Raw genomic sequence first — 57671 nt, forward strand, 5'->3', positions numbered from 1 at the left:
ATTGCTGGCGATCTCGCCAAAAATAATCGTGCATTTCTCCCCAGGAAAACCGCATTTTATCCAGCTTAATTTGGATTTTTTTCGGAGCAATTCGGCTGATACCGGCAAAAAATAGCTGGGCAAACTGACGGGAACTCAGGAGGAATATGCCCACGATTAACCCTCCGGTGACTCCAGCGGTCATCAGCCAAAATAATCCATCTTTTTGGGGATAAACTATCAGCCCAAAAGCACACCACAGCAGCAGAGATAACATATCACAGGCTTTTTCAAATACCACCAAAGATAAGGCTAAAGAGCCGCTGAGATGGCCGCGATCGCGCATAAAATAAGCTTTAGCTAAATCCCCCATTTTTGAGGGTAATACCATATTTAGCACACTGGCGGCTAAAATTAGTTGATTAGCTTGCATAAATCCTAGCCCCGCACTCACCGGGGTTAATTGTTGCAGTCGCCAACTGGTGAGCATGGTTAAGGGGACGACCATTGCTAAGGCGATCGCCATCCAAAGACGGTGACAATTTTGGAACACCGCCAAAAGTCCGAGGCCATCAATTTTAGTGTAAATTATGGCTAAAATTAGCAGACTCACTATTAGAGAAATCAACCGTTTCATTAATACCAGTAATCTCACATATAACTTGAACCGAATCAATTAAACCGAAGTGGGCGATCGATCGACCTTTTATCGGTTACTCTGGTTGACACCTCAAATAAACTTACCCCCGGCTTTTAAGTTGAGTTTGGGTATCAAGACTTAGGGGTCATCGGTGGATGGTTGACGGTGAAATCAACCGAAAGCCGAAAGCTGACGGCTGATAGCTGAAAGGCGACATTTTTCCATATCCAATCGAGGAAACCCCCTTACAGCCTTACTCTGAGTTTTTTTAAAGGGGTACACCATCCCCCCACTTTATCCCCCCGCTTTCCTCCTACACCCCGCCATCAATAGCAAGTGTGATTACAAATATAAGATATAACCGATCTACCGCTCTCAAAAATTTTGAAAAATGGTATTATATGGAAAAAAATAAATCATTATTGCCAGTAACCGTCAAATCCAACCAACAGGGATAACTCGTCGGAAGTATCTGATTTTTGCAGAGAATAGCTTTGCGGAGGAGAAGAAAGATGTGCTAGTGAAAGATATGCTGATGAAAGATTCCCCAACTGGAATCCTTATTTTTGGCAACATGAGACGTACCTCAATCACAGAGAATTTCTCTTGGATTGAACAATTGCACAAATTTGCTCAAACAATGAATAAATAGTGATAAATTTAATCGATTAAAATTCTAAATATATCTCAAATAATTGCTGAATATTGCCATAATATTGAAGCAAAAATAGCAATAAAATCTGGATATATAAGATTGGAGCAATGATTTACAGGAGCGGATAATTATCATGTTAACTAAAGTAAAATTAGGTAAAACAAGGTCAAATCCATTCAAATGAGTTCAAAAAAATCTCAAAAAAATTTTCTAAAATATCAAGCAAATATTTTAGTCGTTGATGACAACCAAGATAACTTGCGGTTATTGTCTAAACTTTTATCGCAAAAAGGCTATCAAGTTAGAAATGCCATTAATGGAAATACCGCCTTAATTGCTGCCAAAGCAGCCAACCCTGATTTAATTTTATTAGATATTCAAATGCCTGATATGGATGGGTATCAGGTTTGTCAGATTCTCAAAAAAGATCCAGAAACTTATGATATTCCCATCATTTTCTTGACGGCGATGAATTCAGTGATTGACAAGGTAAAAGCGTTTAGCATTGGGGGTTCCGATTACATTACTAAACCATTTCATTTAGAGGAGGTTTTAATTAGAATTGAAAACCTACTGAAATTTCAAGCGGCCAAAGCAGAAATTCGTCAACTTAATTCTGAATTAGAAAATCGGGTCAGTGACCGAACTGCCGAACTGGAAAGAGCGAATGAAAAACTGAAACAAGAAATTGTGGAACGCCAAAGAGCAGAAAAACGACTGCTGCACATGGCATGGCATGACTCTCTAACTGGATTACCTAATCGTTCCTTGTTAATCGAGGAATTGCAAACCTGTTTAAACCGCGTTAAAAGTGACCCAGATTATTTATTTGCTGTATTATTTTTAGATTGCGATCGCTTTAAATTAGTCAATGATTCTTTGGGACATTTGATTGGGGATCGAGTGCTGATTGCCATTGCTGATAGCCTAAAATATTGCCTAAATGATGAAGATATTTTGGCTCGTTTAGGCAGTGATGAATTTACGATTATTATCAAAAATATCCAAGACATATCTGATGCGATTTATCTAGCAGAACGGATTCATAAACAATGGCAATTTCCCTTAAATATTGACCAATATGATGTGTTTATTAATGCCAGCATTGGGATTGCGATCGGCTCACCCGCATATCAAAAACCGGAACATATTTTAAGAGACGCTGACATTGCCATGTATCAAGCGAAAAAATTGGGACATACTCACTATCAAGTATTTGAAGCTAGTATGCATGACCATGTGTTAAAGCGTTTACAATTAGAAACTGATTTGCGTCTAGCCATTCAACGGCAAGAGTTTTTTTTACAATATCAACCCATTATCTCTCTATGTAGCGGCAAGCTGGCAGGATTTGAAGCTTTAATTCGCTGGCAGCACCCCCAACAGGGTTTTGTTTCTCCTGGGGAGTTTATCCCGATCGCCGAGGAAACTGGGCTAATTGTTCCTATGGGTCTTTGGGTATTGCGTGAAGCTTGTCAAACTATGCAGTCTTGGGTCAAAAAATTTGCTGAATTCCGTTTACATATTAGCGTCAATCTGTCCGTGAAACAATTTCGCCAACCGAATTTGATAGAAATGATCGATCAAATTCTGGCTGAAACTCAATTACATAGTCAATATTTAAAGCTAGAAATTACGGAAACGGCTATTATGGATAATGCCGAATCGGCGAATCGGCTACTGAAACAACTAAAAGCCCGCAAAATTAAATTATCCCTAGATGATTTTGGCACCGGATATTCTTCTTTAAGTTATCTGCATCGGTTTCATATGGATACATTAAAAATTGACCGTTCTTTTATTGGCAACATTAGTGAAGATCGCGATAGTCTGGAAATTGTCGAGGCGATCGTTACTCTAGCTCACCAATTGAAAATGGATGTGGTGGCGGAAGGAGTGGAAACCTTCATGCACTTTAATCAACTGAGAAATTTAGGAATTGAGTTTGGTCAGGGATATTTTTTCGCCAAACCCTTAGATGCCAACTCAGCAGAAGCATTGATTCGCAGCAAACCACAATGGTAACGTTTGTTCTGGATCATTCAACAGGGATCTCTTGTGCAGAGGTGCAGAGGGGCAGAGGGGCCCGCCGTCGGCGGAGGGGCAGAGGGGAGAGTGAATAGTGAATAGTGAAAGGGAGGATGCATAGGAAAGAGGATGCATAGGAAAGAGGAAAGAGGATGCATAGGAAAGAGGAAAGAGGATGCATAGGAAAGATATTCTCTCCTCTCTTTTCTCTCCTCTCTTTTCTCTCTTGGCCATTCGCCCCTACGACTTTTCACTTCTCCCCTGCACCCCTGCACCCGATGGCGGCCCCTGCCGCCCATTCCCTGTTGCCTATTCCTAGCTAAAAATAACTATAAAATTCGTTGCACGGTCAAAGATTCACCGGGAGATAGTCTTTTGATTTCCGCTGTTAAATCCAGCCAAGGTTGCAATTGCCCCGGTTGAAATGTGCGACTCATCACCACATAAATCGAAGTTTGATCGCAGCCAATTCCTGCGGACAAAACCTTGTCCCAAGATTCAGCACTTAGGCTATCCGTAATCTGTAATTGCCCATCAATCCACTGCAAACGACGCACAAATTTAAACGGCGCTTTTTGTTTCCCCGTAATCAGCATTTTTTGCAATATTTTTCTAACCAGATTCGGGAAAAATCGCCCCACCGTTAACATGACGCCGCGTAGAATAATTAAATTTAGCGGCGTCATCAGCTTTTGTTTTGCCCACCCCAGATGACCATGAATAATGATTTCATTTTCTCCCAGTTCATATTCATAAGTATCCACTAAATGCCCCACGGCATTTTTGGCTTTTTTGCCGTCAGAAACCAGCAAAGAAAACTGGGTATCTGAGGCAACGAGTTGGCCATCTATAAATAGTTTAAATACTCCACCCTTGTTAATTGCTAGATAAAGTTCAGCGATCGCGGTTTTATGTGGCTCATTTCCTGATATATTTTCCTGGTTATGTGACTGGATAGATTCAGATTTTAATTCATTGTTTTCCGTCGATAATGGGGATTTTGCTGCTGGTTTTTCCGGGGACGGCGAATTTGACAAATATAGATAATCTTGAATTTTTCCGTTATTAGCATCCTCTAAATTTGCTAATTTTTCTGGCAAATGCTCAGTTATTTTCTCAGTTATTGGCTCAGTTATTGGCTCAGTTATTGGCTCAGTTATTGGCTCAGTTATTGGCTCAGTTATTGGCTCAGTTATTTTACTATCTGGGGTGACATTTAAAACATTTTGAGGATTTCCTGGATTAGTTTCTGGACTGTTTTCGCTATCAAGCTGAGGTATATTGTTATCAGGATGTTCCGCATTGGCAATGACTGTTCGCCAAATCATAATTTGGGCACCGGGAAACCAAATCTTATTTGGCTTATTACTTGGCTTATTTAGCGATCGCGCATAACTTTGGGGGCGATCGCTAACAAAATCTCGCCATGCCAGTAAATAATTCCAAGTATGATGACCAATAATATGATCGTCCGCATAACAGGGATTTAAATTATTGGCTAAACCAATTAAAAATTGGTCATTAATGGTTAAAGCTTCTGGCAGCCATTCACCGACCAACTCAAACCCATGAGGAAAGAAATTATAAGTATTCCGACTGGTATATTCGCCCCCATAAGAACCATCAGGATGCACAAAATGGGTAGCAAATTCTACTGCTTTCTTTAAAGGTTCTTTTAAATGGGAATCTGGCCATAGTTGATAAAGCCTTGCTAAAGCAGAAATAGCCAGAGTATGATATCCCGGATCGCAGCCTTCATATTCTTGAAACCAGCCTTCACTATTTTGCCAAGACAATAATTGTTCTAATCGTCGCAGTTTAGCCGATTCCCATTTGGAAGTTTCTAAAAGTTTGCCAGTTAATTCCAAGCAGAGGACAATTAAAGCTTGGTGATTCGCGAGTTTACCACTTTCTTGATGATGGGCTAACCAGTCAGCCCGACGTTCAAAAAATTTCAATAATTCATAGTGATTAAGTTCTAATTGACGATAGCTTTCTAGACAAGCTAACAGAGAAAAAGCCGCCGCCCCAGCCGCCCGTTCAAAGGGGAAATAGTCATCACAAGACCCATCTTGATGGGCGCTGTGGGCTGCGTAGAAAATTCCCGCTTCTACCCAGTCTCTAATCACCGGCTTTTGATAATAAGGATTGTCTGGCAAATTAGTCTGATAGACTAAGGTCAGGGGCCACACAAATTCTTGAGCCATGCCACTGGGAAAGTCAATAATTTTATAGTGCCAAAAGTTGCGGTCAAAACAGCCATAAGTCGGACTATGGGGGTTACGGTCTAGCAGGGTGAGAATTTTGGGAATTTGCCCGATCGCCTCACGAGCAAATAAGTCTCGATTCACGATTTGATTCACGGTTTGATTCACGGTTTGATTCACGGTTTGATTCACGGTTATATGCACTTCCTGATTCATGTTTAACTTATTTGTATAATGTAGAAAAGTCAGCGATCGCCACTTTATATAGCACTTGTCAGAGTGATGAAGGACAAAAAACCTGTCATTCCCGCGAATGCGGGAATCCAGAAAACCTCTGTACTTCATCCAGATAATAACCGCTATAATTAATCACTATATAATGTAGAGCAGATTCGGCAAAATTAAGCACAAATTATTTTTTTTAGGCTTAATCATGGTCAATTATGCGAAATTATTCCCAATTATCACCAAACCCTAAACCCTAAACCCTAAACCCTAAACGCTAAACCCTTGTTCTTATGACCCAATGGCTGCCCAGACCCGATAAATTATCGATCGCCTCCGAAGAGGTGCATATTTGGCAAGCGGATTTAAATCTCCCTTGGCCAAAAATTGAACAGTTGCAGCAAACTCTTTCCCCAGACGAACAACAAAGGGCTGATCGCTATCGGTTCGATCGCGATCGCCAGCATTTTATCGCCAGTCGGGGGATTTTACGGCAAATTCTCAGTAATTATGTAAACTCTCACCCCAGTAAGCTAGAGTTTACTTATAGCCAAAAAGGAAAACCATCGTTAGTAACAGACAATTATCCGGGGGAACAAGAGAAACTAGAGTTTAACGTATCCCATTCTCACGGCAGGGCATTATATGCGATCGCCTGTCACCGAAAAATTGGCATCGACCTAGAATATATCCGCCCCGTAGAAGTACAAAACTTAGCTAAAAGATTCTTTTGTCCCGCTGAATATCATGCCCTAACTCAACTGCCAAAACCACAGCAAGAAAAAGCTTTTTTTCACACTTGGACTTGTAAAGAAGCCTACTTAAAAGCCACCGGCGAAGGCATTATTGGCTTAGAAAAAGTAGAAGTATCCATCAATCCCGACCTCCCAGCGAAAATTATCAAAATTGCCGGAAATTCTCAGGGGATATCATTATGGCAAATAGAAAAATTAGAGGTCAATTATGGCTATATGGCAGCAGTGGCTATGCAGCCCCCTAGTAATGTGATTAAATATTGGTATTGGGGAGAAAGCTAAACTTTCTAATCATTACCCGGTTTTTTGGCGCCATCATTCAGGGGTTTTAACTGACTGGTTTCAATCTCAGCCCGCCGCATTCTTAGTTGAATTTCTTCTAATAACTTGCGATTCACCGCCAGCAAATCTGCCACCAACCCCAAAATCCATAATTGAAACCCCATCAACATCAAAATTGCGGCCAAAATCAAACTAGGAATTCGAGTTCTTTCTGTCCCAATCAAAAAATAAATTAACCAACGGAATCCCAACCCAAAACCGATGGTAAAAGGAACCCCGCCGAGAAGCAAAAAGAATCGCAGGGGTTTATAAGTCATAAAAATTCTAAAAATAGTAAAAATAGACCGTTTAATATAAACCGGAATACTTTTTACCAATCGAGAAGGGCGTAAATAACCATTAGTTCTAATGGGGACAGAAGTAATCGCCATCCCCTTTTGTCCCGCTTGAATAATCGTCTCTAAAGTATAAGTATATTCATTAAAAACATTTAACTGCATTGCCGCTTCCCGACTAAATGCCCGAAACCCACTAGGGGCATCCGGGATATCCGTTTGACTGGCTAAACGTACCACCCAACTGCCTAATTTTTGCAATAATTTCTTGGTTGGCGAAAAATGTTCAATATCCAAAATCGGACGGGCACCAATCACAATTTCGGATTCTTTTAACAGAATCGGCTGAATTAGTTTAGGAATATCTTCAGCACAATATTGATTATCCGCATCCGTATTGACAATAATATCCGCCCCCGCTTTGAGTGCCCCTTCTAAACCAGCCATAAATGCTTTAGCCAAACCTTGATTTGTGGGCAAATTTACGATATAATCCACCCCGCAAGCTTTGGCTACTTCCACAGTGCGATCGCGGCTGCCATCATCAACCACCAGCCACTCAACACAATCCACCCCTGGCAATTGGCGAGGCAATTCTGATAAAGTAATGCCCAAGGTGGCTTCTTCGTTATAACAAGGAATTTGAATAATCAGTTTAGTCATCTATCAACAAATCAACCAGCAAACTCTCAGAAAATCTTATGATAAATTCACCGCTATACTCATATTTAACCAGTAAACTAGACTCTTAACCTCTGGGTCTAGTGTCTAGTGTGTTCGTTGTTCATTGTTCGTTATTGGTTATTGGTTATTTGGGTCAAACAACCAGCAACCAATCACAATCACAATCACAATCAACAATGAAAAAAATGACATCTAAAAGTTGTATGATGCTGTTAAATTAAGTTTTACTTATTGATTCATTCATTGGGACTTATCCAAGTCATTCTTTTTTTTACCAGCAGCCCGATCTTTACCACAGGTTAACACCTATGCATCTCAGCGAACTTAAGCATCCGAACCAATTACACGGTCTATCGATTCACCAACTCGAACAAGTTGCCCGACAAATTCGGGAAAAACATTTAGAAACGATCGCCGCAACCGGGGGACACCTCGGCCCCGGTCTGGGAGTGGTGGAACTCACCCTAGGACTATACCAGACCCTTGACCTGGATCACGATAAAGTAATTTGGGATGTGGGACACCAAGCCTATCCCCATAAACTCATCACAGGTCGTTACAACAACTTCAGTACCCTGCGGCAAAAAGATGGGGTAGCGGGATATCTCAAACGGTGCGAAAGCAAGTTTGACCATTTTGGGGCGGGTCATGCGTCCACCAGCATTTCGGCAGCCTTGGGCATGGCGTTGTCTCGCGATATGAAAGGGGAAAAATTTAAAGTAGTCGCCGTAATTGGGGATGGGGCTTTAACTGGGGGCATGGCCTTAGAAGCGATTAACCATGCGGGTCATTTGCCTCATACTAACCTCATGGTCGTGCTCAATGACAATGAAATGTCCATTTCGCCTAATGTGGGCGCAATTCCTCGTTATCTGAATAAAATGCGTCTGAGTCCGCCGGTACAGTTCCTCAAAGACAACTTGGAAGAACAGTTTAAGCAGATTCCTTTCCTGGGTGAAACTTTTACCCCGGAAATGCAGCGGGTGAAAGAAGGGATGAAGCGGTTGGCAGTGCCCAAAGTGGGCGCGGTATTTGAAGAGTTGGGCTTTACTTATATCGGGCCGGTGGATGGTCATAATTTAGAAGAACTGATTAACACCTTTAATGAAGCCCATAAAATTCAAGGGCCGGTGTTGGTTCATGTGGCCACAACTAAAGGCAAAGGATATGCGATCGCGGAAAAAGATCAGGTAGGCTACCATGCCCAAAGTCCCTTTGACCTAGCCACGGGTAAAGCCATTCCTGCCAAAAAACCCAAACCCCCCAGCTATTCCAAAGTCTTTGCCGAAACTCTGATTAAACTAGCGGAAGATAACCCCAACATTATCGGCATTACGGCGGCAATGGCCACAGGGACAGGATTAGATAAATTACACGAGAAACTGCCCAAACAATATATTGATGTGGGCATTGCGGAACAACACGCCGTCACCTTAGCCGCAGGGATGGCTTGTGAAGGAATCCGCCCAGTGGTGGCCATTTATTCTACGTTCTTACAACGGGCTTTTGACCAAATTATTCACGATGTTTGCATCCAAAAGCTGCCAGTATTTTTCTGCTTAGATCGGGCAGGAATTGTCGGGGAAGATGGCCCAACTCACCAAGGACTTTATGATATTGCCTATTTGCGCTGTATCCCCAATATGGTGGTGATGGCCCCGAAAGATGAGGCGGAACTTCAGCAAATGTTAGTCACCGGAATTGAATATACTGAGGGCGCGATCGCCATGCGTTATCCTCGTGGCAACGGTTACGGTGTCGCCTTAATGGAAGAAGGATGGGAACCTCTGCCCATTGGCAAAGCGGAAATTCTCCGCCAAGGGGATGATGTACTAATCCTCGGCTATGGATCGATGGTCTATCCAGCCATGCAAACCGCCGAAATTCTCAGCGAACATGGCATCGAAGCCACTGTGATCAATGCCCGCTTTGTCAAACCCTTGGACACTGAGTTAATTTTGCCCTTAGCAGAAAAAATTGGCAAAGTGGTGACTATGGAAGAAGGCTGCCTCATGGGTGGCTTTGGGTCAGCAGTTGCCGAAGCGTTGATGGATCATAATGTTCTCGTCCCCGTGATGCGTTTGGGTGTTCCCGACAAGCTGGTGGATCATGCTAAACCCGACCAGTCTAAAGCAGAGTTAGAACTAACTCCCGCCCAAATGAGCGATCGCATCCTCAAAACCTTCAGCCGTCAACTCACCCCAGTCAACTCATAACACCAAATACGGTTGTCAAAACCCCTTTATAAAGCCATCTGTCATTCCCGCGAAGGCGGGAATCCAGAGCGTGTTTTCGGGGATTATCGTAGGGGCGATTCGCGAATCGCCCCTACAGGAGAACCGAATTTGGTTTTAAGTTGCGGGGTCAAACAGCAAAAAACCCGCCAGCGTGCGGGTTTTTTTGCTCAAACATCGAGCGGACTTGGATGATCAGCCGCCGATCTAAAAATGGGTGACCTGGGATTCGAACCCAGAACCAGCGGATTAAGAGTCCGATGCGCTACCGTTGCGCCAGTCACCCCTCCGGCTCAATTACCGTTATCGGCATTATACAATAACTTCTGAAAAATTTCAATCCGATCCATCCGATCCAGTAGGCAAAAGCTTTTATCCGTAGGGTGTTGTTCCGAGCGGTAACGCACCAATACAATTTGGAGTAGGGTGTTGTTCCGAGCGGTAACGCACCAATACAATTTGGAGTAGCTGTCGATCGCCTTGATCTATAGCATTGAGGACTGCCGCAGCCACAGGATCGGGGCAAGCGATCGCGGTGACAGCCGAACATATAAAGTCTTTGCCTAAGTGCGATCGCCATTCATCTCCCAAACAACAAATAACAAATAACAAATAATTTATTTAGAGTTTTAACCCCTCACCGAAGATCAATAGATCAATTTTGAAGAAATGTAACTGACTTTAAGGATTTTTTCTCCAACCAATGCTCATTAGTCTTTTTTTATGATCGAGATTTTTCCCGAACCACTGAAAAATTTGTACTTCCATATTACTGATTTTTTTGGCTAATAAATCAGCCAAAATGTATTGTCATTGTCTTTGTTTTTATTATTAATTAATTTTTACATAAAAAAATAGCTTTATTTTAGGGGAAAAAATCATAATATATTAATTAAAAAATTTTTTTTATTTTTGTAAAAAAGTATTAAAAATTGACATAAAACTTCATAAAATATTAATCAATGTTAAATTTTCGTCCAACACAAAAAATAGAAATACAATAGAAAAAAACCCATATAAAATCAAAACAGGAGATTGTGTGATGGCAGAAATATTGGGCGACAGCACTGCCAATAACCTCGTCGGCACTGGCAATGGCAACGACAGTATTGTCGGATTTGAAGGAGACGATACCCTCTGGGCTGACTGGAATTGGAATATAGGCAACAACACCCTCGATGGGGGGACTGGATCGGATTACCTATATGCTTCCTCTGAGAGTAACCTTTTGCGGGGTGGGGACGACAACGACATCCTGGAAGTTTACGGTTGGAACAACACCTTAGAAGGAGGCTTAGGGGACGACACTTATAACCTCTACTATCCCTCTGCAAATACCATCCAAGATGCGGGAGGAACCGATATCCTCTCGACTGGTTTAAAGCTATCTTTAAATGGGTTGGCGGTCGGTGAAGCCGGACTGGAAAAACAAGGCACCAGCTTGGTGATTGACATCAACCAAGACGGCATAGCAGACACTAGCCAGGACTTAGTAATTCTTGACTTCTTTAATGCAGCGGGTACGGGCGCGGGCGCGGGCTTCATCGAAAAGATTGACTATCTCGACGGCAACGAAATTCTCACCCCACCTACCAGCCCCAATATCATTACCGGCACTGCCAACGCCGACAACCTGGAAGGCACCAACGCCAATGACAGCATTATCGCCGATGCCGGAGATGACTATATTTCCAGCGACGGAAGCGGCAACGACACCTTGCTTGGCGGTGATGGCAACGATAATCTGATCGATTTTGGTGCTGGCAATGATTTCTTAGATGGCGGTATCGGCAATGACACGCTCGATGGCGGCACTGGCAATAACACTCTCGATGGGGGTGCTGGTGATGACTACCTGTCGAGTAATAATGGCTATTATTACTATGGCTATTCCACTCAAGATAGTCTGTTCGGCGGTGATGGCAACGATACCTTACTTGTTGGATCTTACTGGTTAAGCAACACTCTGGATGGAGGGGCTGGAGCGGATAGCCTTTACAGCAGCTACTCTGACAGCAGCCTTTTCCGGGGTGGCGAGGACAACGACATCCTGGAGGTTTACGGATGGAACAACACTTTAGAAGGAGGCTCCGGGTCAGATAACCTTTACAACTACTCTGACAGCAGCCTTTTGCGGGGTGGCGACGACAACGACCTCTTGGAAGTTTATGCCTGGAACAACACCCTAGAAGGAGGTTTAGGGGATGACACTTATAACCTCTACAATCCCTCTGGAAATACCATCCAAGATGCGGGAGGAACCGATATCCTTTCGACTGGTTTAAAGCTGTCTTTAAATGGGTTGGCGGTCGGTGAAGCCGGACTGGAAAAACAAGGCACCAGCTTGGTGATTGACATTAACCAAGACGGTATAGCAGACACCAGCCAAGACTTAGTAATTCTTGACTTCTTTAATGCAGCGGGTACGGGCGCGGGCACCGGCTTCATCGAAAAGATTGACTATCTCGACGGCAACGAAATTCTCACCCCACCGACCAGCCCCAATATCATTACCGGCACTGCCAACGCCGACAACCTGGAAGGCACCAACGCTAATGACAGCATGATTGGCGATGCCGGAGATGACTCCATTTCCAGCGATGGCAGCGGCAACGACACCTTGCTTGGCGGTGATGGCAACGATAATCTGATCGATTTTGGTGCTGGCAATGATTTCTTAGATGGCGGTATCGGCAATGACACGCTCGATGGCGGCACTGGCAATAACACTCTCGATGGGGGTGCTGGTGATGACTACCTGTCGAGTAATAATGGCTATTATTACTATGGCTATTCCACTCAAGATAGTCTGTTCGGCGGTGATGGCAACGATACCCTCTTCATTGGAAATTACTGGGGGTACAGCAGCACTTTGGATGGAGGGGCTGGAGCGGATAGCCTTTACAGCAGCGGCTCTGACAGTAGCCTTCTGCTGGGTGGCGACGATAACGACATCCTGGAAGTTTATGGCTGGAACAACACCCTAGAAGGAGGTTTAGGGGATGACACTTATAACCTCTACTATCCCTCTGCAAATACCATCCAAGATGCGGGAGGAACCGATATCCTCTCGACTGGTTTAAAGCTATCTTTAAATGGGTTGGCGGTCGGTGAAGCCGGACTGGAAAAACAAGGCACCAGCTTGGTGATTGACATCAACCAAGACGGCATAGCAGACACTAGCCAGGACTTAGTAATTCTTGACTTCTTTAATGCAGCGGGTACGGGCGCGGGCGCGGGCTTCATCGAAAAGATTGACTATCTCGACGGCAACGAAATTCTCACCCCACCTACCAGCCCCAATATCATTACCGGCACTGCCAACGCCGACAACCTGGAAGGCACCAACGCCAATGACAGCATTATCGCCGATGCCGGAGATGACTATATTTCCAGCGACGGAAGCGGCAACGACACCTTGCTTGGCGGTGATGGCAACGATAATCTGATCGATTTTGGTGCTGGCAATGATTTCTTAGATGGCGGTATCGGCAATGACACGCTCGATGGCGGCACTGGCAATAACACTCTCGATGGGGGTGCTGGTGATGACTACCTGTCGAGTAATAATGGCTATTATTACTATGGCTATTCCACTCAAGATAGTCTGTTCGGCGGTGATGGCAACGATACCCTCTTCATTGGAAATTACTGGGGGTACAGCAGCACTTTGGATGGAGGGGCTGGAGCGGATAGCCTTTACAGCAGCGGCTCTGACAGTAGCCTTCTGCTGGGTGGCGACGATAACGACATCCTGGAAGTTTATGGCTGGAACAACACCCTAGAAGGAGGTTTAGGGGATGACACCCTTAGCTTGATCGGCGATGGCGGCTCTGGGAACATTTTGCGAGGCGGTAGCGGGTCGGATATCTACCGCGTGCGAGCCGGATACTGGGGTCAAGCAGGGGTTGAGATTTCTGATACAGAAGGAACCGATACGCTGATTATCCTCGAAAGTGATTTCCAGAACGGAGAATTCGTCGAGCCGATGCCGGTGGAGCCTACATCCCCCGTCGAGCCGATGCCGGTGGAGCCTACATTAGCCGTCGATCCTGTGCGGATGGAGCCTATGCCTATATCCCCCGTCGAGCCGATGCCGGTGGAGCCTACATCCGCCGTCGAGCCGATGCCGGTGGAGCCTACATTAGCCGTCGATCCTGTGCGGATGGAGCCTATGCCTATATCCCCCGTCGAGCCGATGCCGGTGGAGCCTACATCCGCCGTCGAGCCGATGCCGGTGGAGCCTACAGAAGTAACGGAAACGCCGATGACTCTATCGGCTACTGGCTTGGCTGCGGGTATCGCCGGTCTGGGTCGGATGGGTACAAGCCTGGTGATTGATACCAACAAAGATGGCTGGGCTAACCAATGGTCAGATGTTGTGATTACCAATTTCTTTGATGCAGCGGGAACTGGTGCCGGAAGCGGCTTTATTGAAACCGTGGGCAATCTCAGCGGTGAAGAAATTTTGGCGGCGGAACTGCCAGAGGTGACGTTTGAGCAACCCGTTTGGGAACCGCCGATACTGGTAGACCCCGTACCCCCTGAGGTGGTGGATAATCCCGATGTAAACGATGCACCTGTGGTGACTAATCCGATTTCTTGGCAAAGTCACGATTGGAATGAGAATTTTAGCTTAACCCTGGAACCTAATACTTTTACCGATCCAGAGGGAGGCGAACTGACTTACAGTGCTACTCAGGTGAGCTTTGTTGACTGGAGCGACGGTGAGTGGCAAGAACAAGGAGCAGGACCGCTACCCGATTGGTTGACGTTCGATTCCAGTACCTTGACCTTTAGTACCCAGGATACCGATCGCTCATTTTTCATAGAAATTGAGGTGACGGCAACCGATCCCGAAGGTGCCAGTACCAGCGACTTGTTCCGATTGTGGAGTAATGGCATTGACGGCATTGCGATTGATGGTTATATTGCCGATGCCACAGCCTTTTTGGATACTAATCGTAATGGGGTATTGGATCCGCAAGAACCTTCTGCCATTACTACAGAGGAAGGCCGATTTGCTTTTAATATCGATCCCCGTCCGTTCGATCTGAATAATAATGGTCGTTTAGATCCCGAAGAAGGCCGGATCGTGATTTCCGGGGGGACGGATACGGCGACGGGATTGCCATTGGCTACGCCGTTGGTCGCGACCCCAGATACTACCATCGTGACGTTGTTAAGTAATGTGGTGTCGGATTTGGTTGACCAGGGCGTGAGCAAAGCGGACGCGGAAACCCAAGTGAAAACAGCCCTGGGGATTCCCGCCGGTATAGATTTGAGTAATACAGACCCGATCGCGGCCACTGCCCAGAATCAAGCCGGTGGGGTGCAACTTAACTCAGCGATGGTGAAGTTGCAAAATGCTGTGACTCAGATGGCGAATACGATCTCTGGGGCATCCAGCTTATCCGTTGCCGAAAGTAGTCAAACCGTGGTGGGGGCGATCGCCTCTCAAATTCAAGCCGGGACAACCTTGGATTTAACCAATGCGTCCCAGTTGCAAACGGTTCTGGAAGCCGCCGGGACTAAAGCGCAAGTGGATTTAGGCGAGTTGTCCGAGTCCGTAGCCCAAGTGATTGCCGAAGCGAATGAACGTATCGACACCGTAGTCGCCAACAATACCGGGGCAGACGTGAATCAAGAATTAGCGCGGGTGCAAAAAGTTGCCCTGGGTACAACCAGCGATGACTTAAACGCTGCGGCTGCCGGACAAAAGGCGATCGCGGATGTGGTGGCGGCAAATACGGGTGATGCCTTGGATACTTTGATTTCAAACACGAAACTGGGTAGCGAGGTGACAGACTCATCGGATAGTAACTCGTTGGATCTCCCGGTTGCGGGTAGCGAGACTGAAGTTAATCTTCAGCCAACTAGCTCATCCGACTCTATGCCGGTTGCTCCCGCAGGTCCTGGCGCTGTGGCCATCTTCAGTTTGCCAACTATTCTGCCCAGCAGTCCGGAGACGATTAAGCTGGCACGACCCACAGCCAATGCTACGGAACCCGGTGCGCCCACTGGCGAAGCACCGAATCAGGCGATCGGTGAATTTTACAACTTATCCGATGGCGATGATAATGTTTTCCTGCCCCAAATTGCCCAGGCGATCGGACTTCATGTCCGAGGCTTATCCGGCAAAGATGTCATCCAAGGCAGCGAAGGGGCTGATATCGTCAACGGCAACCAAGGCAACGATATCGTCAAAGGCAATATCGGCAATGATGTGTTGCGCGGCGGTCAGGGTGCCGATGAAGTTGACGGTGAGTCCGGAGATGATGTCGTCAACGGCAACCAAGACAACGACAATTTATTTGGCGGTGATGGCAATGACCTCCTGCGTGGTGGCAAAGGGGATGATAATTTGATGGGCGGCAATGGCGATGACGTGCTCTGCGGGGATATGGGTCAAGACTTCCTGACCGGGGACGGCGGCAGCGATACCTTTGTCCTCCGCAGTGGTGAAGCCGCAGCATCTACTCTCAATACCGCCGATGTGATTTTAGATTTCAACTCCAGTGAAGATAAGATTGGTTTAACCGACGGAGTAACATATCAAAATCTCTCTTTTGAAGCCGTCAATTTTGGCCTCGGTGATGCCAGCGCGATCGCATCTGTAGCGATTAAAGTTGATAATAAATACTTGGGCATTGTCCAAGGGTTTACCGAAGAAGATTTGACCGCCTCAATGTTTGTTAAAGCCGATGATTTAATCCTCTTTGGCTAGATTGGTTCTTCCCAGAAACCGGGTTTCTTGTGTAGAGAAGCCCGGTTTTTGCTTGGCTAACTTAAGGGCGATCGCTATAACCATTAAAGCCGTAACGTCCAATCGATTCCTCATAGTCAGGGGCATCGACCCAAACAAATTCTACAGGTAATTTTTGCTCAAGACGCTGTAAAAAATTCGCCAGTCTTGGCTGGTTTAATTGAGCTATTTCACCATTGTAATGTTCTCTGCTTAATTTAATCGGGGCATAAATGTCAAGATTTAGAAATAAATTAAAACTTAAGGGTTGATCGCTAGATAAATCTAGATCACCCTCCTCATCTAGTTCCAGAGAAATTGCCACATAAGCCCCCAGATCAATTTCTATTTTTTTGGGCAGATTATTTCCTTCTGCCAAATTAAAACATTGAAGATTTAAATCAATCTCAATATTATTGATATCGGTTGTTGTTTCTATTTTTTTGAATAACTTTTCATAAGATTTTTCTGAATTTAAATAGAAGATAAAACTATCTTCTCCCCCACTGATTGTAGAAATTTATACTTTTTTAGGTTTAGCAAAATCCTCTAAAATATTGAATTTATGACAATTTCTTTTAAATACACGGCGCGAAAGGCAGGAGAGTTTAGGTAGTTATGAGCTAAAACTCGTAAACCCAATGAGTCACCACCACCGAAAATCTTATTATAGTTGTTATTATAGTTGGGCTGCTTCATTCGATAATTCCAAATAGCCAAACCCATCTTACTTTTCCAATTCATTTGATTTTTCGTGGGATAATTCATGGCCAAAACCTCCGTATAATCTCTAAATATAGGTATTTCAATTGTGGTTGAGACAAAAATCAGGGGCGCAAGCATTGCGCCCCTACAATATATGTTCATTTGCTGTAGGGGCGCAATGCTTGCGCCCCTAATTGCGCCCCTACATAATTGTATTAATCTGAATTGAAATCACTATAAATCAGGTTTTGTCTAATTGTCTAATTTATTAGAGTTAAAAATGCGCGACTTGAAACCGAGTTGATATATTTATGACTCCCCCAATTAAGCCAACAATAATTGAGATCCGGTTTCCGCCGTTTTGCTAATTTCTATTCTGGCTTGAAATGCTTCTTTAAATTGGGGCATATGAGTGACGATTAAAATGGTGGCAAAGTCGGGGGCGATCGCATTAATCGCGGCAATCAAGCGATCGCACCCTTGACGGTCTTGGGTGCCAAAACCCTCATCCACAATTAACATTTGTAACCGGGTGCCTTGACGAGTACAAAGCAGTTGAGCTAACGCCAAGCGAATGGCAAAATTAATTCTAAAAGCTTCGCCCCCGGAATAAGTTTCATAGGGGCGAGTGCCGCGAGCATCCGCAATTACAATATCCAATGTATCGATTAATTTGGGATCTTTTTTATTTGAACGTCCGGCTTTTTGCGTGACAAATTGGACGTGCAATTGATTGCCCGTCAATCGGGATAATATTTTATTCGTTTCCGCTTCTAGCTGGGGTAATATATTCTCAATCATCAAGGCTTGAATGCCCTTTTTGCTAAAGGCGATCGCCAATTCATTATAGACCCGATATTGATTTTTCGCTTCCTTAATTTGATGCTTAATCAGGTGCTTTTGCTGACTCAAATCTTCTAAATGTTTTTGTTGTTGTTGGAGTTGCCCTAATTTAGCCAAAGCGAGGTCTAACTGATGCCGACGCTGGGCAATTTGCTGTTCTAAATTTTTAATCGCTACCGTTTGGTCTGGACATTCCTTCAGTTTTTCCTGGATCAGATCGATTTGCTGCCTCAGTTTTTCTTGGTCTTGTAACCGTTCCAGCAATCGTTTAGTCACTTCTTTAACGCGGCTACTCACTTGAGGATAATCTTGTTGAGCTTGACGCAGTTGTTCTTTGCGGGTCAACCAAACCTGAGCCTTATTTCGGGCAGCACTAATCGCTTTATGTTCGGCAAAATCATAACCAATTTGCTCAATTTTTTGTTCTAATTTTACCAGCTTTTGATGTAAAAAAGACTCGGTTTTTTCTCGTTCAATTAAATTTGAAATATTTTCCAGCTTTTCTACTAATTCTGGTTCCCGATTTTTCAGACTTTGTAACCGTTTTTCCGCATCTCTAATTTGAGCCAGTTTAATTTCTGCCCACCGCCAACGTTCTACATCACTCCGAGCCAGAGCATGATTTTTTTCATCATAATGTAACTCTTGCAAAGCCCGCTCGATTTGTTGCAATTCTGTATATAAATCACCGGCAAATTCACCAGTTTTCAGCGATCGCTCTAAGGCGGCTTTTTCCCGATCAATTTTTTGCAGCCTTTCTCGTTCAGTCGCCGTCATATTCAGTTGAGCTTGCAACCCTCCCCACTGTTTTTGGAGATTATCGGAACCCGCCAATTCTCGATTTAATTTACCATATTCATCGCGCAACAGTTGAATTTCTCTCTCAGAAACCGCCAACTGTTCCCGCAAAACCCAAATATGATTCCTAAATTCTTGCTGTTGGGCTTGATGTTTTTCTGCCACCAAGTCCCAATGATGCTCATCTAAGGGGCGATCGCACAACGGACAAATCGCATCAGGAACCTGCAATAACCGTAACTTTTGTTCAATATCCGCCAACTGCACCTCGCGATCGCGCAACTGGGCTTGCAAACGTTCCATAAAATTGCGCCGTTCTAGTCCTTTTTCCCGCACCCGTTGCTGATAAATTCGCTTCTTCTCCAAATCTTCAATTTGTAGGGAAACTTGTTGCACCGCTTGTTGGACTTGCACCGCCGTTTGTTGCTGCACTTGCAAGCGATTAATTTGACTGACAATTTCTGCCAAACGCGCCTCGGTATGGGCGCGACGAGATACTACTTCTGTCTGGATAATTTGCCGCCGGTGAATCAGAGGAATGGCCTTAGTTTGCAATTGGTCTAAACTCGCAAGTCTGGTGCGGGCGGCTTCGAGTTCCGTCATTGCCGCTGCCACTTCCGCCCCTTGACCGAGAGTATTTTGCAACTCTTTTTTCTGTTGTTCTAAAGCTTCTAATTGGGCTTTGATTTGTTGTTGCTGACTTTTCAGATCGCTTAAATAATTAGTCAGTTGTTCTTGAAGCTGCGATCGCTCCTTTTGGGCTTCTTGGTAAGCGTGTAACTTATCGGACAAAACTTGTTCCTGGGCTTGGAGTTGTTCAAATTCACTATATTTTTGGTGAATTTCGGCTTCTTGCCCCAACAATTCCTCTAATTCTTGTTGCCGTTGTTGACTATGTTTTTGTTCTTGCTCGATCCGCTGGCATTCGCGAGTTAACTGATCTAAATTACTCTGCAACCAACTGAGTTGTTGTTGCCAAGTATGCCGCTGATGGTTGCTGACCTTATACTGTTGTAACTGGTCTTGGTCAGTGGCTTGTGCTTGTTGTTGTTGGAGAATTTCCCGTTCCACCGTGGCGATCGCCTCTAGAGTTTCTTCTCGCTGTTCTAACTGAGTTTCTAGAGACTGTTGATTTTGTTGCAGCAATTGAATTTGGGCTTTATAATCCCGCGATCGCTCTTTCGCCGCTTCTGCTAATCGATCGTATTCATCCAGTCGCAACAGAGAGGCTAAAACTTGTTTGCGTTCGCTGGGACGCTTGAGCATAAATTCATCGGCCCGCCCCTGACGTAAATAAGCGGAATTGACAAAAGTTTCATAATCAATCTTGATATGTTGGATAATTTTTTGTTGGGTTGCCCGTAAACTGCGTTCGGTCAGGGAACGAAACTGAACCTGTAGCTCATCTTCACTGGTAGCGATTTGAAATTCCAAGGTGCTGGTTTGTCCCCGTTGCCGCGATCGCCGGACTCTGAGGATTTGTTCGTCGCACTGAAAAGTAAAGTCCACACAAACTTCTGTCGTTCCCGTATGAATAATATCGTCATCAGTCCCCGCACGGCTATTGCCCCAAATTGACCAGGCGATCGCCTCTAACAACGATGATTTGCCAGCCCCATTTGGCCCGCAAATACAAGCAGTGTGTAACCCGCGAAAATCCAGACTCGCTTCACGGTAGCTCAGAAAATTTTTTAAATTCAGTTGGAGCGGAATCATTCAAATTTAGGCCAAATTTTAGCATTTATGATGATTGTGCAGATTTGCTCTGCTCGGTCTGTTGCCGTTTTCTGAAAAATCTTCGGAACTTAGCCGATGTTAATTTTCCAGACGATCGCCTCTGAAGTAATCCTATCATATTTAACTGGCTTTAACATTATTATGCCGCGATTTTTTTTATTTTACCCCAATACTGCTTCAATATATAAGCCATTCATCAATCAAGCTAAACCCTAAATCCCCAACCCCAAATCATCACCATTTTTGGCTATTTTGTCGATAGCCGAGCCATCCAGCGGGGATGGATTTGCCGTTGTCACCGTCAAGTCCATCTTGGCCTAAAAACCCATGAATATGAAGTTTTTTAACAAATCGTCAGCATCAATCGTCCGCGTCTACTGAACAATTTTATTCCCGCAGTAAAAATATCCTGATCGGCGATCGACGCTTCAGAAAAGCGACAACACATCTATTACAGGATACCAGGATATCAACTCATGGCTACTCAAAAATTTTCGCTCTTAACTTTAGTTTTCATCGCTCTTTCTCTAATCTCTCACAGTTACGGTGACTACACCACCGGGCTTTTCGGCTCAGAACCAAGGCTGTTCCAACAAAGGGAAAGCACGATCCTGGTGGGAAAACATCCTCTAACTCCCCCTGGAAAACCAGCCCCCGATAATTCCTCCAGTAGCGGTAGCACCACATAAGCTAGAATACTGACTCGAACCCCGTGAAAAAATTCGTCAAATTTTTATCTTTGTTTAATCTTTGAGTCAATAACTCAGCAGTGATAAATCCCCAGAACTAATCATACGGCGATCGCGATCGCGATCGTGATGGAGATCGCGATCGCCCCATACTTTGCCCATACTTAAGTGACAGTCCGACCCCCTGTTACATAGAATTTTTATCCATTAGAATAAATAGAAGAAACTCAGCTTTTGTCTGGTATCTTGTATTCATTATGGGTGTTGAGCTTTTATGTGGCAACGGATCGGAGGATTGTTTCAGCAATGGAAAAAAACACTAATCATTGGCCCAACGGTGGCATCTTTGATTATTCTGGGTGATTGCAAAGGCTCGTTTCAACTGCTAGAGTGGGCAACTTTAGATCAATTTTTTCGGCTACGTCCCCTGGAACAACCCGATTCCCGCTTGGCGATTGTTTCCATCGAGCAATCAGATATTAATCATTTGGGGACATGGCCAATACCTGATGCTATTTTAGCAGATTTAATTGAAAAAATAAATCAACAAAGTCCCCGGGCAATTGGATTATTAATGTATCGAGATATACCCATAGACCCCGGAGATGACCAATTAATTGATATTTATAAAAATACTCCTACTTTAATGGGAATTGAAAAAGTAGTAGGAGAAACGATTCCTGCCCCTTCTTGGCTGGCAGAAAAAGGGCAAGTGGGCATCAGTGATGTAATGTTAGATGCTGATGGGAAACTGCGCCGTGCCTTAATCTCTGTGCAACTAGATTCTGGGGTAGTCAAAGAGAATATAGCGGTTAAATTAGCCTTAAAATATTTAGCATCTGAGGGAATTTTTCTCACTCCCATTGCCGAAGAAAGCGATGCTTTCCAGTTGGGAAAAAGCGTGTTAACCCCTTTAAATGAAAACAATGGAGCCTATATCGGCACAGATTTTGGCGGCTATCAGATTTTATTAAACTATCGCGGCTTAATCGAGCGGTTTAAAGTAGTTTCCCTGACCGATGTGCTGCAAAATAAATCAGAATTAGAAAAAAAAGAAATTTTTCGCGATCGCATTGTCTTAATTGGGGCGACTTCTCCCCGGTTTGGCGAAATGTTTTCCACTCCTTACCAACCCTATTTATTAGGAACGGATTCAAGAGTTCCTGGCATTGTGATTCAGGCCAATTTAACCAGCCAAATTATCAGTGCAGCCTTGGACGGTCGTCCCATGATTAGAGTCTGGTCAAAGCAGCAAAAATGGTTATGGATTATTTTCTGGTCTTTTCTCGGCGCGATCGCCGCTGCTCACTTAGGAGAAATCAAGCCAATTTCCCTGAGAAGTTTTCGCTGGGAACTCTTCCCTATCCTCCTAGGAATTGGCAGTTTATTTGGTATTAGTTATAGTGCTTTTCTCTGGGGTTGGTGGCTGCCGGTGATTTCTCCGTTAACTGGATTCATTAGTGCCGCGATCGCCCTAATTGCCTATCAACATTATCAACTATCTCACCTCGCTTCAATAGATAGCCTGACTCAACTTGCTAATCGCGGTTACTTCGATCGCTATCTCAACTCTTTTTCTGATTCTTGCGGCAAAAAAGCGCATCTTGCTTTAATTCTTTGTGACGTAGATTGTTTTAAACTTTTTAATGACACCTACGGTCATCAAGCCGGGGATGATTGTTTGCGACAAGTCGCCAAAGCCATTACTCAAGCAGTCCGTCGCACAGATATCGTGGCTCGTTACGGAGGGGAAGAATTTGTAGTAATTCTACCAAATACCAACGCCGAAACAGCGGCGCAAGTTGCCGAAAGAATTCGCCTACAAGTTAGGAAATTAGAAATTCCTCACGCTCACAACAAAGCTTTTCAGTATGTCACCCTCAGTTGTGGCGTAGCCAGCACTTTAATTAATGCTGATTTTTCTCCCGCTGCTTTAATTAATACTGCCGACCAAGCCTTATATCAAGCCAAAGAACAAGGACGCGATCGGGTTTTATATGCCCTCAACTAAAATCCTCAGCGATCGCCACTTAGCCCGATTGACCTTGGGTTGGCAGCCATAGTCACCCATAGCAAAGCCATAGCAGAGGCGACGAAAATCATCGTCTGGTCAAAAATTAAGTTATATTTCTAAGTTATATTCTTAAGTTATACCGTTTCCAATTAAAAAGACGACAGTAGGGGCGCTACGGAAAAGTGCCCCAATTTACTTCGTAATTGTCGCTGTAATTTTTGAAATTGGTATTATATTCTATAGTCATCCTTAGTCAGCCGGGGAGTGAAATCATCGAGAGTTATGCAGAGATGGTAAAGAAGAGGGGAACTGATGGGCAAAAAAATTCAGGCAGAGAGGCGCGATCGCACTGTGATCTATAATTCGTCAAAGAATTCGTCAAAGAAACTCAGAAAAATTAATTATGGGGAAAAATATAAATTTACTCACTTGCTCTTATTGAATTTAAATAGGCTCAAAAATATAAACATTGACAAAAAATCTCAAAGAACTTAAAATATTTTAAGTAACAAGCTAATATTTTATCCCAAATTAGTTATTTGTTTCTATTTTGTATTTTTTATTACTAAGCCGGATGGTCGATTGGGTTATGTTCATAAAATCATTAAATAACTTTATTCTTAAAATAACCGATAAAATCCCGCTGCGGATCATGCTAATCGTGCCATTTGTGCTGCAAATTTTTGTTATAGTGGCACTGGTTGGCTACTTTTCCTGGCGCAACGGTCAAAAAACCGTCAGTAATTTTGCTCTCCAGTTAAGCACCCAAGTCACGAAACGGATCGATCTGCATTTAGAGAATTACTTGAATACCCCTCACTTATTCCACAAAATCAATGCAGCCACCGTGAGTAATGGCATTTTAGATGTAGAAGATTTGTTAATCTTACAAAAGCAGTTATGGTCAGAAATCCAGCTTTCCAATGCCATAGAATATATATATTTTGCCGATGATGAGGGCAACTTTATGGGAGTGCAAAAATATCTCGATGGCCGAACCGTGGTCAAATTTAGAGATTGGTATAGCGCTCCCAACCGCGAAATTTATTTACTCGATAATCAAGGAAATCGCCAAGAATTTATCAAATCCAGCGAATACGATCCGCGAACTAGACCGTGGTATCAAGAAACAATTAAAGCCCAAGCCCCTACCTGGAGTTCTATTTATATCTCGGCGGATTTGGGAATGTTACAAATTACCCCAGCGATTCCTGTTTATGATGCTAACAATCAACTGCGAGGAGTGTTTGGCATCAATTTAATGCTTTCTCAAATTAGTGAATTTCTCAACACCTTAGAAGTTAGTAAATCTGGGGAAGCTTTCATTATCGAAAGAAACGGAGATTTGGTGGCCAGTTCCACTCCAGAACCTCCGTTTATCACAACCACAGGAGAACCGGAACGACTGAATGCGCTGAATAGTCAGGAACCAGCCATTAAATTGACAATGCAGCAGCTTTTAAAAGAAGGGATCAGTCTGGAGGAAATTAACAGTTCGCAAAAGCTAATCCTTAAAGTCAATGGGCAAAAACAACTGGTTAGAGTCTCACCGATTCAAGACAATAAAGGCTTAAATTGGCTGATTGTGGTGGTGATTCCTGAAGCGGATTTTATGGAATATATCAACACGAATACTCGCACCACGATCGCCTTATGTGTTGTGGCGTTACTGGTAGCATTTTTATTCTGTTTACAGACCTCGCGGTGGATTGTCAAACCAATTTTGCGCCTGAAGAATGCGGCGAAACATCTAGCGGATGGAGAATGGGATCAAAAATTACCCATTACCCGCGCTGATGAACTCGGTGAACTGGCTAAATCTTTTAATAAGATGGCAGAAGAGTTAAAAGCTTCATTTATGACTTTAGAGTCTAAAAATGAGCAATTACAACGCTTAGATAAATTGAAGGATGAGTTTTTAGCCAATACTTCTCACGAACTCCGCACCCCACTGAACGGCATGATTGGCATTGCGGAATCGATGATTGATGGGGCAACGGGAGAATTGTCAGAACTGCAAAAGCAAAATCTTTTATTGATTGCCCAAAGTGGACACAGACTGGCTAATTTGGTGAATGATATTCTGGATTTTTCCAAGTTACAACATAATAATATTGAACTGCAACTAAAGCCCGTCGGACTGCGAGCGATCGCCGAAGTAGTGCTGACCTTAAGCCAATCTCTGATTAAGGGAAAAAATCTCCGGTTGATTAACCGGATTCCCCAGGAATTTCCCGCCGCTTTTGCCGATGAAAATCGCTTACAACAGATTCTTTATAATCTGGTGGGCAATGGCATTAAATTTTCTGAAAGTGGCACCGTTGAAGTTTCCGCCGCATTAAAAACCGGGAACGGGGAACCGGCAACAACCAATAACCAACAACCAATAACCAACAACCAACAACCAATAGCCAACAACCAACAAATTATGATTACGGTTGCGGATACGGGAATTGGCATTCCAGAGGATAAATTAGACAAAATTTTTGAATCCTTTGAACAAGGAGATGGGTCAACCGCTAGAGAATATGGAGGGACAGGTTTAGGGTTAGCGGTGACTAAACAATTAGTGGAGTTACACGGGGGAACTATTTCCGTAGAATCAACGGTTGGCAAAGGGTCAAGGTTTACTTTTACCTTGGCGATCGCGGCAGGATCAGGGGCAGGATCAGAGGCGATCGCATCAGCGCCAACGTCTCTCAAAGAAGACCGGATTTTATCTTGGGAAAAGTCCGCCAGTGCAGCGATAGAAAAAGTGTCTTTGGGCTTAGTCAATTCCCAGGAAAACACCCATCAACCGGAAACATATCCAGAAATTTTGCATAATAATTTGCATAATAAATTTTCCTCAAATGAAGAATTAGATCGATTTAAAGTGTTGATCGTCGATGATGAACCCGTCAACCTTCAGGTATTGATCAATTACCTATCTTTACAAAACTATTCCATTACCCAAGCTTCTAATGGACAAGAAGCTTTAAACCTAGTGGCAAACGGGTTTAAACCTGACCTGATTTTATTAGACGTGATGATGCCCAAAATGACCGGGTATGAAGTTTGTGAAAAACTCCGTGAGCATTTCCCAGCGTCAGAACTGCCGGTTTTGATGCTGACGGCGAAAAATCAAATCTCTGACATGGTAGAAGGCTTTCAAAATGGGGCAAACGATTACCTGAGTAAACCGATTTCTAAAAATGAATTAATTGCTAGAATTAAAACTCACATGAAATTGGCCAAGATTAACATTGCCTATGGTCGCTTTGTTCCCCATGAGTTTCTACGCTTGTTACAAAAAGAGAGTATTCTGGAGGTCAAACTGGGCGATCAATCTAAAAAAGAAATGTCAATCTTATTCTCGGACATTAGAGATTTTACCTCTCTGAGCGAACAAATGAGTCCAGAAGAAACCTTTCAATTTATTAATGATTACTTATCCTGTATGGAACCAGCCATTCTGGAAAATAATGGCTTTATTGACAAATATATTGGCGATGCGATTATGGCCTTGTTTAGTCAGAGTGCCGATGATGCGGTGAAAGCGGGTATTTCTATGTTAAATCGATTAGAGGAATATAATCAAAATCGCATCCAAGCTGGGAAAATGCCGATTAAAATTGGGATTGGCATTAATACAGGAGATTTGATGCTTGGCACCGTTGGGGGGAAAGATCGCATGGATGGGACGGTGATTAGTGACGCAGTGAATTTAGCCTCTCGTTTAGAAGGCTTGACCAAAAATTATCGCGTGTCCTTGTTAATTTCTAACCAAACTTTTTTAAAGTTAGCAAATCCCAATGATTATGCGATTCGGTTGCTGGATCGAGTGCAGGTGAAAGGGAAATCAGAAATGGTGACGGTTTTTGAAGTATTTGATGCGGATCCCCCAGAAGTGAAAACCGCCAAGTTACTGACCCAAACCGCTTTTGAACAAGCGATATTGTTGTATCATCAACAACTATATCGAGAAGCGGCTGAATTGTTAGAGGATTGTTTAAGCAAAAATCCCGGCGATCGCGTCATAGAAATTTATTTAGAACGAACTCAGCAACTCGCGAATATGAGGTAAATTGGTGATTTGTTGTTGGTTATTGGTTGGTGGTTGTTTGTTGTTGGTTATTTGTAGGGGGCTGTTCGCGGAAATTTAAGGTATAAACAATCAACCTTTATTCCAGCCTAGTTTACCCCCGCGTGGGGGCACCACAGCCTTAAAAATGTAGGAAACCCAACGGAAGAATAATGTTGGGTTTCGTTCCAAAAGTCCAACCCCCGCCCCCCGCACGGGGGCAGGCTGGGGGCAGGCTCTACGAATAAAGCACTGCTTAGATAATTCACCACAGAGACACAGAGGCCACAAAAGTCTTAATTCTCTCTTGGTGTTCTTTGTGCCTTTGTGGTGAGTAAAATTTTTATATTAAACCAAGCATCAAAAATTATTGCTACAATTAAGGCGTTAATTTGGGCGTATGTAGGGGCGGTTCGCGAACCGCCCCTACTGTTGCATTGTTAATTGAAAACGGTATAACTACAAGCATGAATTAGTCGGATAGATCCGACCCCCGTTTTCACGGGGGCAGGCTTACGCTATGATCTGGGAAGTTTTAACCCCGACGGGTGTGATTTATTCAATAGAAAAACGCTTATTAGCTTATGACAAAATTCTACAACGCCTTCATTTCCTATGGCCGCGCCGATAGCAAAGAATTTGCTACAAAACTTTACAATTGCCTCACCAGCGCTGGCTTTAACATTTGGTTTGACCAAAACGATATTCCCTTGGGAGTGGATTTCCAAAATCAAATCGACGATGGCATTGCCAAAGCGGATAATTTCCTCTTTATTATTGCCCCGCATTCGGTGAATTCGCCCTATTGCCAGAAAGAGATTAATCTAGCAGTCAAATATAATAAGCGCATCATTCCCTTACTCCATGTTGAGCAAATTACCCAGGAAATTTGGCAAGAACGAAATCCCCAAGGGACAAAGGAAGACTGGGAAGCATATCAAGCCAAAGGTTTGGATTCTTCTTTGACCAATATGCCGCCAAAAATCGGCCAAATTAACTGGGCATATTTCCGGGAAGATGCGGATAATTTTGACACATCTTTTGCGGGACTTATCGAAGTATTCCACAGCCATGAAGATTATGTGAGACAACATACGGAAATATTAGCCAAAGCCAGGGAATGGGAGCAAAATAAAAAGCCCAGTCGTTACTTATTAATTGGGCAACAACTGCAAGCAGCAGAAGCATGGTTAGATATTCGGTTTAAAGAGGAACAAGCCCCCTGTCAGCCGTCGGATTTACATTGTGAATATATCTGTGAAAGCATTAAAAATGCCAATAATTTATTAACTCAGGTTTTTATCCGCTATGCTGAGGGCGATCGCGCAGTAATGAAAAAACTCACGCGAACATTGCAGCGAGAAAAAATCACGATATGGACTGAGAGAAGCGACATCAAAAAACGGATGAGTTTCCAGGAAAAACTGCATCGTGGTATCGCGATCGCGGATAATTTTGTTTACTTAGTTTCTCTAGAGTCACTCACCGCTGACTATTGCCAAACCGAAATAGATTTAGCCTTATCTTATCACAAGCGAATAATATGTTTTATCGTGCCATCCCCAGAAATAGAGGCATTGCCAGAATTTAGTTATGAAAGCCAGACAAATGAGTTAATTAAACAAATTAAAGACGATGAACTATATTATCATCAGCATAAGATTTTATTAGTGCAAGCCCTGAAATGGCAAGATCAAAATCATAACCCTAGCATTTTGTTTCGGGGATATAACCTGCAATATTTTCAGGCTTGGTTGAAGGTAGCAGAAACTCGTCAAGACCATTTGCCAACGGATTTACAAAAAGAATTTCTCAAAGCCAGCAGTCAGCATCAAGCCAAATCTTTAGAGGTGTTTATTGCCTACTCGCGTAGGGATTCCGACTTAGCCCGAAAAATCAATGATGCGTTGCAAATTCAGGGTAAAACTACCTGGTTTGACCAGGAAAGTATCGCCGCAGGAACCGATTTTCAGCACGAAATATACCGGGGCATAAAAAACTCTGATAACTTTCTGTTTATTATATCGCCTGATTCGGTATTTTCTCCTTATTGTAGCGATGAGGTGGAATATGCCGAAAAATTAAATAAGCGATTTGTCACGATATTATATCGTCCCGTTAAATCAAAAACACTGCATCCGGCTTTGGCCAAAGTGCAATGGATTGATTTTACCAAGCATCAGGGCGATTTTTATGCGAATTTTAGCGAATTAGTCAGGATCTTAGATACAGATAGAGACCATGTGCAGAGTCATACCAAGTGGTCGCAACGGGCTTTAGAATGGGAGGAAAAATCTCAAAGTAAGGATTTATTATTGCGGGGCAGAGAGTTAACGGGTGCTGAGAGTTGGTTGCGGGAAAGTGAGGCAGAAAATAAGCAACCACCAGCCACAGATTTACAAAAAGAATTTATTGCTAAAAGTCGGCAACAAAACCGGAATAATCGACTGTTACAAATTGGGTCAGTAGCAGCGCTTATTATATTGGTCAGTGGGGCGGCTATTTTTTCTGGGCTACAGTGGCAGCAGGCAGAACAACAGGAGCGAGTAGATCAAATAAAAACCAATGCTTCGTTAGCAGAAAGTTTAGTGGACTCTGACCCAGTAAAAGCTTTAACTCTTGCGATTCAAGTCACCGGCAGAAGTCAAAAAGACTTGGGTCAAGTTTTGCCTCTCGTGCAATCTAGTTTATTCGCAGCATTGCCGGTGACACGCAAAGGCAACTTGTTCAAGGGCTATCAGTATTTTGTCAACTCAGTAGCATTTTCCCCGGACGGTCGCAGAATTGTTTCTGGGAGTCATGACGGAACGATTCGCCTGTGGGATATCCAGTCGAAGTCAGAATTAGCTGTCTTCAAAAACGATGAGTCTGATGTCAACTCAGTAGCATTTTCCCCGGACGGTCGCAGAATTGTTTCTGGGAGTCATGACGGAACGATTCGCCTGTGGGATATCCAGTCGAAGTCAGAATTAGCTGTCTTCAACGGCCATGAGAGCCAGGTCAACTCAGTAGCATTTTCCCCGGATGGTCGCAGAATTGTTTCTGGGAGTGGCAACGGAACGATTCGCCTGTGGGATATCCAGTCGAAGTCAGAATTAGCTGTCTTCAACGGCCATGAGAGCCAGGTCAACTCAGTAGCATTTTCCCCGGATGGTCGCAGAATTGTTTCTGGGAGTGGCAACGGAACGATTCGCCTGTGGGATATCCAGTCGAAGTCAGAATTAGCTGTCTTCAACGGCCATGAGAGTTGGGTCAAATCAGTAGCATTTTCCCCCCCGGATGGTCAGAGAATTGTTTCTGGGAGTGGGGACAAAACGATTCGCCTGTGGGATATCCAGTCGAAGTCAGAATTAGCCGTCTTCAAAGGCCATGAGAATTTGGTCAACTCAGTAGCATTTTCCCCGGATGGTCAGAGAATTGTTTCTGGGAGTGGGGACAAAACGATTCGCCTGTGGGATATCCAGTCGGGGGAACAATTAGCCGTCCTCAAAGGCCATGAGAATTTGGTCAACTCAGTAGCATTTTCCCCGGATGGTCGCAGAATTGTTTCTGGGAGTGGGGACAAAACGATTCGCCTGTGGCCAGGGACTTGGCAGGGTTGGTTGGATGCTGGGTGTGACGAGTTGCGGTCGAATCAGATGTTTGTGAACGCATTCATTAAAGATGGGGAAGACCGGCAAATAGCCCATGAAGCGGTGAAAATTTGCGAAGAACAGGTGAATGAATATGGTGAACCGATATGGAATAATCAGGAAAAAGCCGAGTTGGAAGCGAAGGTCAAATCACTGGTGGTGCCTGATTTAGTGAAGCAGGCAGTCGAGTTAATGAAAGATGATAATGCCAAGAAAGCTTTGGCTAAATATAAAGAAGCACAAGAGCTAGATGCTCAATTGGAACAAGCAAATAATCCGAATTTAAATAATTTATGTCGCCATGGCAGTTTACGGGGTTATGCGGCTGAGGTGATGAGTGCTTGCGATATGGCGGTAAAACGCGATCTCAATAATGGAAATATTCGGGATAGTCGCGGGGTAGCTCGTGCGTTGACTGGTGATTATCCGGGGGCAATTTTAGATTTTGAGGCGTATATTAAAGATTTGAATCAGTGGATTAGAGAAACAGAAAATGAAGATTACCGGAAGGATTATGAAAAGAAAAAGGTACAGCGTCAAGGTTGGGTGGATGCGTTGAAGAAGGGGAAGAATCCTTTTACTAAGGAGGTGTTGCAGGAGTTGTTAGGGAAGTGATGAATTCACCACAAAGACACAAAGGACACAAAGGTCTTAATTCTCTCTTGGTGTTCTTTGTGCCTTTGTGGTGAGTATAATTTTTATATTATACCAGGCATTATAAATTATTGCTACAATTAAGACGTTAATTTGGCCATTAGTAGGGGCAATCCGATCGCTGTGGTTGCCCCGACGATCCCCTACGAAACTTAAACTTCCGCGAACGCACCATACTGCCATGACCGGGCTAAAATAAGCTTTATTCGTAGCTTTATTCTTAGGTTGGGTTTCGTTCCTCAACCCAAACTACATTTTGCTACATTTTGCTAGGGGCAGTCAAGAAATTACAAATAGGAGCAAGCAATCTGATGATTAGATATTTAATGAGATTGGTGTTTTGTGGAGTTTTTATGAGCATCAGCCTGCTAATATTTGACGATCTGGCTAGGGCAGAGATGCTGACAAATTTATCAGTGGTTTTGCCGGAAGATGCGGTGGCAAATCAACCGGATATTGATGATAACTTTGGTTGGTCTCCAGAAGAAATGACATCGAATTGGCTGCCGGTTTTTACGGGAGATGATTCTCTGGAATTGTCGGATATTTCTTTTGTTTCTTTTGACAGCGATCGCCCTATCATTGACCAAAACCTAACTCAAAATTATATAACTCAAAACCCACCGGCACCACCGCTTAATCCTCAACCCGACCCGAACCGCGATCGCTTTCCCCAACCAATCCCGGAACCGGAACCCACATCCCCAGAAGAGGAAGAAAATGTTCTCCCAGAACCCACCCCCACAGAAATTCCTTTACCGACTGAATCCTCTGAACAATTTCTGGTTAAAAAAATCGAGATTGTGACTTCTACTGTACTCACGGAGGCAGAAATTCAACAGCTTGTTGCCCCCTTGGAAGGGAATTACATTACGGTGCAACAATTGAAAGAAGTTGCGGATACGATTACCCAAATTTATTTGGATCGAGGTTATATTACCTCTCGTGCTTTTATTCCTGACCAAACTTTAGATCAAACTGGCATTGTTAGAATTAATATTATTGAAGGAGTTTTAGAAGATGTTCAAGTTGAAGGGAATCGTCGCATTAATCCTTCTTATATTAAGAGGCGGATTTTTTTAGGGGCAAGTAGTCCGCTGAATACAGCCTTATTAGAAGATAAACTCAGATTACTCCGGCTGAATCCGATTTTTGAAAATGTGGAAGCTTCTTTACGGGCTGGCAGTGAGATTGGTAAAAGTGTGCTCCTGGTAAGGATTAAAGAAGCCAGCCCTTTTGTGAATAATTTTAGTGTGGATAATTTATCGCCGCCGTCGGTGGGTTCACAAAGAGCGGGAATAACTTTGGGTTGGCGCAATGTCACCGGATGGGGTGATGATATTTTGGGTTCATTTTATATTTCCGATGGGGATTCACAAGTTTATGATTTCTCCTATCGCGTGCCGGTGAATGCGATGAATGGCACGGTTCAATTACGAGTAGCCCCAAACCGGAATGGCATTGTCCAAGATGAATTTGAAGAATTAGAAATTCGGGGCAATTCAGAATTGTATGAACTGAGTTTTCGTCAGCCTTTGGCGCGATCGCCTCGTGAAGAATTTGCCCTATCTTTGGCCTTAGCCCATCAAACAGGTCAGACCTTTACTTTCCAAGGCCCAACCCCTTTTGGCTTAGGCCCTGATGAAGACGGAATCAGTCGCACCAGCGTGATTAAATTTGGCCAAGACTATATCCGACGGGATGTGCAGGGAGCTTGGTCGGTGCGATCGCAATTTACCCTAGGCACCGGCTGGTTGAATGCTACCGTCAACCCCGATCCCATTCCTGATGGTCGTTTTTTCAGTTGGACGGGACAATTGCAGCGCGTCCAACGGCTGAACAACAATCACTTATTAATTATTCAAGGAGATCTACAACTTACACCCAATAGTCTATTATCTTCTCAGCAATTCGTGATTGGTGGCGGTAGTTCTTTACGGGGGTATCGGCAAAATGTCCGTTCTGGAGACAATGGCTTTCGCTTTTCCGTAGAAGACCGAATTACTGTGATTAGAAATACCTCTAACTTCTCCATCTTACAGGTTGCTCCATTTGTGGATATGGGCAGTATTTGGAATCATGGTGATAATCCTAATCCCTTACCAGATGAACAATTTTTAGTCGGCATCGGTGCGGGGGTGCTTTGGCAAGTAATTCCCGGTTTAAATATGCGGTTAGATTATGCCCGTCCTTTAATCTCTATAGACGATAAAGGCGACAATTTACAAGATGAAGGCTTTTACTTTACCGTCAACTATGGATTTTAAATGATCGGGAATCAAAAACCCTTATAAGCCTTAGCCTATAAGGGTTTTAATAATATGGGGGCGGTGGGACTTGAACCCACACGGCTATCACTAGCCAACGGATTTTCATTCTCTCGCAGCTTTCGCTACTACCTAATGGCTTTGAGAATTGGACTCTCTCTTTACCCTCGTCTGAACGTTAGGGTAGCTCCCGTCGAGTCTCTGCACCTTCCGAATCTTGAATAATTTCGGCTTGGCTCAGGATTGCCTTGTCTGTGAGCAGATTTAGGTTTCCCTGAATTTGAGAGCATTCACTTGCCAGATTTCTCCAACAAGGCTCAATTTCTTAAGTCCGTAGCGTCTACCATTCCGCCACGCCCCCTGGCTTAATTTGCCGGATAATTGGATGCTTACCTGTGATGGCAGGCATCTTTTGCTCTAGCGAATCAGCACGCATCATTATTAACCATTTTTTTTGTAAAGTCAACTACCCTGAGCAAAATTCTTGATTTTCATCGGCAGCATCACTGTTTCCCAGGGCGATCGCCCATCAGTGCCCCGTGGCAGGCAGTCAGTTATCTATGTTAGACTAGCCAACAGGATCGCAATCAAGAGTCCCAGTAAGAACTCTGGTCAGTGAAAATTCTGGGGACAATGTTCACCAGACGCCAAACCGGAAATCCACCCCGGACTGACCCCGTTGAAATTCATTAGAATCTCATCCCTGGGTTCCCATCGGGTTACAAGATATCTTGATTGTATTTAAATTACATTAAAGATCGCTCAAATTGTTCCGGCGAGTTTTCGCTCATTTGACTTGCTTAAAACTGGAACTGTCACTTGATTAATTGACCAGTCTCATCCCCAGAAATACTTATGGTAGATCAACCCAATTTTATGAATTCCAATACCGATTCTGTAGATGCCAATCAATTGCTGAAATATCTGCGGCACCAGCCCCCAGAAGTCTTAGCAAATATGGCCAAATCTGCTTCTACAGAAATCAAGGAAATTATCTCCCAAAATGTGCAAGGAATGATGGGAGTTCTACCATCAGAAAACTTTGATATTCAAATCACCACCAATCGCGAAAATTTAGCCGGTTTATTAGCTTCAGCCATGATGACCGGCTATTTTTTGCACAAAATGGAACAGCGAATGCACTTGGAGAAAAGTTTAGCCTCGATTAGTTCTTTAGATGATGACAGTTAAAATTCACTAGATTCACCCTGATTTGTGGCGCTGATTCATGGTGATTAGAAACCAGTTTATTTGAAGTTAATTTAACTTCAACGCTTAAATTCTTTCATTAAAGGATTTAAGCGTGTTTTTTTTCGTTCCGGTCTGAACTATAAATCCGGCTTCGCCCCTACAAAAATTTGTGGTTCATTAGATAAGAATGCTTTGATTATAAAAAGCCCCCCTTTTTAAGGGGGGTTGGGGGGATCTACTTGGGTATTTTGCCAGAATTGTCTATTGTCTGCAACTTCTTTATCCAAGCAGAATCCAAGCAGAATCCAAGCAGAATCCAAGCAAAAAAATTTTTCCACTGGATTCAGAACAGATAACGAAACACTTAACGAATTGCGGCCTTGAGACTGGCGCAAAAATCCCCGATCGCCTTTAATCCTTCAGCGGGAGTTCCATCGGCTAACCGTTTGACAAAGGCACTGCCCACAATCACCGCATCAGCGCCCCAATTTTTCACCTGGGTGGCTTGTTCTGGGTCAGAAATACCAAAACCTACCCCAATGGGTTTGTCGGTCAAATCTCTAATCTGAGTCAGTAAATCTTTCGCCCGGGATTGAATTTCCGTTCTCATCCCCGTCACCCCAGTGACGCTGACTAAGTAAATAAATCCCTGAGACTGTTCGGCGATCGCGTGAATCCGGTCTTTGGGAGTGGTCGGCGCCACCAATAACACCACGGAAATTCCGTGGGCTGTGGCTACTTTAATCACCTCAGCGGATTCTTCCAACGGCAAATCGGGCACCACCAACCCTTTGACCCCAGCTTGGGCAATTTGTTGGCAAAAAGTTTCTAACCCGCGATGCAAAATCGGGTTGTAATAAGTAAACAAAATAATCGGTGCTTTCAGATGTGGCGTCACTTGGGCCAGCATTTCTAACACATCATCTAACCGGGTGCCCCGTTGCAAAGCGCGAGTGGCTGCGGCTTGAATCACTGGCCCATCGGCCAAGGGATCCGAATAGGGAACACCGAGTTCAATCAGATCGGCCCCGTTGCGATCTAGGATTTGCAAAGCCTGGGCCGTTGTCTCCAAGTCAGGATCGCCAGCAGTGATAAAAGGAATTAAGGCACATTCGGGGGATCCCTGATGGGAATCACGCAGAGACGCAAAGCATTGTTGAACCGAGTTCATTCTTTATATAGATAATAATTTTTTCTTGGCTAACCTCAAAATACTTTACTACAGTCGCTACAGGTTTAAACCTGTGCCAATCTAGACAATTTTGGGGAGAACAATGGCGATCGCTTTCTCTGGTCTGGCAAAGATTGATTCAGGATCCGCCCGGATATACAGTCTTTGGGCAAGACCGATGAAAGATTAGACCAGTTAGCCTCTCTGGTGGCAAGAAATGCGATCGCTAGTGAAAGAAATGCGATCGGGCTATGGAAAGAATAGAACAGCTAGTAGAAAGTAATGCCCGCGTGATTCAAGTCTTAGCTAATGCCTTCGCAGAAGCGAAATAGGAAAGAGATGCTTTATTTCGGCGATGAACAACAGGCAAATATTGAAACAGGCAGAAATTCGGGGGATGCAATTGGAAAATCGCCGGATTATTGATATTTTGCTGAACCAGTCAAACCAACAAGATAATTCCCCAGAATAGCCAGCGTTTTTTTCTAGAAAAGAATTCGCCTCTAATAGAGATATAGAAATAATTAGGGGCGTTTATAATTGACTGTTGAGCGTTAAGTTTTGATGTTTATAAATGACAATTATCCACGATAATAGACAGACTAATAATCATTTTATTCATACTATTCTAAAATTGATTTTTCACATATTGTTGAATAGCCGGTTGCAGGGTGAAGCGCGATCGCCCGTTTCCTTTTACCTTTTCAATTAAACCGCGTTTTAATAAAGATTGCACCGCTTTTAAGAAGTCAGACTCCGAGAGAGGTAAATCTGGCGGATGTGCGGAAATATCCCCGGCTGTTTCTTGGCGGGCTAACCAACAAAGCGCTTGTTTTTCTATCTGGGATAATCGTTGATAATGTTCTTGCAATATTATTTCTAAATCTCCCAAAAATACACTCTCACCGGATAAGAAATCAGCCACGCTGCCGTCAAAGAGTTCTTGAATCGTATTGGCCGCTATATTTAACCATAAAGGATTGCCGTTGTAAAGTTGAATTAATTCTAACCATCTATCTTCGTCGGTTAATTCCATTTCGGTTAATATTTCTTTGGCGGATTCCCCTAAACCATCAATTTTTAATGTGCGGCAGGGACTTTTTATCCCTTCTAAGGTGGCAATTTCTATGGGTTTTTCCCAACTGAGAATCAGCAGGCAACTTTGGTGAGGAGTGGTGGCTATTTGTTTGAGAAATTTGCTGTAATCTTGGCAGTCTGGTCGGTAATTGCCCGCTAATTCTCCACTGGTAAATAGTTCTTGGAAGTCATCGAGGATGATGAGGCAACGATGCGATCGCAAACAGTCGATTAACGATGCTGATTTTGTTTCTGTTTGTGGGGAGAGAAATTGGATTAAATCGGTTTTCAGGGATTCTAAACTGGGGGCGTTGCTACAGTTGCGCCATAAGAGGCGATCGAAGTTATCTTTAATTTGTGTCACCAGTTCTACTGCCAGGGCGGTTTTGCCAATACCCGATAACCCGATAATAGTAACAATCGGGTTTTTTTCTTCGAGGATCCATTGTTTGAGGGTGTTGAGTTCCTGGATGCGGTTGTAGAGGCGATCGCGCTTGGGAACTTCCCTTAAATCGTGGCGTTTTTCGGTTTTAACTTTATCTGGGTTGGTAGTTGAGCGTTTTTTTCCTGCTTTTGGATAGGGACACTGTTCGCTACAAACATTGATGTTGCCATTACCAATATGCACGTTTGAAATGTGCGAATATATCCCATTTTCTAAAATTGATTTTACATTAGATTTTTTAACATTTTCTTCCAGTACATTCGAGAGGATTTGCCATAATTCCGAAGCTTCCTTTCTCACATGATGCTTACTGCAATGTCGATCGTCTCCTATTTTTTCGTAAGTTTCCCGTTGCCAAACCCCCTCTAAAATGGCCATTTGCAGAGAATCCAAATGTTTTCCTGTTTTCGCAAAAACGCGATCGTCAGTCCACTTTAAAGCTTCTTCAATATCCATAGATGTTACATCGGGTTTGAGTCTGGTTTCAGGCTATATTATCATACTTTTTCCTACTTTTTCCTACTTTTGGGGATAAAATCCTCTTTTTTCCTACTAAATCAGGTGCAACGTGGCTTTAAAAGTTCCTACAAAATCCTACTTTTCGGGGTTGGCAGACCTGAAGTGGAGTGGTAAAATAAAATCTTATTCAGTGATTTTTTGATCAACTATAGGATTCCTACAGCGGTTTTCTACTGAGGAAACCACACCCGTCCGCCATCATTTTAATGATGGCGGCCTCATAGCGCAAGTCGGATAAATCTGAAATCTTGCACCAGTTGCAACAACCGGCGGGGATTAAAATCCCCGCCTAACATATCAAGTCGGTTGAAACCGACTCAAATACTTTTAATATAATGCTTCTAGTCGGTTTTAATTGACTGTAGGGGTCAACGGCCGTTGACCCCTACAGGCGGGGATTAAAATCCCCGCCGGATCGCGGGGTTACACAAAAGCTTGTTGAAAATGGCGCAAGATTTCAGATAAATCCGACTAACCATGCTTGGTAGGGGTCAACGGCTGTTGACCCGTACAGAATTTTAGTTGGTTTTAACCGACTGTAGGGGTCAACGGCCGTTGACCCGTACAGAATTTTAGTCGGTTAAAACCGACTGTAGGGGTCAACGGCCGTTGACCCCTACAGGCGGGAATTAATTCCCTGGCGGTTAACGGTTAATGTGGTTTATTAATCTAAAAACCTCTGTAAATCCACTGGGGGGCAAGACTTATGTTTGTCGGGTTACAGCAATTTTCTCCGCGAATAAACCACAAATACCTGTACACCAACCCAAGCATGACCGCAGATAAGTAGACGGGCAAAAATAAATTCACCACAGACCCCATTAGAAGAAAATCTGTCATTCCCGCGCAGGCGGGAATCCAAAGATTTACGCCGGGGAACGAAAAGTGCAATTAATTATGTTCACCTACTTAATAGGGCGAAGCATTCGGGTAAAGAGTTAATTGTAAAAACCGATAAGTTCACTGCCCGGTAAGCGAAGCTATGCCGTCAGGCTTTATGCTTCGCCCCTACAAATATTAAATGGACTGCGGTCAAGGTAGTGCTAGATCGCGGTTCAGTAAGAAAGAAAACCGCTGTAAGGTGCGATAACGAGTCGCACTATACCTCAGAAATATAAGACTTACTAGACTAAAAAAATCGAGAATTATAGTTTCCCTGTGGTGCTATCCCTGGTAAGAAGAACATGAACAATTTTTCTAGCATAGAACCGACATCTCAAAGCGAAAACCTTTCTGGGTCTATCAATCTGAAAAACGGGCGCGATCTGGCTGCAAGTTTTGAAAAGGCAAAAAATCCAGGGGAAAAAGTAGAGCTATTTTTCGCCGTAGCAGAAAATCAACCTGAAGTGGCAGTTCCGGCTTTTGTGGAAATTTTGGAAACCCAAGCAAAGCAACCGATACGGGCTTTAGCGCTGCAAGGTTTAGGTAGAATTCGCGACCCACACATTAAGCAGGCGCTGGCTGCTTGCGATACGGAGGAAGATTTACAGGTACTCAGGGATGTAGCCAATGAGGTAAAAGGCAAAGGGGAAGTTAGTGGCGATTTGACTCGCTGGGCGGCAGCTTGGGCAATTGAAAATATCGGATTTTCTCAGGATGCGATCCCACATTTAGAGGGAGGCGCACTGACAGAACCGCCCTATCGAATTCGGAATGAAATTATTGGCCGCAAGCTTCAGGAAATTGGGAGGATTCAAATACTCGATAGTAGAAATGAAGTTACTCCTGAATATGAAATAAATTTAGAGTTTTGGCTGTATGGGCCGACCGAAGAATTATTTCGAGCAAATTTTAACTTACCGCAATATCAAACGCTGGTAGGAAATGTTATTTATTTTTTAAATGTACGAGGAATTGAGTTAGCGATCGACAAAGATAGGTCTTTTTTACAAATTGATGACGAAAGAAAAAGACGTTGGTTGCAAGAACAAGCTTTGCGTATTGCTGGCTCGAAGTTTGCCGAATTTACGGAGTTCGAGCAAAAAAGAGCTTATAAGACAATAGAGGATAAGGATTTTTTAAGCAATGATTACAATCAAGATATACCGCTGAGAAACTTGGCGGCTCAAGCGATTAAACAAGCTGGTTCTTGGTTAGATCCTTCAATTCGATCCAGAAGCTTTGTTATCTGCGAAGAATGGGAAAAAGCAGTTGCTATTGGTGAACCGGCTCTGGCTCATTTGCAAGAAGTGATTGAAAGAAAGTTAAAGCTGACTACCAGTGAAAATGAGTTACGTCAACATCAAATTAAAGCTCTTGAAACAATTTTGGCGATTTTTGATAAAAATTATACTGAGATTAGTGCCAGCAACCATCAAATCGTCGATTGCCTACTATTAACAGAGTTTTTAAGCAATAATTACAATAATAATATCTCATGGAGAAAATCAGCAGCACAAGCCATTAAACAAGCTGGTTCTTGGTTATATCCTTCAATTCGAGCCAGAAGCTTTGTTATCTGTGAGCAGTGGCAGCAGGTAGCGGCTATTGGGGAGCCTGCGGTTTCTCATTTGGAAGAAGTTATCGAAAGAAACTTAAGACTTGCTGCCAGCGAGGATGAGATTATTAATCAGCAAATTAAAGCTGTGGAAACAATAAACCAAATTCAATTTGCTGAATTATCAGAGAAAATTAAAAAACTTGTAAAGGTACTACTGCTGTGTCCTGAAGAGCAAGTGCGAAAGGCTACCGCAAGATTATTAGAACCACACAAGGGAGTAGTTCCAAATATAGCTAATTTAGTAGACGCATTACTGTTTGAGTACACTTTAGAGAAACCCGAACTCAAGGATTTAACTGTTCCACAGATGGACGAGCGGCTATCGTCATGCAGAGAAAAAGAATCTGTTATTGCCACTACCTTTGCCAACGCGATCGCCGAGGCTAATTCCCTGGCAAGGACTTACTCCAAGTCTACCTCGGCAGCACAAGAATTTTTACAAAATAAGCAGGAAGCTTACTTATCAGATATTAGAGGTTGGATTACTCAACTAGAAAAACAAATTGCTGAAACTTCAAGATATCAAAAGAAAATTAAATATTATCAGGAAAGCCTCAAAGATGCTTTATCTGAAATTCGCGGTATCGATTCTGAACTTTATAAAGAGCTTATGGCTGTACCAAAGCAAACAGCCCTGAATAGCACGGAATACCAGACTTATAACCAGTGTCAAAATTTGTCACCTGACTTAGAATATATCAAAAGTCAATTTGTGCCAAAAATAAATCAAGGTCAAGCAAAATTAAATAAAAAAAGTAAAGAACGTTTTGAGGCTGGTTTATGGGGAATGGGAATTGGAGTTGCGATCATATTATTTATGACCTTAGTAATTGATTATTTATGACCTTAGTAATTGTCCCATACTCCGAGCAATATCAAGATTCTGGTGCTAGTTCAAGTAGTTCCAGTGTACCTAACACAACTAACACAACTAACACAACTAACACAACTAACACACCTTGGTATGCTACTGGGTTTCCTAAGCCGAATGGTTGCGGGAGTTCATCTAGTGCTAATAACTGTTGGTATCCGGTGTTTATTCAATACAGCGATGATAACTGGAGTCAAGTTTTATTCAACCACTGTGGGGATCTTGAAACTGCCCAGAGTCAAGCAAAAGCTAAAGAACTCGGACAAATTCAAGTCGCTTCATTTAGCAAGCTAGAACAAGCCCAAGGATTTGCTACCTACATGAGTAGTCAGTATGGTAGTGGCTGGGTTGAAGAAAGTAAATGCTATTAATCAAAGCAAATAAAGAAAAATAACAGGACGTTAGAGAGGTTTAGAATGGAAGACGCACTCGGTTGTTTATTTGGGTTGGCTATATTTGCGCTAATTGCTCATGCTCTTTATGTAAATGGATTCGGGTGGATTATTTATGCCATTGGGGGGATGTGTATAGGTTTGGCAATAATGAACTTTGTCGAATATTATCAACTTCCCCAGAAAGCAAAACGGCTGGGGCGCATTTCCCAAGAAATCTCTGAAAATTGGAAAAATTGGAGAAATTGGAAATAAAAGATGAAGCACAATAGACTAAGCTTTGAAATTTATCCCCAGCAGCCCGCTGAAGATAATATAGACTGGCGTCAATTTTGTAAAGAACTCCTGCCAACGCAAGATCAAACTTTACGATCGCTCGTCGGTATTGCTTCTAACCTAACAGTTTCCTTGCGCTACTATTATGACCCCAAATCTGACCCCAACTGCCCGGAACTCAAAACTTATTTGCTGATTCATCCCTTGGCAGATAGCCAAACCGAGGAAATTATCGAGCAAGTCAACGTCCTGCTTACCAAAGGCAAATTCAGTAAATTTTTTGCCCTAAACCGAGAAAACAACTTTTCTCAATTTCAGCCCTTAACCTGGGTTGAATTTATTGGCGAAGTCATCAAAAATCAGCAATTCATCGAACCGCATTACTACTTACCGCATTTCATAGAATCCAATTCAGACAATGATATGTTAGATGTTTGGGAGGTAATCAGCGGGCTAGACAACCGGCTAATATTAGAAATTACCCTGCAAAAGTATCACAATCCATCAGAAAAATCATCAGAAAAATCATTGTGGGTAAATGCCATTCAGGAGATGCTGGTTCAACTCGATAAACTCACCGGCACCAAAGATCACCTGTTGTCTACCACCATAGCTTTATATCAAAAATACCAGCAATTGTATGCAGTTAGCGATTTATTTCAATACAGTATCAAAGTGTTAGCAGAAAATCGCGGCGAAGCTTCTGTGGTCTTGCGAACTCTTAGTGAACACGCTACCAAAGAAACGGCTCACAGCAAACCTTGTGAAATTATAATTGCCAAAGGGCAACCTGGATTTGCAGAAAGCTTGCAAGCTACCGAAAAAGTAGAAATTGCTAATTCAATTCAGTGGTCAGGATGGCAAAATTTTGGCCAAAAATTAATCAGAGAAGCGATTCAACCTAAAAAAACCGGATTAGCTAAATTTGGAGATGGTTCTCTCAGTTTGACGGCAAAACCTTCATTGCCGATTAGTGGGAATTCTGCACCTAATCAAAATCCACCCGGAGGATCTGATATTGTGGTTAGGGGTTCTTCTGCTTTAGCAAAATTTTCCGCTCCACCACCCGCTCGCTTTGTGGATTTGAAGCCTCTTAGCAAGCTGGTTACAGCCCAAGAAATTAGCGGATTTTTCCGTGTTGCCGTTCCTAAAAATACCTTAAATCAGGAGATGAAAACAAATATGCCCGTTGCCAACTCTGAAGACTTATTCAAGCATTATAAAGGTCTGCTGGAGCAGGAGCCAGATAAATACCGAGATAAATATATTATCGGGATTAATGATGCCGGAAAACCTGTAATATCAAGCTGGGCAGAAACTCCCCATCGTTTAGTTGCAGGTGTCCCCGGTGCGGGCAAAACTAACTTTTTAAATTGGGTCATTTTCCAATTTATCTATGCCAACCCCAAAGGCAAGATTTATATTGCTGATTTTGCGGAGGGGGTTGACTTTCAGTTTTTGGAAGAATATTTCAAGACCCATGTGGAAATCATTACAACTATTGAAGAATGTCTACAATTAGTTGAGAAACTTTACACGGACGAGTATCAAAAACGAGCGGAGTTACTGAAAACCTATAAAGTCCAAAATATTCAACAGTTAAGAAAAGAAAAGCTTGAAGAGAAGGATAAAATTGAACGTACCCTGTTGATTATTGATGAAGCGGCGGATCTTGCCCAACCTTCCTATAAGTTAGATAAGTCAAAAGATCAAATCGAAAATCGACTAAGTGAATATGCCCGCAAAGGTCGTAAGCTTGGTCTTCATCTGATTTATTGCACCCAAAGACCATCAAGCGTCATCATTACTCCGCAGGTTCTTGATTGTTGTGAAGAAAGAATGGTTTTTCGGGTAAATGAAACAGTCAGTGAATCGATTGTAGAAACTCCCCAAGCTGGTCGAATCTCTAAAGAAGCGATAGGTAGGGCATTTTTAAAGAACGTAGGAGGTGGTGACAATAATGGGTTTGTGAATACTCCTTACATTGAAGTTCCTCGTGGTAAAAAGGTAAATGTGTCTGATACCCTCTGGCAAAATTGTGTTAAGTAATAAGTAATAAGTAATTAATGGAGGTATTGCAATGAATTTGGAATCGGACATTGAAAAATTCCGGGCTATGATTAACCGAATACTTGAATCCCTGGAAGAAGTGAGTGCGAATTCAAGAACAATTCCTGAAACCCAGCAATCCGAATTGAGGAGAAAATTTTCCATGTTAGCAGATGGCTGTGAGGAGGTATCTAGTGAACTCAGAACAGCTATAGAAATGCTTGAGGAAATTCGAGCGCGGTGGGGGCGTTAAATAAATATGACACTCATAGATGATATCGAACAATGGCGGCGAAATGTTGTGACACTCCAAGAATCGATGGAGGAAATTCTTTATTTGAGTAATAGAATCCCTGGGTGTCTTGAATATGAGTTACGTTGTCTCTTGTCGCAAGTGTCAGAACTCTGTCAGGAATCCCACACCCAAGTTGAATATTTAAGAGATAATCTGGCAGATATTCAAATCCGTTGGGGTGTTGCGACTGTTAAACAGTTGCCGGTAAAAGATGCGAAAGGTTGGGATAAATGGACACGAGGGTTACAAGATAAATTACCTGCCAAGGAAAATTATAATAAGGATATAAAAAATCTTTTAAACACTTGGAAGGGTGATAACTGGGGATATTTTGTGGAGCAAGAATTATCTTTTGAGCAGTGGCACTTGGAAGGCAAAATGTGGGCTAGTGAAGATATTGATAGCCCCTACTTACCGTCAGTTATAACTAGACCGAAAGAGCCAAGAACAGCAGAACAAGAAGCTGACGATAAAAAAATGCTAAACATTACCAACAGTCAAGGTAATGCTGCGTATGATGGAGTCAGAAGAAAAGAATACCTCGATCCATCCCTAGCAAAAGATGTGGCAGAATTTAAGCTACGCGAGACAGCATATAAAGCTAAACAAGCTAGGGTTCAAGCTGAAGATTTAGCGATTGAGTCCTCAAAGCAGGGAAAGCCTAGTCGCATTACTTATTATTTCTACCAGCAGCCGTCCGATAAAGAAGTTAATTCAATTATGAAGATATACAAAGCGGCTATGGAAAAATACCCTGGGGCTAGAATAGAAGTTAAAATTTTATTCGCAGAAAATGAAGAGCCAAAAAACACATAATTTTTATGGGTTAATCGATAAAAGAAACTAAATAACTAACGGATTGATCCCCCCAACCCCCCTTTTTAAGGGGGGCTTTTTAGAATGAAAGCAAGAAGTCTAATAAAAGAGGAAAAAACAAATGTTTGACTATAAAGTTGTCGAAAATAAACTGAATCAAGCTTTGGCTCTAGTCAACGATATCCTCTCAGACAATCAAACAGAATCTATCCAATCGTATATCAAGGCTGGCGAGTGGAATTTGGCTGTAGAAACTTTGTGCGATATTCTGATTTCGGACGAATTGCCCGTGAATTTAAAAACATACAATCTATTAGAAGAAGCTGGTGTGGTTTTGAATATGGATCGAGAAACTTGGGAATTGCTGAAAGTGCAGATAAATGCTTGATAGCCGGTGATGGTAATTCAAATTAAATAATTATATTTTTGGTGTTTGACTGTTGATGTGACAATTCACCACAGAAATCTGCCGAACACAAAGGTAGTTGAGTAAAATTCTGTTTATGTCCGCAGCGATCGCCCCTTTAAAAAAACTATGGTAAAAAAAAGGTTGAGGGGCGATCGCTATTACTATTGCTTTTTTTGCCTAATGTCGCTGCGCTAATTTTACGTTAGAATAGAAGCGAGCGTTGACCTTTTATTAGCAGAAGATGAAGAGCAAAAACACATAATTTTTATGGGGGAAACCATAAAGGAAACTAAATAACTCAGGAAAGCAAACCAATGTTTAATCTTAATTGGCCTCCTCAGCCACCAGAAAGTCCAAAACCTAATTTTAGCGATCGCGGTGCAGCAGAATGGCGATATGAACGCTACAAATACGATCAATATCAAGCTGGCAAACCACAGGAAGATATCTTATCTTTCGAGACTTGGAAAGAAAGATATTTTAATCCCGCAGCCCAAGGAGGAAGACCCGGAAGACCGGGAGGCCGCGAACAAGTGGCTGCACGTCAAGCAATAGGAAACGAGGGATTTCAAAATGTGGAAAATGTCGAACTGGGAGGCAGGTATCCCGATATGGTTCGATATAATGCGAATGGGAGTATCGATTATGTTGAAGTGGGAGAAATGCTTCAAAACGGAATGCCCGAAGCCAGAGAAAGAGTCAAAATTGCTGAAGAAATTCTAGCCCTGGGCGAAAATGATACGGTGACTTTCGTAGACAAAATGGATATAGCCCGTCGGATTACCTACCGCCCTGGGGATGATGTGGAGACTAAAACGTTAAATAATTGAGGAAAAATCTATACCTTATATTTACGGAGGAACTAATGAGTTATTTTTTGCGAGTTTTTTGCCAGTCGGCTGAATTTTTACCCAGCCAGGAAATTTCGGAATTCATCCAAAATGGCTACTTTTTTGACGAAATGCCGCGTTTGACAGTAAACCCTGATGTTGCCAACACTTCAGAAAGTGCTTGGCAATCCATTCACATACATTACCAAAATGGCAAACGTCCGATTATTATTCAGCGAAATGTTAGCGATCGCCTGTTACAACAGGAAATTCAAGAAATTACAGAAAAGTTGAATTATTCCCCAGGAGTTAGTCAAAATAATCAGATTATTCAGCACCTCCGCAATACTAAACAAATAATTGCTTTTGAGATTGATTTCAATGGCTTAACCGATGCCGGATGGGAAATGCTAGATTGCTTAGAAGCTTACTTAGCATCTAAGTTGACGGGAATCATTTACGCTCCCGATGATGGGTTTTATGATGAAAAATTACAGCCTATTTTGTCATTAAATGGGGATGGATAGTGTTTCGTCTGTCACTCCTGAAAAATCCTTGGAAACCTAGGTAGTATTAAAGAGTTAATTTTTGGTGTTTGACTGTTGATGTGACAATTCACCACAGAACTCTGCCGAACACAAAGGGAGTTGAGTAAAATTCTCTTTATGTCCGCAGCGATCGCCCCTGCAAAAAAACTATGGTAAAAAAAGTTGAGGGGCGATCGCTCCTCGCATCGGTCTTTTTTCCCTAATATAGCTGCCTTTTATGTTATAATAGTATAAATATTGCGATTCCTTGACCCGAAAATTTTTGCTAATTGCTATTTATCTTTTGTAGGGTGCGTTAGGCTCGCGATTAACATTGGGGCATCACAAATTAATCCCATTCGAGCCGTAACGCACCGATTTTTCATAAATATTGGGGTGGTGCGAAAGGCGCGGAAATTAAAGATACCAATCTATACTTTAAAATAACTATCCGCCTAACGCACCCTACCAATCAAAATCCTGCATTAAATTCGCGATTAATTTTGATAATTTTACCGTAATTCATTAAATTCTGACTCGGTAATCCCCAATTGTTTAAGAATTTGATAAAAAAGCCAACGTCCAATTTCCGCATTACTATGAATTGGTATAGTCGTCGATCGCCCATCTGAATGTTGCCAACGAGCATGACTACCTTTCTGACGGACTTTTTCAAATCCTAATTTTCGGGCTACTTTCTCTAATTCACTTGCTTTAGCTGGCATGGGCAACCACCAATTCTACATCGTCAGGGAAAAAACGCCCTTGTTCTTGATATTCTTCTTGAATCATCTCAAACACATTGACTAATTCTGCCTTAGCTTCATCTGGGGTTTGTCCCCAAGCATGACAACCAGCAATAGCCGGAACATAAGCGACAAAAGTGCCGTTATCGTCAGGACGAGTCACAATAGTGTAATCATTTAGAGACTTCATAGGTGTCTTAATCCAAGTATGGGTAATATCTCTATTTTAAAGGGTAGGGTGTGTTAGGCTCGCGATTAACATTGGGACATCATAAATTAATTCTATTCGAGCCGTAACGCACCATCTTTAAATTAAATTCGGTGCGAAGGTCGCGGAAATTAAAAATAGACCTCTTGCAAAATAAATATCTCGCTCCCCCCAACCCCCCTTAAAAAAGGGGGATGCATAAGAATTTTGCTTTCTTGTCTAATACTGATCTATATTTTAAAATAACTGTCCGCCTAACGCAACCCACAAAACTACCATAAAAAATTTGTCACCGGAATGCTTCGCCCTAACTCAGAGATGAAACAGCATAGAAAAATATTATTCCATGACCAAAAACATCTCTTACTTAAAGATTGTCGGGGGCGATCGCGAATCTTGAAAATCTGTTTATTTTTGCTATAATATAGAAAAACTTTAGCAAAAAATGCCATGAGTAACGAACGGTGGACTGATGAAAGATTAGACCAGTTAGCCTCTCTGGTCGAAAGAAATGCGATCGCTATGGAACGGCACGATCGCGCTATGGAACGGCAAGAGCAAGCTATGGAAAGAATCGAAAAGCTAGTAGAAAGTAATGCCCGCGTGATTCAAGCCTTAGCTAATGTCTCCGCAGAAGCGAAAGAGGAAAGAGATGCTTTATTTCGGCGCATGGATGAACAACAAGCAAATATTGAGCGACAACAGGCAGAAATTCGGGGAATGCAATTGGAAAATCGCCGGATTATTGACATTTTGCTGAACCAATCAAGACCCGAAGAAAATCCCCCGGAATAGTCCCAGTCGTCGGGTGGGCAAATTATGCGATCGCGGCAATTTTATCTAAGTAGGTGAACATAATTAATTGCACTTTTCGTTTCCCGCAGATAGGCTTTGGATTCCCGCGAAGGCGGGAATGACAGTTTTTTTCTAATGGGGTATGCGGTGCATTTATTTCTGCCATTAAACTTATTAATTGGGGCATTTGCCCACCCGACAAGTTCGCCAAATTACTATAAACTATAATCCCGAAAATTTTCGCTTTTATTCCCATCAATTCTAATCACTCCAATGGGTTTCCCTTGCTGATTTGAAATCACCCCATACCATTGAAAACCCGTGCGACTATTCAATTCATTCAGTAACTCTGGTTGACCTTGTAAAGCTTGTTGAATCGCTTCTTCAAATTCTTTGGCTACAAATAATCGTGAAAATCCCTGTTTAGGGTCGTAGCTGCCCCAATGGTTATAACTCCAAATCACTTCCGGATCTTCTGGGTCGGGAATATACAAAGTCATGCCGCTAACAAAGGATAACTTTTGGACATTGGCGACTAAATCATAGAGAGTTTCGGGGACTTTTTCTTTGGGCGGTTTGGTTAATAAAGACACTTGCTGATAAAAGCGATTTTCCACTTTTTGCATTTGTTCAGCAGCAACCCGTTTAAAGACTCCACTGCGGTGAAGTAATACCCGATGATTAACCAAAGAAAGCCCACCCACTAAAACCGTTAAACCGGCCACCATGCCTAACATATACATGACATAAGTTAACTTTGGGGCTTCCGGCAGTTCCGCATCTTCTTCTAATCTATTTGGGTTCAGAGAACCGACCACATTCACAATTTCTTGAATGCCTAAAACTACGGTAATCGCAACGCCAAAAGCACCGAGGGCAAGGCTAGTAGAAAAAATGCCATATAAAATCTTTTCCAGTTGCGGGCCGACAATATCCCAGTTGAGAAATGAGTTAAAAATTCCCAGCACAACTAGGACGGCACCAATTAATAGTAAAGAAATTGTGATGGCAACGGTGAGAGATAAGAATTTGATTCGTTTTGTTCTAGTCATTGGTTATTTGTTGTTGGTTGTTTGTTGTTGGTTGTTGGTTGCTGGTTATTTGTTATTTGTTGTTTGTTATTGGTTATTTGTTGTTTGTGGTTCGGTTAAAATAAAGAATAACCAATAACCAGTAACTAAAATTTTTGTAGTTGTGCGGCTGCATTAAAAAATTGTTGCCATATCCCACGAGTGACGAGTAATGCTGTTAGTAACGTGGCAAATCCGAGCATGAACATAATTAATATTTGATAGGCTGCGGCATCGAGTGGATCCGCCCCTGCCAGCATTTGCCCGGTGATCATTCCGGGTAAGGTGACAATGCCTACGACCATCATGGCGTTGAGAGTGGGAATGAGTCCAGCTTTGATGGCTTCTCGGCGATACTGCCCGATCGCCTGTACGGGAGTGGCGCCGAGACAAAGATGGGTTTCTATTTCTAATTGATGATTATTTAGACTGGTGGCTAACCGTTCTCCCGATATGGCTGCCGCATTCATGGCATTGCCTAAAACCATTCCGGTGAGGGGAATAATATATTGAGGTTCAAACCAGGTTTCGCTACTCCGAAATACGAGCAAATTTACATAACTCATGGTTAAAACGGTGGCGGTGAGAATTGACCCCCAAACCATCAGCAATACCTGGGGAATTTTATTCCCAATGCGGTTGCGGGCAACGATCGCGGCAATGGTTAACATAACCAGGACAATTGCGACCACGGCGACGGGATTTTTCCATTGAAAAATTACTTCTAAAACCGAACCGACGACTAACAATTGCACTATGGTGCGGGCACTGGCTAAGGCTAGTTGCCCTTCTAATCCCAACTTTTGCCAAAAAGAAAGGATTATGGCGATCGCCATCATCCCCAATGCTAGACCTAGATCAATAAAATCAAGTTGAATATACATGACGGTAAAGAGGCGATCGCGCTCTAACAAAATTACCAAAATTATTTAAATTTTAGGAAAACATCAGCAATAATTGCTAATAGCTGAATACTGAAAATTTAACAACCCTGAACAGACTTAGATCCATCGGGCATCGTAGCATTACAAAGGTTTGCCCCGCTTAAATTGGCATTAGTTAAATCCGCATTTTTCAAATTGGCTTCAAATAACAAAGCCCCTTGCAAATTTGCCCCGGTCAGGTCGGCAGCTAACAAATTAGCCCGACTTAAATTTGCCCCACTTAAATTAGCCCCAGTGAGGTTGGCATCAAATAAATAAGCACTTCTGAGATCCGCTCGATTTAAGTTAGCATTATTTAAACTAGCTAGACTTAAAATAGCATTACTTAAATTAGCCTGAATTAACGTGGCATTACTCAAGTTAGTATATCTTAAAGATGCCTGTCTCAGAAATGCACTGGTCAGGTTTGCCCCACTTAAATCAGCGGTGGTTAAAATCGCTTCACCTAAAATAGCACGAGTTAGATTAGCATTGGTTAGAGAAACTCCAAATAAGTCACAATTTCGACATTCTTTAGTTTCTAGTAATTTTTGCACTAATTGTTGATTCTGGGCTTGACTGGGACTGCTGAAGCAACCAAAAACTAACCAAAATACAGAGGTAGCCAATATTTTCAATTTCATTATGTTCACCGAATGATTTTTTGCCTATATTTTGCCTATATTTTGCCTATTTTTACCGATGGATAAATGGCGCGATCGCCTCAACAAACTCATGGGTTGACTCATAAGGCAACACATTTCGGCCACTCATTTTCAAGCCTTCTCCATTGGGCAAATACTTTAAATATTCCGCTAATCTTTGATCGGCGGTTTCCTCTTTGCCTTCCTTGCTAATACTAGAGGCTTTTTCCCCCATGACTACCAGAGTAGGTTGCTGAATTGCCGCAATTTGTTCCTGATAATTTTCGCGCCAAAACCCAGCCAAAAAAGAAAACACCGCATAGCGACTAGCCATATCTTTTGCCCCGTCACTCAAAGCTTTTAACCATTCCTCATCAACCGCTTCAGCATAAGCAAAAAGTCGCTTAGTAGAAAATGAACTTAGAAACTTGCGCGATCGCGCATAACGATAAAATCCGTTACCCACCAGAGAGTCAAAAAATAAATTCCACTGCAATTTTTGCTGGATACTCGACTTTTCTTTAGTCATCAATGGCCAAGGAGGAGGCCCACTGAGGACTAATTTTTTTACCCAGTTTGTACCAGTATTCGATTGATTCTGTAAGCCAACTAACTTAATCGCTACGGGAAATAATGCCCCTTGTACGACTAAAATAACCGGCTGTTGAATCACGGTTTCAATAAAATAGTTTAATTGTTCAGCCCAATCAATCGGATAATAGGCTAAATGGGGCATAGCACTGTCCCCACAGCCAAGTAAATCAGGATTATAAATCGGATTTTTATATCCTTTTTCTTGCCAACTCTGACAAAATCGTTGCCAAAATTTGCCCGATAATCCCACCCCAATGGGATGAATTAATAGGAGTGGAGTCTGACAGGCGTTTGTCTGGGGTTCTCCCACAATTTGATAAGCACAACGATAATTATGCCAAGTATAATGTTTATTTGGATGTTGCTGCGTTGCTGAAATGGTCATGGTGATTTTTCCACATCTTTAATTAACGTCAAGAATTGACTACATAGTCAGGAGTTAATTTAGGGAGCAAATCAATCAATGGAAACCGCTTTTACGTCGATAGTTTGATTTGCTGGCTCTTGAGATTTATTGCTTTTAGCATCGTCTTTTTCAATGAATGTTTGCGAATTTCCCTGTAAGAATTGGGTAAACATTTCCGATAAGCCGGTGACTAATAACATCACCAGAGCAATATCATCGATTTGCCCTAAAAGTGGGATTAAGTCCGGGGATATATCTAGGGGACTTAGGAGATAAAATAAGGTGCCAAAAATTACCACCCAGCGATATTTTGGATGGTGCAAAGCGGTGCGATGTAAGTTATAAATCCACTGAACCGGGAACTTCATAAGCAGAGAAAGGATAATCAGGACAATTTTGCTCAGATTGATGGTTGACTGAATTATATCGTAGCGCAAAATTCCCCCGCCGAAGTCAATCTGACTTGGCTAGATCCTCCTGTGGGCAGATAAATAGATGGGCGATCGCCTCCAGGGCTGGTAATTCCTGGGTTGTCTCGGTTTCAGTCGGTGGTTTGCCCAAGGGTTTGGAGAATTATGTCCCAGTTCCAGGGGCGATCGCGCAAAAAAAACCGGCTCGTTTCGCGGGACAGGGAAACAAATCCTCAAATTAGGTTATGGTATTTGAGATTTCTGGGAATATATAAACTTGGGGTTAAGCCAATGACTCTGACTAATGACTCTGGCTTTTGTCCTATTTTTATTTTGAATGAGGAATTTAATCTCATCAGTTTTCGTTGTTCGTTGCGTTTATAATATTTTATAATATACTTAAGTATTCTATAATAGACTTCTTGCTTTGATTCTAAAAAGCCCCCTTGATACCCCCTTTGATCGGGGGGATTAAGGGGGTATCAAGGGGGGTTGGGGGAGCGATCCGGAATTTTGCCAGAGGTCTACTTAAGTATTCTGACCGTTGCCATTTGGCAGAAAATCAGCAGAAAATCATCGGAGGGCAATCGCAGTGTAAAATGTCGATCAAAACTAGGTTTCTCTCTCTTGCTGTTTGCGGCTGCACGCTCAAAATCAGATCGGATCTAAATATTGGCCAATTCTCACCCTAACCGGACGAAATGATCGATTTCCTACATGATTCATACATGATTCATACATGACTCATACACGACTCATACATGACTCATACATGACTCCTAGATGACTCCTACATAACTCCTACATGACTCCTACAGGATCTAGAAAGCCAGTCCATTCGTGAAAATCGATTCAAATCCCTGAATCCAGCTATATCCGGGCATTGCTGATGTACCTGATGCAAATATTGATCGGGGGATCGGCAACTTTACTAAAACTTCATTCAATCTTCACAAAATCTTTTAACTCTCAAAAAAATTAAACAATTTCTCATTTTTAGATAAGACATGATCCAGACAGGTTTTACGCGGGGCTGCATCACGAATTATGGGTCGTTGCAAGTTGCACTGGGTTTGAACCCTCAATCCCCTGTAAGTGACATTAGTGCGGTAGATATTGAAACGGCGAAGCTGGAAAAGGTCAAAGCTATGCTCAAAACTATACGGATCGGGATTAATCAAACCGCAAAAAGAAAAAAGTGATCCAGAAGTTTAAGCAGACAAATCAGCTTGACAACTGTCCTAATCCAGAGGACATTGCCACCATGCTTGAGTTGTTTGCATCAGTTAGAAACAGATAATTAAACAGATAATTATGGTGAGGTTGGATGGGCAGATTTAAGAGGATACAAGGGTCGCTGGCAACCAAATTGACCTTGGCAATGACTGGTTTGGTGATGGTGACAGTCGCCAGTGTTACTGGCATCTCTCTGCACCAACAGCAACAAACCTTTAAGTTAGAGTTAGAACAACAAGCAAATATTTTGCTCAATACCCTGGAAGTGACGACCAGTAATGCTCTTTCCGTGGGAGATGCGGACTTTCTCAAAGAGATGATGCAGCAGCTTGGTGCGGATAATTTGTTGGTGGTCGGTCGCATCTATGACCAAGGGGGACGAGTGGTGGCTGATGCTCACGATTTGGTTTTACTTCCTCAGACTCATCCGGATCCTTTTGGGGTGATGCTGCTTAATCGTCAGGGAACTATTTATCAGTGGCAGTCCGATCGCCTTTTGGCCGGAAAAGTGGTGGAAAATCAGCAACAGCGCTTAGGGGCTGTGAGTGTTGGTCTGTCAACTCAACCCCTGAATCAAAAAATGGCGGCAATCCGCGATCGCGGCATTTTTGTGGCCGCGATCGCCGCGAGTGCGGGTACGTTAATTTCACTATTATTCAGCCGTTCAATTACTGAACCCCTGCAAAAAATGAAGGCGGCAACCAAGCGAATTGCTGACGGCGATTTAGACTACAAAATTGAAATTAATACTCAAGATGAATTAGCGGTATTAGCTAATGCTTTTAATCGGATGACCAGCCAACTGCAAGAATTAATAGAAAGCTGGGAGAAACAAACCGAGTATCTCAGACAAAGTGAAAGTAAAAATCGGGCTTTGATCAATGCAATTCCCGATTTAATGTTTCAATTTCATGCAGATGGCACTTTTATGGATTTTAAAGGGGGCAGAGGTGACACTATCCTGAAACCCGCTGGAGAATTTTTAAATAAAACTGTATATGATGTCTTGCCCCCAGAAATTGCTAAACTTTATTTACATTATGTGAATAAAGCCGTAGAAAGCGATGGCCTACAAATTTTTGAGTATGAATGGTTTATTGAAGGACGTAGACGATATTTTGAAGCGCGATTAGTGGTGAGTGATGATGATGATGTGCTGGCGATTGTGCGGGATATTACGGACAGTAAATTAGCCCAGGTTGAGTTAGAACAAGCCAAAGAAGCAGCGGAAGCCGCCAACCAAGCCAAAAGTGCTTTTTTGGCTAGTATGAGTCACGAATTAAGAACTCCGTTAAATGCAATTATTGGCTATAGTCAGTTATTAGAAGAAGACGCCAAAGACTATGGCTATAGTGATTTTATTCCTGATTTACAACAAATTAAGCAATCTGGTCTGCATTTGCTATCTTTAATTACGGATATTCTGGATATTTCTAAGATTGAATCCGGGGAAATGACTTTGCAATTACAAAAGTTTGATGTGGCGGCTTTGATTGAAGAGTTGACCATAACCATTCAACCAATGCTGGCAGAAAATAATAATACCTTGACCGTTGATTGTGCTAATCCTTTGGGCGTGATGATCGCCGATCGCACTAAGGTTAAACAGGTACTTTTAAATCTGCTTAGTAATGCCACCAAATTTACCCACGCCGGTCAAATTACTTTTACCGTAAGGCGATCGCCTTCAGGGGAAACAATTAATAAACCTCCCGAAAAACTCCTAGATAATTTAAATAATTCTGTTCCCATCCAGGGGGATGATTTGCTCAGAAATACCGAAACTGAAACAACATCGGCAGCAACATATGAAACAACATCTGAACCGCCACATATCCCTAATCAAGAAGTCTCGGAAATCGTGATTTTTGCGATGAAAGATACCGGCATTGGCATGACTCCAGAACATCTGCATAAAGTGTTTGACCCATTTACTCAAGCAGATAATTCCACCACCCGCAGATATGGCGGAACCGGACTAGGTTTATCGATCAGTCAACGTTTTTGTCAGATGATGTCTGGAACCATTACCGTGGAAAGCGAGCTCAATGTTGGCTCCACTTTTACATTTACCATGCCTGCGGTAGTCCCCGATCCCAAAAAAAGCGATCGCTGATATATAGTGGTTGGTTATTTGTTGTTGGGTAGGGATTCTTTGGGTAGGGATTCTTTGGGTAAGGATTCTTTGGTTATTAGTTATACCAATTTGAAAAATTATTGCTACAATTACGAGATAGTTCCCAGGCTGGAGCCTGGAATGGCCTTAGTAGGGGCGACAGAAAAGGCGGTGGTCGCCCCGCGCCTCTACTGCTGCATGAATTTTTGTAAATGGTATTATTAGTTGTTGGTTGTTGCCCCCCTAGCCCCCCTTTGAAGCTAATCTTGTAGGGGTTTGCTCAACACACTCACGGTCTTAAGCAAACCTCTGCGTGTAGATCCGCGATTGATCCGATATAGCAGTCCTATATCAGTTGTGGAATTGTAGGGGTAACAGGTTTGGCAAGCGTGAGCTTACCCCTAAACGCGCAGGGGCTTGCCACCGCGCAAAAGGATTTGCCCCGACAAAAATATTACGATTGAAATAGGATTGCTATATCAGCTAAGATGAAAATTCCCGGAGTGCTTGAGGCAATCATCCCATGACAGAGTTTATCACCCAAGGAAAATTTCGACCCCAGGTAAAAAAAGTCTAGAAAAAGCATACAACTTGGCGATTAACAAGCCGAATCTATCTTTTTCCCAGTGTATGGGTAACAGTTTTCGTCAAACAGTAGCGGGTATATTTGCTCATCCAGAAATGAATCAAGAGATCATGTTGTCAGGACACATTCAGGCAACGATGGAACGAGCCGAAGCAACGGTTGGGGAATATGTGATCGCCGCGCAAGACACAACTTATTACAACTACTCAGGACATAAAAAAATGTCTGGGTTAGGGGTAATACAAGGGAATGTCCGAGGATTGATGCAACATAATGTACTACTGCTCAATGAACAAGGTTTACCCCTAGGACTCTTAGGACAACAATACTGGACTCGAGACGGAGGTTTAGACCTGCCAGAAGGAGAAAAAGAAAGTAGTAAATGGCTCAAGGGGTTG

36 protein-coding genes and 1 tRNA gene (2 of these 37 cut by a window edge) are annotated in these 57671 nt (G+C 42.8%); 21 read left to right on the forward strand and 16 right to left on the reverse strand.

The genetic code is table 11. From position 1 onward, the window contains the following. Positions 1-616, reverse strand: the 5' portion of a protein-coding gene (locus tag ABWT76_RS09660; protein WP_354636394.1) for a lysylphosphatidylglycerol synthase transmembrane domain-containing protein. The gene continues 371 nt to the left of window position 1, outside the view; 616 of the gene's 987 nt are visible here — the first part of the coding sequence; the start codon lies at positions 614-616; the stop codon falls past the left edge of the window. Between the two features lie 838 nt (positions 617-1454). Between ABWT76_RS09660 and ABWT76_RS09665 the strand changes: the two genes are divergently transcribed. Continuing rightward, complete coding sequence (locus ABWT76_RS09665; protein WP_354636016.1) at positions 1455-3299, forward strand: EAL domain-containing protein; 1845 nt, start codon at positions 1455-1457, stop codon at positions 3297-3299. A 332-nt stretch (positions 3300-3631) separates the two neighbouring features. Here the strand turns inward: ABWT76_RS09665 and ABWT76_RS09670 are convergent, their stop codons facing one another. Beyond that, positions 3632-5653, reverse strand: a complete 2022-nt coding sequence (locus ABWT76_RS09670) for a hypothetical protein (RefSeq protein WP_313890618.1) — start codon at positions 5651-5653, stop codon at positions 3632-3634. 374 nt (positions 5654-6027) lie between these two features. Between ABWT76_RS09670 and ABWT76_RS09675 the strand changes: the two genes are divergently transcribed. Continuing rightward, positions 6028-6771 (forward strand): 4'-phosphopantetheinyl transferase superfamily protein, encoded by a 744-nt coding sequence (locus tag ABWT76_RS09675; RefSeq protein ID WP_054469188.1) that lies wholly within the window; start codon positions 6028-6030, stop codon positions 6769-6771. Between the two features lie 5 nt (positions 6772-6776). On the opposite strand, the gene ABWT76_RS09680 is transcribed toward ABWT76_RS09675, so the two are convergent. After that, complete coding sequence (locus ABWT76_RS09680) at positions 6777-7769, reverse strand: glycosyltransferase family 2 protein (protein WP_054469189.1); 993 nt, start codon at positions 7767-7769, stop codon at positions 6777-6779. A 329-nt stretch (positions 7770-8098) separates the two neighbouring features. On the opposite strand from ABWT76_RS09680, the gene dxs reads away from it, so the two are divergent. After that, positions 8099-10006 carry a 1-deoxy-D-xylulose-5-phosphate synthase gene (gene dxs / locus ABWT76_RS09685; protein WP_054469190.1) on the forward strand — a complete coding sequence of 636 codons (1908 nt, stop codon included), beginning with the start codon at positions 8099-8101 and terminating at the stop codon, positions 10004-10006. Positions 10007-10238: 232 nt separating this feature from the next. On the opposite strand, the gene ABWT76_RS09690 is transcribed toward dxs, so the two are convergent. Both ABWT76_RS09690 and ABWT76_RS09695 read right to left on the reverse strand, forming a co-directional pair. Then, positions 10239-10310: transfer RNA gene (locus ABWT76_RS09690), tRNA-Lys, on the reverse strand. An 86-nt stretch (positions 10311-10396) separates the two neighbouring features. Then, positions 10397-10636, reverse strand: coding sequence for a hypothetical protein (locus tag ABWT76_RS09695; RefSeq protein WP_156331980.1), 240 nt, complete (start codon positions 10634-10636; stop codon positions 10397-10399). A gap of 430 nt (positions 10637-11066) precedes the next feature. Between ABWT76_RS09695 and ABWT76_RS09700 the strand changes: the two genes are divergently transcribed. Further along, positions 11067-16751, forward strand: coding sequence for a putative Ig domain-containing protein (locus ABWT76_RS09700; RefSeq protein WP_354636017.1), 5685 nt, complete (start codon positions 11067-11069; stop codon positions 16749-16751). A 61-nt stretch (positions 16752-16812) separates the two neighbouring features. Here ABWT76_RS09700 and ABWT76_RS09705 read toward each other — a convergent pair whose 3' ends face one another. After that, the gene (locus ABWT76_RS09705; RefSeq protein ID WP_054469337.1) at positions 16813-17148 is read right to left on the reverse strand and encodes a hypothetical protein; all 336 of its coding nucleotides are present in this window, start codon (positions 17146-17148) and stop codon (positions 16813-16815) included. Between the two features lie 650 nt (positions 17149-17798). Continuing rightward, positions 17799-20831, reverse strand: coding sequence for an AAA family ATPase (locus tag ABWT76_RS09710; protein ID WP_354636018.1), 3033 nt, complete (start codon positions 20829-20831; stop codon positions 17799-17801). Between the two features lie 984 nt (positions 20832-21815). On the opposite strand from ABWT76_RS09710, the gene ABWT76_RS09715 reads away from it, so the two are divergent. The 5 genes from ABWT76_RS09715 to ABWT76_RS09735 all read left to right on the forward strand — a co-directional run bounded on the left by ABWT76_RS09715 (position 21816) and on the right by ABWT76_RS09735 (position 35362). After that, positions 21816-23552, forward strand: a complete 1737-nt coding sequence (locus ABWT76_RS09715) for a CHASE2 domain-containing protein (protein ID WP_190880143.1) — start codon at positions 21816-21818, stop codon at positions 23550-23552. Positions 23553-24207: 655 nt separating this feature from the next. After that, positions 24208-27621 carry a response regulator gene (locus ABWT76_RS09720; protein WP_231636924.1) on the forward strand — a complete coding sequence of 1138 codons (3414 nt, stop codon included), beginning with the start codon at positions 24208-24210 and terminating at the stop codon, positions 27619-27621. Positions 27622-28202: 581 nt separating this feature from the next. Then, on the forward strand, positions 28203-31865 hold the full coding sequence (locus ABWT76_RS09725) for a TIR domain-containing protein (RefSeq protein ID WP_354636019.1): 3663 nt from the start codon (positions 28203-28205) through the stop codon (positions 31863-31865). A gap of 392 nt (positions 31866-32257) precedes the next feature. Then, the gene (locus ABWT76_RS09730; RefSeq protein ID WP_242050058.1) at positions 32258-34171 is read left to right on the forward strand and encodes a ShlB/FhaC/HecB family hemolysin secretion/activation protein; all 1914 of its coding nucleotides are present in this window, start codon (positions 32258-32260) and stop codon (positions 34169-34171) included. An 855-nt stretch (positions 34172-35026) separates the two neighbouring features. Then, positions 35027-35362 (forward strand): DUF760 domain-containing protein, encoded by a 336-nt coding sequence (locus ABWT76_RS09735; protein WP_054469343.1) that lies wholly within the window; start codon positions 35027-35029, stop codon positions 35360-35362. A gap of 364 nt (positions 35363-35726) precedes the next feature. Here the strand turns inward: ABWT76_RS09735 and trpA are convergent, their stop codons facing one another. Together trpA and ABWT76_RS09745 are read right to left on the reverse strand one after the other, a co-directional pair. Further along, entirely contained in the window at positions 35727-36533 is an 807-nt protein-coding gene (trpA, locus tag ABWT76_RS09740; RefSeq protein ID WP_190880130.1) for a tryptophan synthase subunit alpha, read from the reverse strand. A gap of 628 nt (positions 36534-37161) precedes the next feature. Continuing rightward, entirely contained in the window at positions 37162-38511 is a 1350-nt protein-coding gene (locus tag ABWT76_RS09745; RefSeq protein ID WP_354636020.1) for an NB-ARC domain-containing protein, read from the reverse strand. Between the two features lie 1427 nt (positions 38512-39938). Here ABWT76_RS09745 and ABWT76_RS09750 point away from each other — a divergent pair. From ABWT76_RS09750 to ABWT76_RS09785, 8 genes are all read left to right on the forward strand, one after another. Continuing rightward, a complete protein-coding gene (locus tag ABWT76_RS09750; RefSeq protein ID WP_354636021.1) occupies positions 39939-41918 on the forward strand; it encodes a HEAT repeat domain-containing protein in 1980 nt (659 codons plus the stop codon). Further along, complete coding sequence (locus tag ABWT76_RS09755; protein ID WP_156331999.1) at positions 41915-42316, forward strand: hypothetical protein; 402 nt, start codon at positions 41915-41917, stop codon at positions 42314-42316. Before ABWT76_RS09750 ends, ABWT76_RS09755 begins: the two co-directional genes overlap by 4 nt. A gap of 279 nt (positions 42317-42595) precedes the next feature. Further along, on the forward strand, positions 42596-44662 hold the full coding sequence (locus tag ABWT76_RS09760) for an FtsK/SpoIIIE domain-containing protein (protein ID WP_054469350.1): 2067 nt from the start codon (positions 42596-42598) through the stop codon (positions 44660-44662). 31 nt (positions 44663-44693) lie between these two features. Next, positions 44694-44915: a hypothetical protein gene (locus tag ABWT76_RS09765; RefSeq protein WP_054469351.1), complete on the forward strand. Its 222-nt coding sequence runs from the start codon at positions 44694-44696 to the stop codon at positions 44913-44915. A 6-nt stretch (positions 44916-44921) separates the two neighbouring features. After that, the gene (locus ABWT76_RS09770) at positions 44922-45773 is read left to right on the forward strand and encodes a hypothetical protein (protein ID WP_054469352.1); all 852 of its coding nucleotides are present in this window, start codon (positions 44922-44924) and stop codon (positions 45771-45773) included. A 121-nt stretch (positions 45774-45894) separates the two neighbouring features. Continuing rightward, positions 45895-46161, forward strand: coding sequence for a MafI family immunity protein (locus tag ABWT76_RS09775; RefSeq protein WP_054469353.1), 267 nt, complete (start codon positions 45895-45897; stop codon positions 46159-46161). A 335-nt stretch (positions 46162-46496) separates the two neighbouring features. Next, positions 46497-47012 (forward strand): hypothetical protein, encoded by a 516-nt coding sequence (locus ABWT76_RS09780; protein WP_054469354.1) that lies wholly within the window; start codon positions 46497-46499, stop codon positions 47010-47012. A 35-nt stretch (positions 47013-47047) separates the two neighbouring features. Further along, a complete protein-coding gene (locus tag ABWT76_RS09785; RefSeq protein ID WP_054469355.1) occupies positions 47048-47539 on the forward strand; it encodes a hypothetical protein in 492 nt (163 codons plus the stop codon). Between the two features lie 512 nt (positions 47540-48051). Here the strand turns inward: ABWT76_RS09785 and ABWT76_RS09790 are convergent. Beyond that, positions 48052-48264 carry a type II toxin-antitoxin system HicA family toxin gene (locus ABWT76_RS09790; protein WP_054469356.1) on the reverse strand — a complete coding sequence of 71 codons (213 nt, stop codon included), beginning with the start codon at positions 48262-48264 and terminating at the stop codon, positions 48052-48054. Beyond that, positions 48254-48475 carry a type II toxin-antitoxin system HicB family antitoxin gene (locus ABWT76_RS09795; RefSeq protein ID WP_054469357.1) on the reverse strand — a complete coding sequence of 74 codons (222 nt, stop codon included), beginning with the start codon at positions 48473-48475 and terminating at the stop codon, positions 48254-48256. The genes ABWT76_RS09790 and ABWT76_RS09795 overlap by 11 nt, the downstream gene beginning before the upstream one ends. A gap of 468 nt (positions 48476-48943) precedes the next feature. On the opposite strand from ABWT76_RS09795, the gene ABWT76_RS09800 reads away from it, so the two are divergent. Continuing rightward, positions 48944-49288 (forward strand): hypothetical protein, encoded by a 345-nt coding sequence (locus tag ABWT76_RS09800; RefSeq protein WP_054469358.1) that lies wholly within the window; start codon positions 48944-48946, stop codon positions 49286-49288. Positions 49289-49503: 215 nt separating this feature from the next. On the opposite strand, the gene ABWT76_RS09805 is transcribed toward ABWT76_RS09800, so the two are convergent. The 5 genes from ABWT76_RS09805 to ABWT76_RS09825 all read right to left on the reverse strand — a co-directional run bounded on the left by ABWT76_RS09805 (position 49504) and on the right by ABWT76_RS09825 (position 53362). Further along, positions 49504-50340 carry a hypothetical protein gene (locus tag ABWT76_RS09805; protein ID WP_054469360.1) on the reverse strand — a complete coding sequence of 279 codons (837 nt, stop codon included), beginning with the start codon at positions 50338-50340 and terminating at the stop codon, positions 49504-49506. A gap of 125 nt (positions 50341-50465) precedes the next feature. After that, the gene (gene fetB, locus ABWT76_RS09810; protein WP_354636395.1) at positions 50466-51242 is read right to left on the reverse strand and encodes an ABC transporter permease; all 777 of its coding nucleotides are present in this window, start codon (positions 51240-51242) and stop codon (positions 50466-50468) included. A 98-nt stretch (positions 51243-51340) separates the two neighbouring features. After that, positions 51341-51925 (reverse strand): pentapeptide repeat-containing protein, encoded by a 585-nt coding sequence (locus ABWT76_RS09815; protein WP_082349030.1) that lies wholly within the window; start codon positions 51923-51925, stop codon positions 51341-51343. 52 nt (positions 51926-51977) lie between these two features. Next, the gene (locus tag ABWT76_RS09820) at positions 51978-52904 is read right to left on the reverse strand and encodes an alpha/beta hydrolase (protein WP_354636022.1); all 927 of its coding nucleotides are present in this window, start codon (positions 52902-52904) and stop codon (positions 51978-51980) included. Between the two features lie 71 nt (positions 52905-52975). Next, positions 52976-53362: a DUF1232 domain-containing protein gene (locus tag ABWT76_RS09825; protein WP_354636023.1), complete on the reverse strand. Its 387-nt coding sequence runs from the start codon at positions 53360-53362 to the stop codon at positions 52976-52978. Between the two features lie 26 nt (positions 53363-53388). Here ABWT76_RS09825 and ABWT76_RS09830 point away from each other — a divergent pair, with 26 nt between their 5' ends. The 3 genes from ABWT76_RS09830 to ABWT76_RS09840 form a co-directional block, all read left to right on the forward strand. Next, entirely contained in the window at positions 53389-53577 is a 189-nt protein-coding gene (locus ABWT76_RS09830) for a hypothetical protein (RefSeq protein ID WP_354636024.1), read from the forward strand. A 1085-nt stretch (positions 53578-54662) separates the two neighbouring features. Then, positions 54663-56687 (forward strand): ATP-binding protein, encoded by a 2025-nt coding sequence (locus tag ABWT76_RS09835; RefSeq protein WP_072160902.1) that lies wholly within the window; start codon positions 54663-54665, stop codon positions 56685-56687. 630 nt (positions 56688-57317) lie between these two features. After that, a protein-coding gene (locus tag ABWT76_RS09840; RefSeq protein WP_054470481.1) for an IS4 family transposase crosses the window boundary here: on the forward strand, positions 57318-57671 show its 5' end (the start). It continues 564 nt past the right edge of the window; the window shows 354 of its 918 coding nt (coding positions 1-354); it begins with the start codon at positions 57318-57320; its stop codon lies beyond the right edge, outside the window.

This window comes from Planktothricoides raciborskii GIHE-MW2 (assembly GCF_040564635.1).
Classification (GTDB): Bacteria; Cyanobacteriota; Cyanobacteriia; order Cyanobacteriales; family Laspinemataceae; genus Planktothricoides; species Planktothricoides raciborskii.

Excerpts from the sequence above, each read along its gene's own strand:
- ABWT76_RS09665 (WP_354636016.1), top strand. The coding sequence starts at position 1,455 with ATGAGTTCAAAAAAATCTCAAAAAAATTTTCTAAAATATCAAGCAAAT.
- ABWT76_RS09675 (WP_054469188.1), top strand. The coding sequence starts at position 6,028 with ATGACCCAATGGCTGCCCAGACCCGATAAATTATCGATCGCCTCCGAA.
- ABWT76_RS09680 (WP_054469189.1), bottom strand. The coding sequence starts at position 7,769 with ATGACTAAACTGATTATTCAAATTCCTTGTTATAACGAAGAAGCCACC.
- dxs (WP_054469190.1), top strand. The coding sequence starts at position 8,099 with ATGCATCTCAGCGAACTTAAGCATCCGAACCAATTACACGGTCTATCG.
- ABWT76_RS09700 (WP_354636017.1), top strand. The coding sequence starts at position 11,067 with ATGGCAGAAATATTGGGCGACAGCACTGCCAATAACCTCGTCGGCACT.
- ABWT76_RS09710 (WP_354636018.1), bottom strand. The coding sequence starts at position 20,831 with ATGATTCCGCTCCAACTGAATTTAAAAAATTTTCTGAGCTACCGTGAA.
- ABWT76_RS09715 (WP_190880143.1), top strand. The coding sequence starts at position 21,816 with ATGTGGCAACGGATCGGAGGATTGTTTCAGCAATGGAAAAAAACACTA.
- ABWT76_RS09720 (WP_231636924.1), top strand. The coding sequence starts at position 24,208 with ATGCTAATCGTGCCATTTGTGCTGCAAATTTTTGTTATAGTGGCACTG.
- ABWT76_RS09725 (WP_354636019.1), top strand. The coding sequence starts at position 28,203 with ATGACAAAATTCTACAACGCCTTCATTTCCTATGGCCGCGCCGATAGC.
- ABWT76_RS09730 (WP_242050058.1), top strand. The coding sequence starts at position 32,258 with ATGAGCATCAGCCTGCTAATATTTGACGATCTGGCTAGGGCAGAGATG.
- ABWT76_RS09735 (WP_054469343.1), top strand. The coding sequence starts at position 35,027 with ATGGTAGATCAACCCAATTTTATGAATTCCAATACCGATTCTGTAGAT.
- trpA (WP_190880130.1), bottom strand. The coding sequence starts at position 36,533 with ATGAACTCGGTTCAACAATGCTTTGCGTCTCTGCGTGATTCCCATCAG.
- ABWT76_RS09745 (WP_354636020.1), bottom strand. The coding sequence starts at position 38,511 with ATGGATATTGAAGAAGCTTTAAAGTGGACTGACGATCGCGTTTTTGCG.
- ABWT76_RS09755 (WP_156331999.1), top strand. The coding sequence starts at position 41,915 with ATGACCTTAGTAATTGTCCCATACTCCGAGCAATATCAAGATTCTGGT.
- ABWT76_RS09760 (WP_054469350.1), top strand. The coding sequence starts at position 42,596 with ATGAAGCACAATAGACTAAGCTTTGAAATTTATCCCCAGCAGCCCGCT.
- ABWT76_RS09765 (WP_054469351.1), top strand. The coding sequence starts at position 44,694 with ATGAATTTGGAATCGGACATTGAAAAATTCCGGGCTATGATTAACCGA.
- ABWT76_RS09770 (WP_054469352.1), top strand. The coding sequence starts at position 44,922 with ATGACACTCATAGATGATATCGAACAATGGCGGCGAAATGTTGTGACA.
- ABWT76_RS09775 (WP_054469353.1), top strand. The coding sequence starts at position 45,895 with ATGTTTGACTATAAAGTTGTCGAAAATAAACTGAATCAAGCTTTGGCT.
- ABWT76_RS09780 (WP_054469354.1), top strand. The coding sequence starts at position 46,497 with ATGTTTAATCTTAATTGGCCTCCTCAGCCACCAGAAAGTCCAAAACCT.
- ABWT76_RS09785 (WP_054469355.1), top strand. The coding sequence starts at position 47,048 with ATGAGTTATTTTTTGCGAGTTTTTTGCCAGTCGGCTGAATTTTTACCC.
- ABWT76_RS09790 (WP_054469356.1), bottom strand. The coding sequence starts at position 48,264 with ATGCCAGCTAAAGCAAGTGAATTAGAGAAAGTAGCCCGAAAATTAGGA.
- ABWT76_RS09795 (WP_054469357.1), bottom strand. The coding sequence starts at position 48,475 with ATGAAGTCTCTAAATGATTACACTATTGTGACTCGTCCTGACGATAAC.
- ABWT76_RS09800 (WP_054469358.1), top strand. The coding sequence starts at position 48,944 with ATGAGTAACGAACGGTGGACTGATGAAAGATTAGACCAGTTAGCCTCT.
- ABWT76_RS09805 (WP_054469360.1), bottom strand. The coding sequence starts at position 50,340 with ATGACTAGAACAAAACGAATCAAATTCTTATCTCTCACCGTTGCCATC.
- fetB (WP_354636395.1), bottom strand. The coding sequence starts at position 51,242 with ATGTATATTCAACTTGATTTTATTGATCTAGGTCTAGCATTGGGGATG.
- ABWT76_RS09815 (WP_082349030.1), bottom strand. The coding sequence starts at position 51,925 with ATGAAATTGAAAATATTGGCTACCTCTGTATTTTGGTTAGTTTTTGGT.
- ABWT76_RS09820 (WP_354636022.1), bottom strand. The coding sequence starts at position 52,904 with ATGACCATTTCAGCAACGCAGCAACATCCAAATAAACATTATACTTGG.
- ABWT76_RS09835 (WP_072160902.1), top strand. The coding sequence starts at position 54,663 with ATGGGCAGATTTAAGAGGATACAAGGGTCGCTGGCAACCAAATTGACC.